Origin of the sequence: Labrys sp. (in: a-proteobacteria) (assembly GCF_047605565.1) — a bacterium.
GTDB lineage: Bacteria > Pseudomonadota > Alphaproteobacteria > Rhizobiales > Labraceae > Labrys > Labrys neptuniae.
In genome coordinates this window covers 1-43151 of sequence record NZ_JASGFM010000053.1, presented here as the reverse complement: position 1 = coordinate 43151, position 43151 = coordinate 1, and the positions used below count along the sequence as shown (strand labels likewise).

The following is a 43151-nucleotide window of genomic DNA, read 5'->3' as shown; positions in this document are numbered from 1 at the left end:
CGACGCTCGCCACCCATGCCGACCGCAAGCGCCTCTTCGTCGAGGCCGGCCATCTCGTCGTCGATCTCGCGCGCCGCTATTACGAGCAGAACGATGAGAGCGTGCTGCCGCGCAAGATCGCCAGTTTCGGGGCTTTCGAGAATGCCATGACGCTCGACATCGCCATGGGCGGCTCGACCAATACGGTGCTGCATATCCTGGCCGCCGCGCATGAAGGCGAGATTCCCTTCACCATGGACGACATCGACCGGCTGTCGCGCCGCGTGCCGGTGCTCTGCAAAGTCGCCCCGGCCGTCAGCCATGTCCATATGGAGGACGTCCATCGCGCCGGCGGCATCATGGGCATTCTCGGCGAGCTCGACCGCGCCGGCCTGATCAATCGCGACCTGCCGACCGTGCATTCGGCCAGCATGGCGGAAGCCCTCGATCGGTGGGACGTCGTGCGTACCAAGAGCGAGAGCGTGCGCGAGTTCTTCAAGGCCGCGCCGGGCGGCGTGCCGACCCAGGTCGCCTTCAGCCAGGACCGGCGCTGGGACGATGTCGATCTCGACCGCGAGAAGGGCGTGATACGCTCGGCTGAGCATGCCTATTCCAAGGATGGCGGCCTCGCCGTGCTGAAGGGCAATCTGGCGCTCGACGGCTGTATCGTGAAGACGGCCGGCGTCGACGAGTCCATCCTGAAATTCGCCGGCCCGGCCGTGGTGTTCGAGAGCCAGGATGCGGCCGTGGACGGCATCCTCAACGGCAAGGTCAAGGCCGGCGACGTCGTCGTCATCCGCTACGAAGGACCGCGCGGCGGGCCGGGCATGCAGGAAATGCTGTATCCGACCAGCTATCTGAAGTCGAAGGGACTGGGCAAGGCCTGCGCCCTGATCACCGATGGCCGCTTCTCCGGCGGCACTTCGGGCCTGTCGATCGGCCACGCCTCGCCGGAAGCGGAAGAGGGCGGCACCATCGGCCTGGTCGAGCCCGGCGATCGCATCGAGATCGACATTCCCAACCGCACCATCGTGCTGGCCGTGCCGGAAGCCGAGCTTGAGCGCCGTCGCTCCGTCAAGGGAGCCGCGCCCTGGCGCCCGGCCGCGCCGCGCAAGCGCAAGGTCACCACGGCCCTGCGCGCCTATGCCGCCATGGCCACCAGCGCCGCCAAGGGTGCCGTGCGCCAGGTTCCGGATTTCGATTGAGCCCGGCGTGCCGGTCTTCTCAACTCCATCGAGAGATGGAGTGGGACCGGCACGTTCTTCCTGGGCTCGCCGGCTTCCAGCCGGCTCTTCCTCATCGGCGGGGGCAGTGCTTCCAAGAGCCGGCTGGAAGCCGGCGGTCCCAGGAAACCCTCAACCGCCTCTAGCCAGCTTCTCCAGCGCCTCGCCGGTCAGGCGGCAGCCGATCCATTCCTTGCGCAGCACGGCCCCCTGTCTCTGGTAGAAGCCGATGGCAGGTTCGTTCCAGTCGAGCACGGACCATTCGAGGCGTCCCAGCTTTTCCGTGACGCAGCGCTTGGCAAGATGGCCCAGCAGGGCCTGGCCGATGCCGTGGCCGCGATAGGCGTCCCGGACGAACAAATCCTCGAGATAGATGCCGTGGCGGCCGAGGAAGGTCGAGTAGCTGTAGAACCACAGGGCGAAGCCGGCTGTCTCGCCCTGCCACTCGGCGATCTCGCAGAAGACGCGGGGATTGGCGGCGAACAGGCTGGCATTGAGGTCGGTTTCGGTGGCGACCGCCTCGTGTTCGAGCTTCTCATACAGCGCCAGGCCGCGGATCAAGGCCAGGACGGTCTTGGTGTCTGCCGGTTTCGCCCGGCGGATGGTTAACGACATGTCGTGCTCCAGCAAAAACCGTGCAACAAAAAGCCCGCCATGGAAGGCGGGCTGGCTTGTTGCCTCAAATCAAGATCTCGACAGCGCTCAGGCCGCGTCGATGTCGTTCAGCCCGAGGCGCTTATCGAGATAGGACGAACAGGACGCGATCAGTTCGTCCGTCTTGTTGTCGAAGAAGTGGTTGGCACCGGCAATGACCGATTGCTCGATGACGATACCCTTCTGCGTCTTCAACTTCGACACCAGCGTCTCGACGTCCTTGAGCGGTGCGACGCGATCGGCATCGCCATGGACGATCAGGCCGGAGGACGGGCAGGGGGCGAGGAAGGAGAAGTCGAAGCGATTGGCGGGCGGGGCAACCGAGATGAAACCCTCGATCTCCGGGCGGCGCATCAGGAGCTGCATGCCGATCCAGGCCCCGAACGAGACGCCGGCGATCCAGCAGGACTTGGCGTCGGGCGTCACCGCCTGGACCCAGTCGAGCGCCGAGGCGGCATCGGAGAGCTCACCGGCGCCGTGGTCGAAGGAGCCTTGGCTGCGGCCGACGCCGCGGAAATTGAAGCGCAAGGCCGAAAAACCGCGCTGCACGAAGGCATAGAACAGATCATAGACGATCTTGTTGTTCATCGTCCCGCCGAATTGCGGATGCGGATGCAGGACGATCGCAATGGGGGCCCCACGCTGCTTGGACGGCTGGAAGCGGCCTTCGATGCGGCCTGCCGGGCCGGTGAACGTAACTTCGGGCATATATTGAGTTGCCTTTTTCGTGTGCCAGAGCGGTGCTCGCTTGATCCGAACGGTTCCCGATCAGCCGAGTTCCGCGAGAACTTCGAAACCTTGCAGGATATCCGGGCCCTCCTTAGGGCGGACCGCGAATTCCCGCTTGGGACGCGCGCTCCGGCTCCGATGACTGGCCTTGACGGCTGAGGGAGGCAGGAGTATGACTTTAGAATAATTCTAATGGCTTAGAACCATTCTAAAGAAGCTCACCGCTCGGATGCGATGCGCTCTGATCCATGCGCCGATGAGGACGCATTGCACCCAGCCCGCGTTCGGGTAGCGCTTCTTAACACGAAGAGCAGGGCGTTTTGCAAGCTTTTCCGCATCGGTAGAGCGGCAGAACAATGGATTTTTGAGGTTTGACCAGGTCGCGCACCTATCTGGACCACAATGCAACCACGCCGTTGCGGCAGGAGGCTCGCGCCGCCATGCTGTCCGCGCTGGATCTGTGTGGTGCGCCATCTTCGGTGCATGCGGATGGCCGTGTGGTGCGCAAGCTGGTGGAGGCGGCGCGCCATGATGTCGCCGATCTCGTCGGTGCGCTCGCCAAGAACGTGGTTTTCTGCGCCTCCGCTACGGAAGCCAACAATCTCGCCCTCAATCTCGACTGGCAACGCCCCGGCAAGCCGCCCCTCCGGCGCATGGCTGTGTCCAGCGTGGAGCATGCCAGCGTATTGAATGGCGTGCGTCCGCAAGGCACGGAACTCGACCTGTTGCCGGTGGATGGGAATGGGGTGCTCGACCTCAACGCACTCGAGGGTCGGCTGAGCGCTTGGCACGAACGCGGAGAGACGGGCCTCGTGTCGGTGATGCTGGCCAACAACGAGACCGGAGTGGTGCAGCCGGTGGCCGAGATTGCCGCTCGTGTGCGTAAGGCCGGCAGCCTGTTTCATTGCGATGCCGCGCAGGCGGCAGGAAAAATCTCCTGTTTGATCAACGAAATCGGGGCCGATCTTCTAACGATTTCGAGCCACAAGCTTGGCGGACCGCTTGGCGCCGGCGCGCTGGTGTTGGCCAGCGATAGCCTGCATCAGCCCAACGCTCTCATCCGCGGCGGCGGCCAGGAGAAGGGATTGCGGGCCGGTACCGAGAACGTACCGGCTCTGGCCGGCTTTGGCGCGGCAGCACGCGCCGCCGCGCGGGAGCTCGCGGCTTACGGGCAGGAGAGCCTTGCCTTGCGTTCGAAGCTGGAGGCGGCGTTGCGGGACGCGTCGCCGGACATTGTGCTGTTCGGCGAGGGCGTCCGGCGCCTGCCCAACACGCTGAATTTCGCCGAACCGGGGATGGCGGCGGAAACGACATTGATTGCGCTGGATCTTGAGGGTATTTCCGTCTCCTCGGGATCTGCCTGCTCGTCGGGCAAGGTGAAGGTCAGCCATGTGCTGACAGCGATGGGCGTGGCGCCGGCGCTGGCCGGTAGCGCCTTGCGCGTATCGCTGGGACGGGAAACCACAGTCCAAGAGATCGAGTTTTTCGTCGCGGCCTGGAAAAGGCTGCGCAAGAACTTACATGACAGAAGGCATCGGGCAGCATAAATCCCTGTCCGATCTGTAAAATTTGCTGCTTTCGGGTGGCACCAGGAGACCAACATGCCTGCAGTCCAGGAAACCGTCGAACAGGTCCGGGCGATCGACGTCGACCAATATAAATATGGCTTCGTCACGGACATCGAGATGGAGCTTGCACCCAAAGGCCTGTCCGAAGAGATCGTGCGCTACATCTCGGCCAAGAAAGGCGAGCCTGACTGGATGACCGAATGGCGCCTCGATGCCTACAGGCGCTGGATCACCATGCAGGAGCCGACCTGGGCTCGCGTGGAATATCCGCCGATCGATTTCCAGGATCTCTATTATTATGCGGCGCCCAAGCAGAATGCCGCGCCGAAATCGCTCGACGAGATCGATCCGGCCATTCTCAAAACCTATGAGAAGCTCGGCATTCCTCTGCGCGAGGTCGAAATCCTCGAAGGCGTGGCGCCGGCCAACCGCATCGCCGTCGATGCGGTGTTCGACTCGGTCTCCGTCGTCACCACCTTCAAGGAGGAATTGAAGAAGGCTGGCGTGATCTTCTGCTCCATCTCCGAGGCGCTGCGCGAGCATCCGGACCTGGTGAAGAAGTATCTCGGCACCGTGGTGCCGACCACCGACAATTTCTATGCGACGCTGAACTCGGCCGTGTTCTCGGACGGGTCCTTCGTCTATGTGCCGCCGGGCGTGCGCTGCCCGATGGAGCTGTCGACCTATTTCCGCATCAACGAGGAAAAGACCGGGCAGTTCGAGCGCACTTTGATCATCGCCGACAAGGGCGCCTATGTCTCCTATCTCGAAGGCTGCACGGCACCGCGCCGCGACGAGAACCAACTCCACGCCGCCGTGGTCGAGTTGATCGCGCTGGAAGACGCCGAGATCAAATATTCCACCGTGCAAAACTGGTATCCGGGCGATTCCGAGGGCAAGGGCGGTATCTACAATTTCGTCACCAAGCGCGGCGATTGCCGCGGCGCGCGCTCGAAGATTTCCTGGACGCAGGTCGAGACCGGTTCGGCCATCACCTGGAAGTACCCGTCCTGCATCCTGCGCGGCGAGGGCTCCCAGGGCGAGTTCTATTCGATCGCCGTGTCGAATGGCCGCCAGCAGGTCGACAGCGGCACCAAGATGATCCATCTCGGCAAGAATACCAAGAGCCGGATCATATCCAAGGGCATCTCGGCCGGCCATTCCAACAACACCTATCGCGGCCTGGTCTCTGCCCATCGCAAGGCCACCGGTGCCCGCAACTTCACCAATTGCGACTCGCTGCTGATCGGCGAGCACTGCGGGGCGCACACCGTGCCCTATATCGAATCGAAGAATTCGACGGCGGTGTTCGAGCATGAGGCCACCACCTCGAAGATCTCGGACGACCAGCTGTTCTATTGCCTCCAGCGCGGCCTGTCGGCCGAGGAGGCGACGGCGCTGATCGTCAACGGCTTCGTCAAGGACGTGCTGCAGCATTTGCCGATGGAATTCGCGGTCGAGGCGCAGAAGCTCATCTCCATCAGCCTCGAAGGCAGCGTCGGCTAAGGCGGCGCGTCACCTCTTTCACGCTCCGGCGTCACTATTTCTAGGAACTCTACGATGCTCGAAATCAAGAACCTCCATGCCGAAATCGACGGCAAGCCGATCATCCAGGGGCTGAGCCTCACGGTGAAGGACGGCGAAGTCGCGGCGATCATGGGCCCGAACGGCTCCGGCAAGTCGACCCTTTCCTATATCCTGGCCGGCAAGGAGGATTATGAGGTCACGCAGGGCGAGATCCTGCTCGACGGCGAGAACATCCTGGAGATTCCGGTCGAGGAGCGCGCGGCACGCGGCGTCTTCCTGGCCTTCCAATACCCGCTGGAAATTCCCGGCGTCGCCACCATGACCTTCCTGAAGGCGGCCTTGAATGCCCAGCGCAAGGCGCGTGGCGAGGCCGAGCTCTCCACGCCGGACTTCATCAAGCGTGTCAACAGTGCTGCCGATGAGCTTAAGATCTCGAAGGAAATGCTGCGCCGCGCCTTCAATGTCGGCTTCTCCGGCGGTGAGAAGAAGCGTATGGAAATCCTGCAGATGGCTCTGCTGCAGCCGAGCCTCGCCGTGCTCGACGAGACCGATTCCGGCCTCGATATCGACGCGCTGCGCATCGTGGCGGACGGCGTGAACGCGCTGCGCTCGCCCAAGCGCTCCTTCATCGTCATCACCCATTATCAGCGCCTGCTCAACCATATCGTCCCCGATAGCGTGCATGTCCTCTCCAAGGGCCGCATCGTGAAGTCGGGTGGCAAGGAACTGGCGCTCGAGCTCGAAGCCAACGGCTATCGCGACTACGAGGAAGCTGCGTAACCATGGCCAATATCGTTGCTGTAAAGACTTCGGCCGAGACGGCGCTGGATGAGGCGTTCGGCGGCCTGCGCGAGACGCTGCCCGGTGCGGCGACCGTGCGCGGCCTGCGCGAGGGGGCGATTGCCCGCTTCCGCGCAAGCGGCCTGCCGCATCGCCGGGTCGAGGAGTGGAAATATACCGACCTGCGCAACCTGATGCGCGATGCCAATCCCGTTGCTACCAGCCCGCGGGGAACACCCGGTGCGGCGGGCAAGGCGGAGGAGTTTCTCGCCGGGCTCGAGCATATCCGCCTGGTGATCGTCGACGGCGCCTATTCTCCGGCGCTGTCGAATCTTGCCACATTGCCGGCGGGGTTGAAGGTGACGTCGCTCGCCGAGGCGCTCGCCTCGACGGACGATGCGCTCATCGCCGATCTCAGCGCCGGAGCGCCTGACAATTCCGTGCTCGATCTCAACACCGCCTTCATGAGCGACGGCGTGGTTGTGAGCGTCGATGCGGGCGTCGAAATCGGCCTGCCGGTTGCCATCGAGACCCGCCACACCGGTACGGTGGCGCAGGCAACCTTCACGCGGTCGCTCGTTGTCCTGGGCGCCGGCGCCAAGCTGACGCTGATCGACAGCTATGAGGGGCCGGAGGGCGTTGCCCATCAGACCAATGCGGCGCTCGCCGTCAAGGTCGGCGACGGTGCCGAACTGCAGCGCATCAGCTTCCAGGTCCAGGGCCTGGAGGCCCAGCACATCTCCACCGTGCTGGCCTCGCTCGGCAAGGAAGCTCTGTTGCAGAGCTTCGCCCTGGAGGCTGGCGCAGCCGTGGCGCGCAACCAGCTCTTCGTCACCTATAAGGGTGACGATGCCAAGATCGTGTTGTCGGGCGCGACGCTGCTGGCCGGCAAGCGCCATGCCGACACCACTTTGGTGGTGGATCATACGGCACTGGGCGGTGAGAGCCGCGAGCTTTTCCACGCGGTCATCGACGACGAGGCCCGCTCGGTGTTCCAGGGCAAGATCGTGGTTCGTCCCGGTGCACAGAAAACGGACGGGCGCATGATGAGCCGTTCGCTGCTGCTGTCGGAGACGGCCGAGGCCAATGCCAAGCCGGAACTCGAGATCTTCGCCGATGACGTCGTCTGCGCCCATGGCGCGACCTGCGGCGCCCTGGACGAGGATTTGTTGTTCTACTGCAAGGCCCGCGGCATCCCGCAGAAGGAGGCCGAGGCGATCCTGGTGCAGGCTTTCGTCGGCGAGGCCATCGAGACGGTAGAGAACGAGGAACTGCGTGAGCGCCTCAACGCCCTCACTGAGGCCTGGCTCGACAAGCGGGTCTGAAGGAGTGGCGGCCACGGGCCGCCATTCCAGGGTTGCGATTGATGGGGTGGCGGGACCGCCACTCCGAGTGAAGGAACAGGAACGTGAACAAGCCCGTCGCCGCACTTCCTTATGATCTGGCTAAGGTCCGTGCCGACTTTCCGGCCCTGTCCCTGCAGGTCCACGGCAAGCCGCTGGTCTATCTCGACAATGGCGCATCGGCCCAGAAGCCCCAGGCGGTGCTCGATCGCATGATGCATGCCTACACGCATGAATATGCGAATGTTCACAGGGGCTTGCATTATCTTGCGAATGCGGCGACGGAAGCGTATGAGGCCGGCCGCGAGAGCGTGCGCAAATTCCTCAACGCCCCCTCGATCGAGCAGATCATCTTTTCGCGGTCGGCAACTGAATCCCTCAACCTCGTCGCCGCCTCCATGGGGCGGCTGCTCGAGATCGGCGAGGGCGACGAGATCGTGCTCTCGATTATGGAGCACCATTCCAACATCGTACCCTGGCACTTCCATCGTGAACGCGCCGGTGCCGTGCTGAAATGGGCGCCGATCCGCGAAGACGGCTCCTTCGATATCGAGGCTTTCGAAAAGCTCCTGGGGCCGCGCACCAAGATGGTCGCGATCACCCATATGTCGAACGTGCTGGGCACGGTGACGCCACTCAAGGAAATCGTCGCCCTGGCCCATGCCCGCGGCATTCCGGTATTGGCCGACGGCAGCCAGGGCGCTGTGCATCTCGATGTCGACGTCCAGGATCTCGACGTCGATTTCTACGCCTTCACCGGCCACAAGGTCTATGGGCCCACCGGCATCGGCGTGCTCTACGGCAAGAAGGAGTGGCTGGAGCGCATGCCGCCCTTCAATGGCGGAGGCGAGATGATCGGCGAGGTGACCGAGGACAACATCACCTATGCCACGCCGCCCCATCGCTTCGAAGCCGGCACGCCGCCGATCGTGCAGGCGATCGGGCTGGGTGCGGCAGTGGACTACATGATGGCGCTCGGCCGCGACAATATCCGGGCTCACGAGGAGAAGCTCCTGCATTATGCCCAGGAGCGCCTCTCCAAGCTCAATTCGATCCGGATTTTTGGTGAGGCGCCGGGCAAGGGTGGTATCGTCTCCTTCGAGCTGAAGAATGCCCATGCCCATGACGTAGCGACCGTGCTGGATCGCTACGGTATCGCGGTGCGGGCAGGAACACATTGCGCTCAACCGCTTTTGGCGCGATATGGCGTAACTTCGACCTGCCGCGCATCCTTCGGGCTTTACAATACGCTCGACGAGGTAGATGCACTGGTCGAGGCGCTGATCAAGGCGCAGAGCTTTTTCGCATGACGGAGGCAGTGATGGCCGACGGAAATCTGGCCGAGACCCGGCCCAATGAACCGGCTGTCGCAGGGGCGACAGCCTTGCCGCCGGAAGAGATCGATCGGCTGACCGACGCGATCGTGGCCGCCCTCAAGACCGTCTACGATCCGGAAATCCCGGCCGACATCTACGAGCTCGGCCTGATCTACCGTGTCGAGATCGCCGACGATCGCAAGGTGAGCATCGACATGACGCTCACGGCGCCGGGCTGCCCGGTGGCGGGCGAGATGCCCGGCTGGGTGGAGAATGCCGTTGCAAGCGTGCCCGGTGTCTCCGAGGTGCAGGTGAAGATGGTTTTCGATCCGCCGTGGGATCAGTCGCGCATGTCCGACGAGGCGCGCGTCGCGCTGGATATGTGGTGAGGGATCCAATCCTCTCCCTCTCGCATTCGCGCCGAGTCGCGCTTATATTCGTGGGGTAAACCGAGCGCCGGGCCTTGAACCCGGTGTTGTTGGAGTGTTCCAGTGAGCAAGATCCGTCCGAAGTTCAAGGTCGTTTCGCTGACCGATGCCGCGGCCGACAAGATCAAGGCCATCATGGCCAATGCCGAGCGGCCCTATGAAGGCGTACGCGTCGGCGTCAAGAATGGCGGCTGCGCCGGCATGTCCTACACGATGGAATATGCCGAAACGGCAAACCCGCTCGACGAGGTGGTCGAGGACAAGGGCGTCAAGGTCCTGATCGATCCCAAGGCCGTGCTGTTCCTGCTCGGCACCGAGATGGACTACAAGACCGACAAGCTTTCGGCCCAGTTCGTGTTCAACAATCCCAATCAGACCTCGGCCTGCGGCTGTGGCGAGTCGGTAGCGATTACGCCGGCTGCGAGTGGCGCCCTGGAAGCGACGGCCTGAGGCTGCCGCCGGATGGATCACGAGCATCTGCGCGACCTCTTCGCCGGCATGCCCCGTCTATCCATCCGCCGCTTGTTCGGCGGGGTTGGCCTTTATTCCGATGGCGTGGTCTTCGCACTCGGTGCTTTCGATGAGATCTGGATCAAGGCGGATGCCGAGAGCCAGCCTCTGTTCGAGCAGGCAGGTTCGCGCCCCTTCCGCTACCGGGGCAAGAACCGTGAGGTGCAACTGCCGTATTGGAGCCTGCCTGACCGGGCGCTGGACGATCCCGATGAAGCGTTGAAATGGGCTCGGCTCGGCCTCACGGTTTCCTTGCGTGCGCCGAAGCAGGCGTCTAAAGCAAAACGTTCCAGGAAGAGCGCGTCGCAGCCTTTGTGAGTGTTCTCGTATCCTCGATATCGGACCGTCGCCATGTCCATCGTGCTTTCGATCGCCCTGTTCTTCGTCATCTGGTGGATGACGCTGTTCGCCGTGCTGCCGCTGGGCGTGAAGAGCCAGTTCGAGGGCGGCGAGGTGGTGCCGGGCACCGAGGCCGGCGCGCCGCAAAGGCCGATGCTTCTGAAGAAGGCGGGCATCACCACGGTGATTGCCGCGGCGATCTTCACCTGCGTCTATCTCGTCGTGTCGAAACATTGGATGCCACACCAGATCTTCGACATCGTGCCGGACCTGAAGCAATAATGGCCGTGCTCTCACGCGACGTCGGTGCGCAGGACCATGTGAAGGGGCTGGCCGATGCGCCGGTCACCCTGGTCGAATATGGCGATTTCGAATGCCCCTATTGCGGCGAGACCGTCGGCGTGATCGACGGCGTTCAGCGTCTGATGGGTGACAGGCTGCGCTATGTCTTCCGGCATTTTCCCCTGGTCGAGCCGCATCCTTTCGCCCTGCATGCCGCCGGCCTCGCGGAAGCCGCCAGTGAAGTCGGACGGTTTTGGGAAGCGCATCGCATCCTCTACGACAACCAGCATGCGCTCGATGACAGGGCGCTGCGCAGTTACGGGCGCCGGCTCGGTCTCGGTCAGGACGCCGTCGAGGCGGCCCTGGGCGGGCGCTATGCCGCCAGGATCGAGCTCGATTTCGAGAGCGGCATCGCCAGCGGCGTGAATGCGACGCCGACCCTGTTCATCAATGGCACCCGTCACGATGGCCGCCGCGACCTCAGGGGGCTGCATGCGGCCCTGCTGGCTGCTGCGGAAAGCCGAGGCTGAGCCTGCTGCCCGCGGCACATCAATGCTGCAGCACGATCTTGCCGAAATGCCTGCCGCCTGCGAGATGGCGCAGGGCTTCGCCGATATCCGTCCAGGGATAGCAGCGATCGATCACCGGTCGAATCCTGCCGCCGTCGATGGCCCGTACCATTGCCTCGAAGGAGGCGCGTGAGCCGACTGGAATGCCCCGCACCGTCACCTGGCGCCGGAAGATGTCGAGCGGATTGATGGTTCCCTCAGTACCGCCGAGATAGCCGATCACGCTGATTTGACCGCCGCGGCGTACGGCACGCAGGGACTGTGCGAAACTGTCGGGACCGCCCACTTCCAGGACATGATCGACGCCTCGCCCGCAGGTCAGCTCGATCACGGCGTCCGCCCATTGCGGATGCTTGCGATAGTTCACGCCGGCCGCGGCCCCCAGGGCCCTGGCGCGCTCGATCTTCTCGTCGCTGCTTGAGGTGACGATGACACGAGCGCCGGCATTGACGGCAAATTGCAGGGCGAAGATCGAAACGCCGCCCGTGCCGAGCACGAGGATGGTGTCGCCGGCCTTGAGGTGTCCTTGCGTGACCAGGCTGTGCCACGCCGTCACGCCGGCGCAGGGCAGGGTGGCTGCTTCGAGGTCGGTGAGGTGGGCGGGCGCGGGTACGACAGCCTGTTCGTCGAGGGCGGCATATTCGGCCAGCAGCCCGTCAAGCGGGCCGCCGCGCTGATGGCTTGGCTCGGCCATGTCGAAACTGCCGCCGACCCAGCGTTGCCAGAACGTGCTGCAGACCCTGTCACCGACCGCCACGCGGCTGACGCCTTCGCCTATCGCGACCACTTCGCCGACGCCGTCCGAAACCGGGATCAGCGGCAAGGGGAAGCGGGTGTGATAGCTGCCGCGGATGATCTCAAGATCGCGGTAGTTGAGGGCCGTGGCCCTGATGCGCACGATCACTTCCTGGCGTCGCGGCGTCGGCATCGGCCGTTCGACCAGCCGCAGATTGTCGATGCCAGGCTCGCCGTCGATGATGATGGCCTTCATTCTCGTCTCCTTGTCCGTTTGGCTTGGCAAGGATGCGAGCGCAGCGCATAATGTTCAAATTCATAATAATTAGAATTAATATGCAGAGAATGTATGATGCTGAGCGAGATGCGCACTTTCGTTCTGTTCGCCGAAGAAGGTTCGATCCAGAAGGTCGCCGAGCGTCTGCCTCTGACGCAGCCGGCGGTCACCCGCCAGATCCAGCGGCTCGAACAGCTTCTCGGCTTCGAACTGCTCGACCGTCGCCAGAAGCCATCGGCCTTGGCGCCCTTGGGTGTCGAGGCACTCGCACGTTGCCGAAAGGTGCTGGCCGCCTATGACGAGTTTACGCAGATGGCAAGCCAGCGTGACCCCGAAGGCATGCTCAGGGTGGGTGTCGCCCATGGCATTGCCGGCAGTGCCCTGGTGCCGATCATTCGTGACCTGCGGCAGCGATTTCCGAACGTGATGCTGCGCTTGACCACGGGCTGGAGCCAACCGCTGTCCGAGCAGCTTGGCCGTGGTCATCTCGATGCCGCCGTGCTGCTTTCGGCCGAGGTCGTCGCCGACCGGCTCAGCATCCTGGGACAGGAGCATCTGTCGATCATCACCGCCAGTGCCGACGCTGCCGGGAAGGCGAGTGGCTCGATCGCCGAGGCCGGCTGGATTCTCAGTCCCGAGCCATGCGAGGCCCGCCGGCTCCTGGCTTCGGCCATGGTGCGGCGGGGACAGGCCTTGCATGTCGCCGCCGAAGTTCAGGATTCGGGCCTGCAACTGGCCCTGGTGCGGGAGGGGCTCGGCCTCAGCCTGTTGCCCCGCCGTGTCCTGGAACGAGCCGCCATTCCGGGCATTGCCGCGATCCAAGAGGCCGATGATCTCGGCCTGGTTCTCGACGTTCAGATGCAGCGCTCGCCGCATCTTCGCTCGCTCGACCCTGTCGTCGACGTCCTGGCGCAGGCGATAGGGGCCTGGTTGGGGTGAGGGGCAGTCCTTATCCCTTCGGCTTGTTCCCGGGCTTTTCCATCCATTTGATGATGAGCATGGCCGGAAAGACCCAGGCAAGGCCTAGAATGGCATAGAGGATGGGTTGCAGCCAGGCGGGGGCATCGGTGATGCGGCCTTCCGCCAGCGCCATGGCGAGGAGGGCATAGACCACGACCAACACCAGCATCGCCAGCGAACCGACCAGTTTGCGGAGGGACGGTGCCTTGTAGTCCTGGGCCATGATCTCGAACTCCATGGTTCAGCGTCGTCTCCGCCAGCCGGAAAGGCGCAGGCCGACATGCCGCTGGAGTGCGACGCGAGCGCGCGTTGCTCCTGGCCAGCGATTTCTATATCTGTGCGCCTTCTAGAGCAAAGCGCGTTCAAGTGTGAACGCTTATTTGCTCCAACTCTCTGTTTCCAAGTCAATCCAATGGATTGGCTTGAGCGTCGTTGCCCGTCTCGGCGATCCCGTCAGAGCGCAAAGCGCTGTCCAAGCCAGTCGATCAGGAAAGGCATGCGTGTGGCCGCCATTGCAGACAATCCCACTCTTATCGGCATGAGCCGCGGCCATCTTGCTGCTGTCCGCGCCTGGCTCGTCGTCGTAGCGGTGCTGGTGATTGCCATGGTGGTGGTGGGCGGCGCCACGCGCCTGACCGAGTCCGGCTTGTCGATCACCGAATGGCAGCCGATCAAGGGCACCATTCCGCCGCTCTCCGCTGCCGAGTGGACGGCCGAGTTCGAGAAATACAAGCAGATTCCGCAATATGTGAAGCTGAACCTCGGCATGTCGCTCGAGGAGTTCAAGTTCATCTATTGGTGGGAGTGGAGCCACCGCCTGCTCGGCCGCCTGATCGGCATCGTCTTCGCCGTGCCTTTCCTGATCTTCTGGCTGCGCGGCTGGTTGACGCCCAAGCTCACCGTGAAGCTGGTCGGCCTGCTGGCGCTCGGCGGCAGCCAGGGATTGCTGGGCTGGTGGATGGTGAAATCGGGCCTGGCCGATCGGACCGAGGTCTCCGAATATCGCCTGGCCATGCATCTGACCCTGGCCTGTCTCATCCTCACCGCCATCGTCTGGGTCGCGTCCTCGCTTAAGGAAGAACGCGCCAGCGGCTCTGTGCCGGCAACAGCGCGGGCGATCGCCTATCTCCTGGTACCTCTCATCCTGGTGCAGATCTTCATGGGCGGCCTGGTGGCCGGCCTGAGGGCCGGCATGGCCTACAATACCTGGCCGCTGATGGATGGCCATTTCATCCCGGCGCTGAACAATCTCTACATCATGGCGCCGACCTGGGTGAACCATTTCGAGAACGCGCTGACCGTGCAGTTCCAGCACCGCATGGTGGCCTATCTCATCGTGGCGCTGGCCCTGCTGCAGGCCTGGCTGGCCATGCGTGGGGGTAATGGCCCGGCGCGCGGCCGGGCCTTGCTGGTGGCGGCCGTCGCGCTGGGCCAGGCGGCGATCGGCATCATCACGCTCGTGCTGGTCGTGCCGCTCTGGGCGGGCATCCTGCACCAGCTCGGCGGCGTCCTGCTGCTCACCGCTGCGACGGTACACGCGCAGCGGCTGGTTGCAGGGCCGGCGCCTCAGCTCCCGGCGAGGGCCTGATCGAGGTCGGCAATGATGTCCTTGACATCCTCGATGCCGACCGAGATGCGCACCACGTCGGGACCCGCGCCCGCTGCCTTCTTCTGTTCATCCGACAATTGCCGATGGGTGGTCGAGGCCGGGTGAATGATCAGCGAGCGGGTGTCGCCGACATTGGCGAGATGCGAGAACAATTTGACGTTCGATACCAGCTGGATGCCGGCCTCGTTGCCGCCCTTCAGGCCGAAGGTGAACACCGCGCCGGCGCCCTTGGGGCAGTATTTGCGGGCGAGGGCGTTGTATCGGTCGGCATCGAGGCCGGGATAGGACACCCAGGCCACGCCGGGATGCTCGGCCAGATACTGGGCGACCGCCAGGGCATTGTCCGAATGCTTCTGCATGCGCAGCGGCAGCGTCTCGATGCCCGTCAGGATCAGGAAGGCATTGAAGGGCGACAGCGCCGGGCCGAGGTCGCGCAGGCCGAGCACGCGCGCGGCGATGGCGAAGGCGAAATTGCCGAAGGTCTCGCCGATGACGATGCCGTTATATTCCGGGCGCGGCGCCGACAGGAAGGGATAGCGGCCCGAGGAGAGCCAGTCGAACTTGCCGCCGTCGACGATGACGCCGCCGATCGAGTTGCCATGCCCGCCCAGGAACTTGGTGGCCGAATGCACCACGATGTCGGCGCCGAAGTCGATCGGGCGGGTGAGATAGGGCGAGGCGAGGGTGTTGTCGACGATCAGCGGCACGCCGGCCTTCTTGGCGATGGCGGCAATGGCGGCGATGTCGGTGATGATGCCGCCGGGATTGGCGATGGATTCGATGAAGATCGCCTTGGTCTTCGGCGTCACCGCCGCGGCAAAACTGGAGGGATCATTGGCATCGGCCCAGCGCACGTTCCAGTCGAACGAGCGGAAGGAATGGTTGAACTGGTTGATCGAGCCGCCATAGAGCTTGTTGGAGGCGATGAATTCATCACCCGGCTGCAACAGGGTGTGGAACACCAGCATCTGCGCGGCGTGCCCGGAGGCCACGGCCAGGGCGGCGGTACCGCCTTCCAGCGCGGCGACGCGTTCTTCCAGCACCGCATTGGTGGGGTTGGTGATGCGCGAATAGATATTGCCGAAGGCCTGCAGCCCGAACAGCGAAGCGGCATGGTCGACATCGTCGAAGACGAAGGACGTCGTCTGGTAGATCGGGGTGGCGCGCGCGCCGGTGGTTGGGTCCGGCTGTGCCCCCGCGTGAACGGCAAGCGTTGAAAACCCTGGTTGTTGCCCAGCCGACATCATGATCCTCCTTGGATGGTCTTGTAGAATGCTTGGCCGCAATGACACGGCGTTGGTGAATTGGTGTCATTGCGAGCGCAGCGAAGCAATCCAGTTTTTGTAGGAGGACGCTGGATTGCTTCGCTGCGCTCGCGATGACAGACAGTACCGGCAGCCTATTGGCGCAAGCCGAGGCGTTGGAAGCCGCGGGTATCGCGGGTGGCGCGTTTGGAAGAAATCGCGCCGGAATTGACACCGGCCCAGCCGATCTCGCCGGACAGCCGGCCATATTCGATCTTGGGGCAGCGGTTCATCACCACCTCGATGCCGGCGGCTTCGGCTTTCGCAGCCGCGGCATCATTGCGCACCGTCAACTGCATCCAGATCACCTTGGGTAGGATAGGCAGGGCCAGGATCTCGTCGACCACCGCACCGGCCGCCTCGGAATTGCGGAAGATATCGACCATGTCGACGGGGCCGGGCAGAGCTGCCAGGCTGGCATAAACCGGCAGATCCAGGATGGTCTTGCCGGCGAGGCCCGGATTGATCGGGAACATCTGATAGCCACGCAGCTTGAGATATTTCAGCACGAAATAACTCGGCCGGACCTCATTGGCCGAAGCGCCGACCATGGCGATGGTGTGAACCTTGCGCAGGATGTCGCCGATATAGTCGTCAGAATAGCTGTCGTGGTTCATTCACACATCCGCCGGTCGTCGATCGGTCAATCAGTTGGCTTCGGCTATCGGTTTGAGCTTGTCGAGGAAGGGTTTCACCACCTCGGCATTGCCGGGCAGGGGTGTCAAGGCTTGCAGGGAGGCAAACTGCTCGTCGAGTTGCTGCAGCGCCTCCTTCTTCTTTTCGGGGGTGAGGCTCTGGTCCGCCTCGATCTCGGCCCGCGCCTTGGCCTTGTCTGCCTCGGGATCGTTCTGGCCGCTGTCGGCAGCACCGTTATTGTCGGGGACATCTGCCTGATAGGCCAGCATCACCGAATTGGTGACGATATCGAGCGCGTCCAGATCCTTGAAATCATACTTGCTCAGAATCGCATCGGTGCGCGTCTTGGCGTCGGCAATGTCCTGGAATGCCGGCAGGGAGGCCACCGGATCATCGCCCGGCGTGTCGGAACGGTCGCCGTATTTCTTGGTGAGGTCGGTCGCAAGCACCGTCAACTCGGCGCGCGCGGCAATGAACTTCTCCACCATCGCTGCAGTCAGCTTGACCTGATCATCGCTCGCACCGGCAGTGCTGGCCAGGAAACAGGCCGATAGGGCCAAGCCGGAAGCAAGACATAGGCGGCGGGCGAATTGCCTGATGGTGGAAGCGTGCATGTTGGCTACCAATCGAATTGCTCGCGCAGGATACGTTCGTCGAGCGAGTGCCCAGGATCATGCAGCATGACGAGGTCTTGCGACGAATCCATGGCTATCTCGACACGCTGCACGTCTTTGACCTCGACATTGTCGCCGACCGCATTGACCGGCCGCTTGGCCGGCTCCAGCACGTCTATGGTGACGCGTGCCCGCTGCGGCAGGATGGCACCACGCCAGCGGCGAGGGCGAAACGCCGAGATCGGGGTGAGCGCCAGCAGGGGCGCCTCCAGGGGCAGGATCGGACCGTTGGCCGACAGATTATAGGCGGTCGATCCGGCAGGCGTCGCCACGATCAGGCCATCGCAGATCAGGCTCTCCAGCCGGACATGCTCGTCGATCGAAATTCTGAGCTTGGCTGCCTGGAAACGGGCGCGCAGCAGTGAGACTTCGTTGATGGCATAGGATTTCGACGTGTGGCCACGCGTATCGACCGCGCACATCGCAAGCGGATGCACCACGCTGCGCCGGGCCTTGGCCAAGCGGTCATGCAGGTCGTTTTCGCGGAACTCGTTCATCAGGAAGCCGACGGAGCCACGATTCATGCCGTAAATCGGAAGCTTGCGGCCCATCAACCTGTGCAATGTCTGCAACATGAGGCCATCGCCGCCAAGAGCGACGACAACCTCCGCCTCCTCGATCGGGACGTTGCCATAGCGGGCCGTGAGCGACTTGAGCGCCTTGCGCGCCGAAGCGGTCGCAGTGGCCACGAAGGCGATCTTCTCGAAATGATGTTTGCTGGTCACGAATGAAATCGCAATGGGAATGTTCGCTGGACCAGGGCGAGCCCGGGTCGATGGGTAAGGCAGGCGACGCATGCCCGCCGCCAGCCTATCGCGAAAAAATGCCGGCTGCCAATGCTCAAAGCGTCTTGCCGTCGGGCGCAAACGCCCAGAGTTGCAGGAACGCTTCCCAGCCCATGGCCACGGCATAAGAAAACGCCGCACTGACCATCAGTGCGGCGCCTTCTAGGATCACCAAGCGCCCCGCCATCCGACGCAAGCGCCGCGAATCGCAAGGTTGCTCTGGCCTGTCGTCGGACTGGTCTGGATACGAAAGGGCCGAGCAAAGGAGCGGTCGGTCATGAACGCCCTCTGCTCAGGTCGCTCACCTCATTTCTTCGACCACCATCCGGCCTTTTTCGGCTTGGCCGGATCGACGGCGTCGACATAGACATAGGCTGAAGGGTTGGACACCACGACTTCCCGTACCGCGGCAGATGCCACAGCTTCCTGAACCGGCTCCGGTTCCGGCTCGGCGACGGGAGCCGGTGCCGGGGGCTGTTCGGCCTGAACGGGCTCGGCCTCCGGGGCAGGGACCGGCGCAGGCGCGCTCTCCGCTTCCGTCTTGATCGCCACCTGCTTGCGACCCCGGCGCTTGGGCTTCGGCTTTTCCTCGACGACCGCCTCGGGCGCAGCCTCGGCGATGGTGGGGGCTTCGACGGCTTCCGCTGCAACGGTTTCAATGGTCGCGACTTCGGGGGCGGAAGCCTCGGCTGCGGGCGCTTCGGCTTCGCCAACCGCCGGCGTCTCCACTTCGGCCTCGCGGCGACCGCCACGACGCCCGCGGCGCCGGCGCTTGCCGGCATCGGCACCCTCATCTTCGCTCGGCGCGGTAGCTTCGGCGGCCGGAGGTGGCGTTACCTCCTCGGCGTCGGGAGACTCGACGGCGACCTGCTCGGCAGCCGGCGCGGCATCCTCGCCTTCACCTTCGCTTTCACCCTCGTTTTCATTGGCTGCGGCGTTCGGTGCATCTGCCTCGCCGCCGGCGCCATTGCCCCGGCGGCGGCGGCGGCGGCGGCGGCGCTTGCGACCGCCGTCGCCGGCATCGGCTTCGCCATCCGCGGCCTGGTGGCGCGGCTTGCGGCCACCCTCGGTCTCCTTCTCCTCCTCCTCGTCGGCTTCGACTTCGATCTCGACTTCGACCACTTCTTCGGCCGGCGGGAAGGAATCGACCTGGACCGTGGTCGCCACCGGACGGGGTTCCTGCGGCGTGGCGATATCGCCGCGCTCGATCAGGTAGTTCTGGTTGCCCACGATTGTCTCATCGGCGCTGACGGTGATCGAGACGCCGAAACGGGCTTCCAGTGCATAGAGATGGCCACGCTTATGGTTGAGCACATAGAGCGCGGTGGCCGTCCGGGTACGCAGCACCAGATTATGTGTGGCGCTCTTGAGAAGCTGGTCTTCGAGGGCGCGCAGGATGTGCAGCGCCACCGAGGTGACGGAGCGGACATGGCCGCTGCCGCCGCAATGGGCGCATACTTCGGTGGAGGATTCCAGCACGCCGGTGCGGATGCGCTGGCGCGACATCTCCATCAGGCCGAAATGCGAGATGCGGCCGACCTGGATGCGCGCCCTGTCGTTCTTCAGGCAATCCTTGAGCTTGCGCTCGACCGAGCGGTTGTTGCGGCTCTCGTCCATGTCGATGAAATCGATGACGATCAGGCCGGCGAGGTCGCGCAGGCGCAGCTGGCGGGAGATTTCCTCCGCCGCTTCGAGATTGGTCTTGAGGGCGGTGTCCTCGATATTGTGCTCGCGCGTAGCGCGGCCCGAGTTGACGTCGATCGAAACCAGCGCCTCGGTCTGGTTGATGACGATGTAGCCGCCTGATTTCAGGCTGACGGAGGGCGAGAACATCGCATCGAGCTGGGCCTCCACGCCGAAGCGCTGGAACAGCGGTGCCGCCTCGCGATAGGCCTGCACGTTCTTGGCATGGCTCGGCATGAGCATGCGCATGAAGTCCTTGGCCTCGCGATAGCCGTCGTCGCCGGCGACGATCACCTCGTCGATGTCCTTGTTGTAGAGGTCGCGGATCGAGCGCTTGATCAGCGAGCCTTCTTCATAGACCAAGGTCGGTGCGGCGGATTTCAGCGTGAGATCGCGGACGTTCTCCCACAGGCGCAGCAGATATTCGAAGTCGCGCTTGATCTCGACCTTGGTGCGCGAGGCACCGGCCGTGCGCAGGATCACGCCCATGCCGTCAGGCACGTCGAGTTCGCCGGCCACGGCCTTCAGGCGCTTGCGGTCGACGGCATTGGTGATCTTGCGGGAGATGCCGCCACCACGGGCGGTGTTGGGCATCAGCACCGAATAGCGGCCGGCCAGCGAGAGATAGGTGGTGAGGGCCGCGCCCTTGTTGCCACGCTCTTCCTTGACGACCTGGACCAGCAGCACCTGGCGGCGCTTGATCACTTCCTGGATCTTGTACTGCTTGCGGGGACGGGAGACACGCTCGGGGATGTCGTCGGCAACATCACCGCCGCCGAGGGCTTCGACATGCTCCTCGTCGGAGCCGGAGCCGACCTCGACGATGCCGCCCGAGCCACCATCCTCACCCGCGCTGTCGTCGGAGGCTTCAGGCTCGGGGGCCGAAGCGACGACGGCGGCCGTCTCGGCTTCCGCAGCCTCGGTGCGGTTCTGGCCACGGCCGCGGCGGCGGCGCGAACCGCTCCGGCGGCCTTCGCCCGCACCATTGGCGTTGCCGTTTTCCTCGTCGTCTTCCTCGTCGCGATGCGAGCGCTGTTCCTCGGCCAGCAAGGCCAGGCGATCGGCAACGGGGATCTGGTAGTAATCGGGATGGATTTCCGAAAAGGCGAGGAAGCCATGGCGGTTGCCGCCATATTCCACGAAGGCCGCCTGCAGGGACGGTTCGACGCGGGTGACCTTGGCGAGATAGATATTGCCGCGCAGCTGCTTGCGATTGGCTGCCTCGAAGTCAAACTCCTCGACGCGATTGCCGCGGACCACCACGACCCGGGTTTCCTCCGGGTGGGCGGCATCGATCAACATTTTGTTGGCCATTATTATTTTCTCTCTGGCAAGCGCGGCCGGGGTCATGCGCGACGGGGCTGCTGGCGACGAACACCGATACAGCCCTGCCGATGCGGCAGGCGCTTGCTCTGTTGGCTGGGACAAGGCTCGATGAGGGGCGAATGGTATGTCCCGAAGGCGAAAGCGGCAGTGTTCGTGCAAACCACTCGGGGAGTGCACGCTGCATCACTTCTCGACGTCCGGGGGATGCTGTTGTTTGCATCGCTCCATCACCGGGTTCGGGTCTCGGGACTGCTCCCGAGACGGCGCTCTCGGTCGATGGGCGGGACGGGATATCCGACCGGCGCTCGCGCCGATCCGGATCGCTGGGCGATCCGCACGCCACCCGTGATTCTCCTTATCCTCTAAGGACACATCAGCAGCCGGATAACCTCGGCTTGGCCGGCACCGCATACGATCGTCACGCTTTCACGGCGCAACCGGTCTGCAGGGACCATTCTGATGCTCGAATTCGGCATGGTCGGAGAACCATTCGAGAGCAGATTTGTTTTATCGAGTTCTTGTTCGATTTGGCAAGGATTTCCGTTGGGTGTTGCAGGAAGGACACGCAAAACGTCGGGTCTGCGTTAACGTCCGGGACACCGTTCGGGGTCTTCATCATTGTTTCGCCACTTCCGAGCGGATATTGGCAAGGCCGAATTTTGCGCTGGGCCCTGCGTTGCCGCAACGGGAGCCGCATGCGCGACGGCCGTGTTCGGCGGGACAATTGGAGATGATGGGCGGAATGAGGCTCGCCGCGATAGGCATGCTGGTCTTGTTGGGGGTGGGACAGGTCCAGATGGCCCGTGCCGCCCAAGGGCCCGTTGCCCCTCCGGTCACGGCCGAACCCGCGCCGACGCAGCCACCCGCGACAGCGTCGCCATCCGCCCTGACGGCCAGTGATGCGCGCCTCGCGGGTGACGACAAGCGCACGCGCCTGATCGTCGATCTTCACGGTTCCGTGAGCGACCTGAATTTCCGCGTCTTCGTGCTGCCCGATCCCTATCGCGTGGTGGTCGATCTGCCGCAGATCGAATTCGGCATGCCACCGGACACCGGCAAGCATGGGCGCGGCGTGGTCAGCGCCTATCGATTTGGCCTGATCGCGCCCGGAAAGTCCCGCATCGTGCTGGATCTAACCGAGCCGGCGGCGGTGGACAAATCCTTTCTCCTCGATGCGCTCGACGATCAGCCGGCGCGGCTGGTGATCGATCTGGTCAAAACGGATCGGGCCGCTTTCCTACGCACGGCGGCGAGCCAGAGGAGTTCGGACATGACGGCGCATCCGCAGCCACCCTCGCCACCTTTGTTGCCGGAGAGCCAGCCTGGTCTGCCCGTTGTCGTGGTCGACCCCGGCCATGGCGGCATCGACATGGGCGCGACGTCCAAATCCGGCGAGCAGGAAAAGACCATTGTGCTCGAATTCGCCAAGCGGCTTGCCGACAAGATCAATGGGACGGGGCGCTATCGGGCCGTGCTCACTCGCGACGGCGACACCTTCATCTCGTTGGCCGGCCGCGTACAGTTCGCGCGGGCCAACCGCGCCTCGCTGTTCATCTCGGTGCATGCGGACACCCTGCACGACCCGTTCGGGGTTCGGGGGGCGACGATCTACACGCTCTCGGATCGGGCCTCCGACGCCGAATCGGCTCGCTATGCCGAGCAGGAGAACAAGGCGGATGCGATTGCGGGCGTGGACCTGGCGTCGGAGCCCGGCGATGTGGCCGATATCCTCATCGATCTCACGCGGCGCGAGACCAAGTCCTTCTCCAACGGCTTTGCCAAGGTCCTCATCGACCAGTTCCAGGCTGCAGCCACGCTGAACAAGAACCCGCACCGCTCGGCCGGCTTCAAGGTGCTGACCGCACCCGACATTCCCTCGGTGCTGTTGGAGCTCGGCTATTTGTCGAGCCGGGATGACGTGAAGCTGCTGACCTCGGACGATTGGCGCAGCCGTGCCGCCGATGCCGTGGTAACGGCCATCGATGGTTTCTTCCAGCAGCGCCGCGCCAACCAGCCGGCCGCCTCCAGCGGCTCCGCTCCGGCAACGCCCTGAAGCGCTTCACGCCGGCGTCACTGCGGGTCTTGCACAGGCATGTTGCCCGGGAGCCGCAGTTTCTCCACAAAAGCCCTGCAAAAGCGTTGAGGTGCAGTTGCCGCCCTTGGGTTCGGCCGGCCTGGCATGTTAGATGTCAACCGAATATGCCGGGGCTGCCGGTATGAAAACGAACGGCTTTGGCCCAAACCCGGCAGGGCAGGGAAGATATTGCCGATGAAAGCGTTGTGATGAGACTTTTCGTTCGGTTCCTTGGATTTTTGTTCACAACGGCATCGATGTTGTTCCTTGTCGGGGGATCGTTCGTGGCCCTCTATGTCTGGGCCAACACGCGTGACCTGCCCGATACCGCTGCGCTCAAGGATTACGAACCGCCGGTGATGACGCGCGTGCATGCGGGCGATGGCGCGCTCCTGGCCGAATATGCCCGCCAGCGCCGCCTCTATCTGCCGATCGAAGTGATGCCGCCGCTCCTGATCCACGCCTTCATGTCGGCGGAGGACAATGATTTCTACAATCACGTCGGCATCGACCCCAAGGGCGTGCTGCGCGCGCTGATCGCCAATGTCACGCATAAGGGCCGTCGCCAGCAGGGGGCGTCGACCATCACGCAGCAGGTTGCCAAGAACTTCTTCCTCGCGCCCGACCAGAACATCGTGCGCAAGATCAAGGAAGCCATCCTGGCCCTGCGGATGGAGCAGACCTATTCCAAGGACAAGATCCTCGAGCTTTATCTGAACGAAATCTATCTGGGCATGGGCAATTACGGCGTAGCCGCCGCCGCTCTCAATTATTTCGGTAAATCGGTCGACGAACTCGGCGTCGCCCAGGTCGCCTATCTCGCTGCCCTGCCGAAGGGGCCGAACAACTACAATCCGATCCGCAATCACGATGCAGCCGTCGGTCGACGCAATTGGGTGATCGACCAGATGGTTTCCAATGGCTACATCTCCAAGGAAGAGGGACGGAAAGCGCAGGCTGAGCCCCTGGCCGTAACGCCGCGTTCCTTCGAAGGCGCCCAGAGCTACGCCGCCAATTATTTCACCGAGGAAGTCCGCCGCGAGATCGCAGAGCGCTATGGCGAGGACAAGCTCTATGAAGGGGGCTTGTCGGTACGCACCACGCTCGATCCGAAGCTCCAGCGCCTGGCACGGGATGCCATGGTGGCCGGACTGGTGCGCTTCGACGAGCGCGGCGGCTTCCGCGGCCCCGTCAAGAATGTCGACCTCGGCGAGGACTGGGGCGTGACCCTGGGGGCGGAAAAGCGCCTGAGCGACATCAAGCCCTGGCAACTCGCCATCGTGCTCGATAGCGGTGACAACTCCGCCCGCATCGGCCTGCAGCCACCGCTGGACCGTTTCGGCTCGATCTCCACCGAACGCCCGACCGGCACCATCAATCTGGATGGCGTGAAATGGGCACGTAGCCGGGTCGGCAAGGTCAGCCAGATCCTGAAGGTCGGCGACATCATCTATGTCGAGCCCAAGACCGACGGCACCTTCCGCCTGCGCCAGATCCCCGAAATCTCCGGCGCTATGGTGGTGATGGATCCCTATACCGGCCGCGTGCTCGCCATGGTGGGGGGCTTCTCGTTCGACCAGAGCGAGTTCAACCGTGCCACCCAGGCGCAGCGCCAGCCCGGTTCCTCCTTCAAGCCCTTCGTCTATGCCACCGCCATCGACAACGGCTATACGCCGGCCTCCGTGGTCATGGACGCGCCGATCGAAATCAACCAGGGCAATGGCGAGACCTGGCGGCCATCCAACTATTCCAACAAGTTCTACGGCCCGCAGACTTTGCGTTTCGGCATCGAATATTCGCGTAACGTCATGACGGTGCGGCTCGCCCAGGATGTCGGCATGCCGCTGATCGCCGAATATGCTCGCCGCTTCGGCGTCTATGACGACCTGCCGTCCTATCTGTCGGGCGCGCTCGGCGCCGGCACCACCACCGTGATGCGCATGGTTGCCGGTTACGGCATGCTCGAGAATGGCGGGCGCCTGATCAAGCCGACCTTGATCGACCGTATCCAGGACCGCTGGGGCAAGACCATCTACAAGCATGACGAGCGCATCTGCCAGGGCTGCAATGCCGACGACTGGAGCGATCAGGACGAACCCAAGCTGCTTGACCCGCGCGAGCAGGTGCTCGATCCGATGACGGCCTATCAGGTCACCTCCATGCTGGAAGGCGTGATCCAGCACGGTTCGGCCCAGACGCTGCGTTCGCTCAACCGCCCGATTGCCGGCAAGACCGGCACCACCAGCGACGAGAAGGATGCCTGGTTCATCGGCTACTCGCCCGATCTCGTCTGCGGGCTCTATGTCGGCTACGACACGCCGCGCCACATCGGCAACAAGGTCACGGGCGGCAGCCTGGCGGCTCCGATCTTCGGCACCTTCATGAAGACGGCCCTGGCCGACAAGGCACCTGTGCCCTTCCGCGTGCCGCCCGGCATCAAGCTGATCCGTATCGACCGCAAGACCGGCATGCGTTCGGATGGCAGCGGTGCCATCCTGGAAGCCTTCAAGCCCGGCACGGCACCGCCCGACAACTATACCGTCATCGGGTCCGGCAGCGGTGGCTCGGAGGGCGGCGGTGGCGGGCCCGTCTCGATGGGGACGGGCGATCTCTACTGATTGTCCTTTCCCTCGCCGGACAGCTTGCCTATATGAAGCCCGGCGAGGGTAAAGTGCGAGTTCTCCGAATCGTACTTTTTCTCCAACTCTTTGTTTCGACGCATTTTCTGAACCGAAAAGTCTGTCGACTTTTCTCGAAAGTGCTTTTGCCAATCTCGAACGGGCGATTCTTTCATGCGCGCTGAAATCCTGTCCTTGGCGGACGAAATCAAGCAGTCTGCTGGACTGCTGAGGAGGCATCTTTGACTGGGATACATCCTACGCCCGCCTGCAAGAACTGAACCATCTTTCCGAACAGTCCGACTTCTGGAACGACGCCGAGAAGGCGCAGAAGCTGATGCGCGAGCGCACCGATCTCGATGATCGGCTGTCAGCCCTCGTGCGCATCGAGAAGGATCTGGACGAAACCCTCGAACTCGCCGAGCTCGGTGAGGCGGATGGCGATGAGTCGATCGTCGACGAGGCGCAGGGCGCCTTGGCCCGGCTCAAGGACGAGGTGGTCGAGCGCCAGTTCGAGGCCCTGTTCTCCGGCGAAGCCGACAACAACGACACCTACATCGAAATCAACTCCGGGGCTGGTGGCACCGAGAGCCAGGACTGGGCCAATATGCTGCTGCGCATGTATACGCGCTGGGGCGAGCGGCACCGTTTCAAGGTCGAGTTGATCGATTTCACGGACGGCGAAACCGCGGGCATCAAATCAGCAACCATCCTGCTCAAGGGCAACAAGGCCTATGGCTGGGCCAAGGTGGAATCGGGCGTGCACCGCCTCGTGCGCATTTCACCTTATGATTCCAACGCGCGCCGGCACACCTCTTTTGCCAGCGTCTGGGTCTATCCGGTGATCGACGACTCGATCAACATCGAGATCAACGAATCCGATTGCCGCATCGATACCTATCGCGCGTCCGGTGCCGGCGGCCAGCACGTCAACCGGACGGATTCGGCGGTGCGCATCACCCACATGCCCTCGGGCATCGTGGTCGCCTGTCAGCAGGATCGCTCGCAGCACAAGAACCGGGCCACGGCCTGGGCCATGCTGAAGGCGCGCCTCTACGAGGCCGAACTCAAGAAGCGCGAGGAAGCGGCGATGGCGACCCATGCCGGCAAGACCGACATCGGTTGGGGCCACCAGATCCGCTCCTATGTCCTGCAGCCCTATCAGATGGTGAAGGATACCCGCACCGGTTACACCTCGGGTACGCCCGGCGATGTGCTGGACGGTGACCTCGACGACTTCATGAAGTCCGCCCTGGCCCAGCGCGTCTATGGCGGCGGGCCGGATGCGGTCGAAGACATCGACTAGTGAGAAGCCGGGGCTGGCCCCGGCTTTTTCTTTTGAAATGAGTATGTTGCCAATGAGCTCCGATCCGATCTATCAGCGCTATTCCTTTGCCCACGGCCTGATCAAGGAGGCCGGTGCCCTGGCGCTCGGCTATTTCAACGAGCTGGACAGCCTGACGGTGAAGAGCAAGGGCTTGCAGGACGTCGTCAGCGAAGCCGATCTGCAGACCGAGCTGCTGATCAAGAAACGCATTGCCGAATCCTATCCCGACGACGGTTTCTTTGGCGAGGAAACAGGGCCGAGCGGCATCGGCGACAAGCGCGGCATCTGGGTCGTCGATCCCATCGACGGCACCCAACCCTTCCTGAGCGGCCTGTCCTCCTGGTGTGTGTCGATCGCGTTCGTCCGTGATGGCGAGCTGCAATTCGGGCTCGTCTACGCGCCGAAGGACGACGAGCTCTTCGCCGGCGGACTGATCGCGCCGGCCACCCTCAACGGCCGGCCGATCGCCCCTCACAAGGGGGGCGCGCTCAGCGACGGCGTGGTCAGCGTCGGCTACAACAATCGCATCAAACCGAGCGAGGTTCTGGCGGTTCTGGCGCGGCTGCTCGAGGCGGGCGGCATGTACCAGCGCAACGGTTCGGGTGCGCTGTGCCTGTGCTATGTCGCCTGCGGGCGCCTGCTCGGTTACGTCGAATCCCACATCAATTCCTGGGATTGCCTTGGCGCGATTGCCATTATCCGCGCCGCCGGCGGCCGGACCAACGACTTCCTGGCTGATGACGGCTTGGTGAAGGGCAATGCCATCATGGCTGGAGGGCCGGCCATCTATCCGGCTCTCCAGAAATTGCTCGGCTGAACCGAGATCCAGGTCGGCTGTCACCCTGGCCTGGAGACAATGTCACCCGAGCACCATGGCGGTGAAGGGATAGACATAGGCCTGCAGTGTCACGAAGAGGCCGACCAGGCAGGCCAGGACGATCGAGTGTATGAACACGTAGCGCAGGATCGTGCCTTCATGACCGTACCAGTTGGTCGCGGTGGAGGCGACGACGATCGACTGTGCGTCGATCATCTTGCCCATCACGCCGCCGGAGGAGTTGGCTGCCGCCATCAACACCGGTGACAGGCCCAATTGCTGCGAGGTGATCTTCTGCAGATTGCCGAACAGCACGTTGGAGGAGGTGTCGGAGCCCGTCAGCGCGACGCCGAGCCAGCCGAGCAGCGTTCCGAAGAAGGGATAGAACACGCCCGTCGCCGCGAAGGCGAGGCCAAGGGTGGCGTCGACGCCCGACAGGCGCGTCAGTGTGCCGATGGCGAGCATGGCCGAGATGGTGATCAGCGAGATCGAGCACACCTTGATGGTGCGGCCATATTCGGCGATCAGCCTGGCCGGCGAGAACCCCATCAGCAGGCCCGACACGATGGCGGCCAGAAGCATGCCCGTGCCGGTGAAGGAGAGATAGGTAAAGGCGAACACTGCGGTTTCGGGCGTGGGTTTGGCCACCACGGGCGCCACCTTGTTGATCTGGTTGTGCAGGTCCGGCACCTGATAGTTCCAGGAGAAGATGGCATTGGCCCAGGTCTTGAAGGCGCCGGTGCCCCAGACCAGCATGAAGATGCAGACCAGGATCCAGGGAAGCAGCGCCCCCCAGAGCTGGGCTTGCGTCAAGGGCTTGCGATCGGCATCCGTGCGAGGCCTTGCCAGATCCGCTGACGGATCGTTGGTGCGCAGGGCGGGCGAGAGCCAGAGCTCCTTGGGCTGCCAGACCTTCAGGAAGAGGATCAGGCAGGCCATCGAAATCAGCGAGGCACCGATGTCGACGATCCAGGGGTTGATGTAGTTGGAGATCAGGAATTGCGGCACGGCGAAGGAGATGCCCGTGACCAGGATGGCCGGCCACACCCCGATCATGCCCCGCCAGCCGGCGAAGGCGCCGATCACCCAGAAGGGCACGATCAGGGAGAATAGCGGCAATTGCCGGCCGACCATGGCTCCGAGCACATAGGGATCGAGCCCGGTTACCGATGCCAGGCCCTGGATCGGCGTACCCAGGGCGCCATAGGCAACCGGCGCGGTGTTGGCGATCAGGGAGAGGCCGGAAGCCGCCAGGGGCGAGAAGCCGAGGCCGATAAGGATTGCGCCGGTGATGGCGACAGGCGTGCCGAAGCCGGAAGCCCCTTCGAAAAAGGCGCCGAAGGAGAAGGCGATCAGCAGCAATTGCAAGCGCCTGTCTTCGGTGACGCCGCCGATGGCCCGCTGCAGCAATTCGAAGCGGCCGCTCTCGACCGTGATGCGGTAGAGATAGATCACGTTGAGAACGATCCAGCCGATCGGGAAGAAGCCGGTGACGACGCCGAGCAGGGAGGCCCGGATCGACAGGCCCGCGGGCATGGTAAAGATGAATATCGTGATGAGATTGGCGACGACGAGAGCGATCACCGCCGCGATGTGCGCCTTGACCTTGCCGCTGGCGATCAGAACTAGCAAGGTTACCGCAGGGATGGCGGCTGCGATGGTGGACAGTACTTCGTTGTCGAGAGGGTTATAAATCTGGTTCCACATGTGATGGCTTCCCGATTACGACTTTTATCGTTGGGGTATGCCATGCGGAAGTTCTGCTGATTTGACCGTAAAATCAAGGCAGGTAACCAGATGTGGCCCTGCGCATTGCAGGGCCACCTGAGCCGTCCAATCCGGATTTAGGATTTCACGCGCACATAGCTTCCCGGCGCGTCCCCGAGAGGCTTGCGGCGTCCACCCGGCTTGCGCTTGTCGGCAGGCACCTCCTCGGGGGCCTGCTTCCTCAGCCAGGTCAACCAGTCCGGCCACCAGGAACCGGGGTGTTCGGTGGCTCCCTCCAGCCAGTCCTCATAGCTGCCGGCGACGGCGCCACCGAGCCAGTACTGGTACTTCTTGCGGGCGGGCGGGTTCACCACGCCGGCAATGTGACCGGAGCCGGACAGGACGTAGCGCACCGGCCCGCCAAAGGCCTGGGCACCGATGAAGACGGAATTGGGCGGGGCGATGTGATCCTCGCGGGTCGCCAGCTCATAGATCGGGATCTTCACCTTCTTGAGATCGAGTGTCTCGTCACCCACCACCATGCGCCCGCGCGTGAGATTGTTCTCCAGATAGCAGTTGCGCAGATAGAAGGAGTGGTTCTTCTCGGGCATGCGGGTGGCATCCGCATTCCAATAGAGCAGGTCGAAGGGCGTGGGCTGCTTGCCGCGCATGTAATTGTTGACGAGATAGGGCCAGATCAATTCCTGGCTGCGCAGCATGTTGAAGGCGGCGGCCATCTTGGAACCGGGAAAATAGCCGTGCTCGGCCATGGTCTTCTCGATCCACTGAATGTGGTCCTCGTCGGCGAAGACCTTGAGATCGCCGGCCTTGTCGAAATCGACCTGGGTGGCGAACAAGGTGGCCGAGGTTATGCGGGTATCGCCCTTGGCAGCCAGCCAGGCCAGCGTCACCGAGAGCAGGGTGCCGCCGACGCAATAGCCGATGGCGGAGACTTCCTTCTCGCCGGTGATCTTGCCGATTTCGTCGAGGGCGGCGACCGGCCCTTCCTTCATATATTCCAGGAAGCCCTTGTTGCGCTGCTTCTCGTCCGGGTTCACCCAGGAGATCACGAAGACGGTCAGGCCCTGGTCGACGCACCATTTGATGAAGCTCTTTTCGGGAGTCAGGTCGAGCACGTAGAATTTGTTGATCCAGGGCGGGCAGATCAGGATGGGCCGCTTCAGGACGCTGGCCGTCGTCGGCGTATATTGCAGCAGCTCCATGGTGGCGTTGCGGAAAACCACCTTGCCCGGCGTGGTGGCGAGATTGACGCCTACCTCGAATTTCGAGGTGTCGGACTGGCGGATCTTCAGATCGCCATCGCCGGCATCGATATCCTCTTTCAGCATTTCCAGGCCGCGCACCAGGTTTTCGCCGTTCTCGGCCAGCGTGTCGCGAATGAGCGAAGGATTGGTGGCGATGAAATTGCTCGGCGAGATCGCGGCCGAGACCTGCCGCACATAGAAATCGGCCTTGTGGCGCAGGCGCGGCTCCAGGCCGTCGGCTTCATGCACCAGCTTTTCCGCCCAGCGGCTGGTAATCAGATAGGCCTGCTTGAGCAGGTCGAAATACTGGTTCTGGCTCCATTCGGGGTCGCGAAAGCGAGCGTCCTTGGGGTCGGGCTCCGCGGCAGGCTTGGCTTCCTCGCCGGCCATACGCTGCAGCGAGGAGGTCCACAGGGACATGAAACCACTGGCGAGGCTGGTCTGGGCCTGCAGGGCGCGCTGCGGGTCGGACAGCCAATATTGCGCCAGATGACCGATGGAATTGACTGCGTCGGCGACCTCCTCCGTGATGTCGCTCTTGACCCTGCCGTCCTCCCGTGGGCGCAGATAGGCCGCCAGAGCCTTGCCGCCTTCCTCCACCGCACGCCCCATATTGCGGGCAAGCGTTTCGATGTCGACCGGTCCAAAGGAGGCCAGCGACTCGGCCGAGGGAGGGGGATTGGAGTTTTTCTCGTTCTTCATCGCGCCCCATCTTGGCTCTTTACGGCCCTTCATTAGAACATGTTTTTCCTTCCTGTGAATGCTTCTTCGCATCGCTTTGTGAACCATGACGGTGATTTCATCGATTTTCCCTGTTTGCCGATCGGCCAGCGCTCTATAAGAGAGGGGAGAAATTGCGAGAACGTCATGCGGATCCATTCCTTCCTCGTCGTCGCCGCAGTGGCTGGCATCGGGCTTGCCAGCTGTGCCGGCGGCTCCGGCCAGACCAGCAAGCGCCTCGGGCTGACCTCGGGTCCGTTACCGACGCCTCAACCCTTCGTGACGCAGTCCCGCACGAGCCAACCCAACGTCTATCCGCGGATCGGCGCCTTGCCGCCGCCGCGCAGCGACCAGATTCTGTCCATGAGCGAGCGTAAGGCGCTGGAGGCCAGCCTATTGGCGACGCCGGGCCGGCAGCCGAGCCCCGAGGAACTCAAGGCCCGGGCGCAGGCCAACCGCAAGGTAGCCCAGAAGCGCGTTCCCCCGTCCCAGCGCAAGCATGTCGGCTTCTTCCCGCCGCAATGATCGATATCGCATTGTCGTGGATCGATTTTTCACGACCGGCGCAGATTTTTGGCATTTCTTTTGCCATCATTCTTCGAAATGATTTAGAGGTTCGCTCCCCGTAACCCTGAATGCGCTATCGCGCGAAAGCACCGTCATGTCCGACTTTTACTCAACCCGCCGTTTGCCGCCCTATGTCTTCGAGCAGGTCAACCGGGTGAAGGCGGCAGCGCGCGGGCAGGGGGCCGACATCATCGACCTGGGCATGGGCAATCCGGACCTGCCCACGCCGAAATTCATCACCGACAAGCTGATCGAGACGGCCCAGAAGCCGCGGACCAATCGCTATTCGGCGTCCAAGGGCATTCCGGGCCTGCGCAAGGCCCAGGCCAATTATTACGCCCGCCGCTTCGGCGTGAAGCTCAATCCGGACACCCAGGTCGTCGCCACGCTGGGATCCAAGGAAGGCTTCGCCAATATGGCGACCGCCATCACCGCGCCCGGCGACGTGGTGCTGTGTCCCAATCCGTCCTACCCGATCCATGCCTTCGGCTTCCTCATGGCAGGGGGCGTCATCCGTTCCGTCCCGGCCGAACCGAACGAGGACTTCTTCCGTTCCGCCGAGCGCGCGGTGAAGCATTCGATCCCCAAGCCGATCGCGGTGATCGTCTCCTATCCCGCCAATCCGACGGCCTGCGTCGCCAGCCTCGATTTCTACCGGGACCTGATCGCCTTCGCCAAGGCGAACGACCTGTTCGTGCTGTCGGACCTGGCCTATTCGGAAATCTATTTCGGCAGTGAGCCGACGCCGTCCGTGCTGCAGATCCCGGGAGCGATGGATGTCGCCGTCGAGTTCACCACCCTGTCCAAGACCTTCTCGATGGCGGGCTGGCGCATGGGCTTTGCGGTCGGCAATGAGCGGCTGTGCGCCGCGCTTGCCCGCGTGAAGTCCTATCTCGATTATGGTGCCTATACGCCGATCCAGGTTGCTGCTGCTGCCGCGCTGAACGGGCCGGAAGACTGCATCGCCGAAATGCGCGAGACCTATCGCAAGCGCCGCGATGCCCTGGTGGAGAGTTTTGCCCGTGCCGGGTGGGACGTGCCGATTCCGCCAGCCTCGATGTTCGCCTGGGCACCGATCCCGCCCAAGTTCAAGGAGCTGGGCTCGGTGGAGTTCTCCAAGCTCCTGATCGAGAAAGCCTCGGTCGCGGTGGCGCCCGGCATCGGCTTCGGCGAGCATGGCGACGATTTCGTGCGCATCGCCTTCGTCGAGAACGAGCAGCGCATCCGCCAGGCGGCGCGCAACATCCGCAAGTTTATGGATGGTGCAGACCAGACCCTGCACAACGTATTGCCGCTGACGAAGTCGGCGTGATCCGGCGTGCCTTCTCGGCCCCCTCGCGATGGAGTTGAGAAGGCCGGCACACCGAATTTTTCGTTACGACCAAAAATGCATGGCTGACAGGCAGTAAAAAGACGACTGCCTGTCTTTCCCTTGTCGATTTCAAATGGTAAACGATCGCGCCAACCCAGCTCCGGCGGCACGGATTCCAGCCGCCCGAAGCCGGTTCGATTCCGCTTTTACTGATTGAGAGTTGGCAATGACACGCATCGTTGATTCATCGCTTTTCCCTGAAGCGCTCACCTTTGACGATGTGCTGCTGACGCCCGGGCACTCCGAGGTGCTCCCGGCCCAGGCTGACATCCGTTCGCGCGTCACCCGTTCCATCTCCGTCAACCTGCCGCTGCTGGCTTCGGCGATGGATACCGTCACCGAGGCGAACATGGCGATCGCCATGGCGCAGAATGGCGGCATCGGCGTGATCCACCGCAACCTTACCCCCGAAGAGCAGGCCGAGCAGGTCCGGCAGGTCAAGCGTTTCGAGAGCGGCATGGTGGTGAACCCGATCACCATTCCGCCGGAGGCCACGCTGGCAGACGCGCTGGCCCTGATGAAGCGCCATCGCATTTCCGGCATTCCTGTCGTCACTGGCGCCGCGCCCGGCGTGCCCGGCATCCTGGTCGGCATCCTCACCAATCGCGACGTGCGCTTTGCCGACAAGCTCGACCAGCCCGTGGCCGAGTTGATGACCAAGGAACGCCTGGTCACCGTCAAGACCGGTGTGGCGCAGGAAGAGGCCAAGCGCCTGCTGCATCAGTTCCGCATCGAGAAGCTGGTGGTGGTCGACGAGGCCTATCGCTGCGTCGGCCTGATGACCGTCAAGGACATCGAGAAGGCCACGCTGCATCCCAATGCCTGCAAGGACGAGCAGGGGCGCCTGCGCGTCGCGGCGGCTTCCACCGTCGGCGATGGCGGCCATGCCCGTTCCGAAATGCTGATCGATGCCGGCGTCGACATGATCGTGGTCGACACGGCCCATGGCCATTCGCAGAAGGTGCTGGATGCGGTGTCGCGCATCAAGCGCCAGTCCAATTCCGTGCAGGTGGTGGCCGGCAATGTCGCCACCGGCGAGGCGACGCGCGCCCTGATCGGTGCGGGCGCCGATTCCATCAAGGTCGGCATTGGCCCGGGCTCGATCTGCACCACCCGCATCGTGGCCGGTGTCGGCGTGCCGCAGCTCACCGCCATCATCGACTCGGCCAATGCCGCGCGCGAGCATGACGTGCCTGTCATCGCCGATGGCGGTATCAAGACTTCGGGTGATTTCGCCAAGGCGATCGCGGCCGGTGCTTCGGTTGCCATGGTCGGCTCGATGCTGGCCGGCACCGACGAGACGCCCGGCGAGGTCTATCTCTACCAGGGCCGCTCCTACAAATCCTATCGCGGCATGGGCTCGATCGGTGCCATGTCCGCCGGCTCGGCTGACCGTTACTTCCAGGCCGACATCAAGGATTCGATGAAGCTGGTGCCGGAGGGCATCGAAGGCCAGGTGGCCTATAAGGGCCCGGTCTCGGCGGTGCTGCACCAACTCGCCGGCGGCCTGCGCGCCTCGATGGGCTATGTCGGCGCCGAGACGATCACGGATTTCCAGGAGCGGGCGCGGTTCGTGCGCATCTCCAATGCAGGCCTGCGCGAAAGCCACGTGCATGATGTGACCATCACCCGCGAGAGCCCGAACTATCCTGGACGGAATTGATGGAGCGCGGACATCGCAGCGACATGTAGAAATGTCGCGATGTCCGCTCTTATTCCTTATTTGCAACTGTCGTGTTTCCAAGAGCGGACAGGATGTCCGCGCTCCCAAGCCTTCGTGCTCCCAGGTGATCCTTGACCCCCTCCGCTCGTCTGTCCGCCGCCATCGAGATCCTGGGCGATATCGAAGCCCGCCGCCGTCCCGCCGCCGATGCGCTCAAGGATTGGGGTCTCTCCCATCGCTTCGCCGGCTCCGGCGACCGGGCGGCGCTGGCCGGGCTGGTCTACGACACGCTGCGCCGCCGAGCCTCGGCGCGTTGGCTGATGGACAGCGAGGCGCCGCGCGCCGCGCTGATCGGCATGCTGGCCCTGCAGCGTGGCGAGACGATCGAAACGCTCGACGCCCTGTTCAGCGGCGAACGCTTCGCGCCCGAACCCCTGACGGAGGACGAGCGCAAGGCGCTGGCCGAGCGCAAGCTCGAGCAGGCGGCGCCCGATATTCAGGCGGATGTTCCGAACTGGCTGTGGTCTTCCTTCGAGGCGGCCTTCGGCGAGGACGCCATTGCCGAGGGGCGGGCTTTGGCCGAGCGCGCGCCGGTGGATCTGCGCGTCAATACGTTGAAGGCTTCGCGGGACAAGCTCCTCGCCGAACTCGGGCCGCTCCACGCCAGCGCGACGCCGCTGTCGCGCTGGGGCGTGCGCGTGCCGCTCGGCCCTGACGGCCGCAGCCCGGCCATCCAATCCGAGGAGAGCTTCCAGAAGGGCTGGTTCGAGGTCCAGGATGAAGGCTCGCAATTGGCTGGCCTCGTGGCGGCAGCCCGGCCCGGCGAGCAGGTGCTCGACCTCTGTGCCGGTGGCGGCGGCAAGACGCTGGAATTCGCGGCCGCCATGGAGAACAAGGGGCAGGTTTTCGCCACCGACAGCGACAAGCGCCGCCTGGCGCCGATCCATGACCGGCTTGCCAGGGCAGGGGTGCGCAACGTCCAGGTCCGCACGCCACGGGGAAGTTTGCCGATCGACGACCTCGACGGCCGCATGGATCTGGTGCTGGTGGATGCGCCCTGCTCGGGAAGCGGCACCTGGCGCCGCAGCCCGGACACCAAATGGCGCATGCGCCCGTCCAGCCTGGCCGACCGCCAGAAGGACCAGGCCACCGTGCTGAAGGCCGGGGCCAGGGCGGTGAAACCAGGCGGGCGGCTGGTCTTCGTCACCTGTTCGGTGCTGCCGGAAGAAAACGATGCCTCGGTGAAGGCTTTCCTGGCCGACCATGCCGATTTCACCGCTGCGCCCCTGTCGGAGCTGGCCAAGGGCGCGGGGCTCTCGGCTTTCGCGCGGTTCGGCTCGTCGGGCGGCACCGGCCTGCAGCTTTCGCCCCACCGCTCCGGCACCGACGGCTTTTTCATCGCCCTGCTGCACCGGGCTTGATCGGCGTCGATTTGTCCTCGCATTGAGCGATGATATATCCCTCCCGAAGACGAGATGTTCGGAGGGCAGGGATGAAGTGGTCACGGAGACTTGTTAACGTCGCCGCGACCTACCTTGCCGGCTTGTGCGCAATCGCCACGGCTTGGGCGTCCGACGGTGCGCCATCCGCCTTCGACCTGTTGTTTCGCAGCGATGTCAGACTGCCGGTGCGTACGGTTCTCCTGACAGCACGTGAAGAAGGTTGGCGCATCGAGTACCGCTTCACGGCGAGCAGCAACGGCGGCAAGGAGATCGCGATCTGCGCCGAGAGCAAGCCGATCATCCTGGCGGCGGGTGCGGATGTAGCACTGCGGGTCACCTCCGAGGATGTCATTCACACGTTGAGCATTCCCGAACTCGATGTGACGATCGACGCCATACCGGGGCGCCTGAACGAAAGGGTCGTGAAACCGGCCAAGGCCGGGCGCCTCGTCGCGCAGGCAACTATCGAAAAGGCCGGCAAGACGACCCGCAAGGCCATGGAACTTATCATTCTCGATCCCACGGCCTATAAATCCTGGATAGAGAAGGCTTCGCAAACCCAGGCCTGTACGGCAGAATGAAGGAACGTATGATTTTCGTGGCCGATGGATCGGTTCTGCGCAAAATCACAAAGATGGAGCCGATTTCGTCTCTCCATTCGTGCGTATTTGCAATAAATTGATCCTCCCTCGGTTGCATCGAAAGCCCCGGTCGACTACCTCCCTGCCATGACACACAACGCCATCCTCATCATCGATTTCGGTTCGCAAGTCACCCAGCTGATCGCACGCCGCGTGCGCGAAGTCGGCGTCTATTGCGAGATCCATCCCTTCCAGAGCGCCGCCGAGGCCTTCGAGAGGCTGAAGCCGAAGGGCGTGATCTTTTCCGGCGGCCCGGCCTCGGTGACGACGGCCGGCAGCCCCCGTGCACCGCAGGCGGTGTTCGATGCCGGCGTGCCGATCCTGGCGATCTGCTATGGCCAGCAGACGCTGGCGACCCAGCTCGGTGGCAAGGTCGAGGGCGGGCACGCCGCCGAGTTCGGCCGTGCCGATGTCGAGATCCTCGAGGCGAGCCCGCTGTTCGAAGGCTTCTGGGAGCCGGGCAAGCGCTATCCGGTGTGGATGAGCCATGGCGACCGCGTCACAGAGCTGCCCGCCGGCTTCAAGGTGGTCGGCACCTCGGAGAATGCGCCCTTCGCCATCGCGGTGAACGAGGAACGGCGCTACTACACCACCATGTTCCATCCCGAGGTGGTGCACACGCCCGATGGCGGCAAGCTCCTGAAGAACTTCGTGCAGAAGATTGCCGGCATCGAGTCGGACTGGACCATGGCGGCCTATCGGGCCGAGATGATCGAGAAGATCCGCAAGCAGGTCGGCAAGGGCAGGGTGCTTTGCGGCCTGTCCGGCGGCGTCGACTCCTCCGTGGCCGCCGTGCTGATCCATGAGGCGATCGGCGACCAGCTCACCTGCGTCTTCGTCGATCACGGCCTGATGCGGGCCGGTGAAGCCGACCAGGTCGTCGGCCTCTTCCGCGAGCACTACAACATCCCCTTGGTGCATGTGGATGCGTCCGAGCGCTTCCTCGGCGAGCTCGCCGGCGTCACCGATCCGGAAGTGAAGCGCAAGACCATCGGCCGCCTGTTCATCGAGGTCTTCGAGGAAGAGGCCCGCAAGATCGGGGGGGCCGAATTCCTGGCCCAGGGCACGCTCTATCCCGACGTGATCGAGAGCGTCTCCTTCTCCGGCGGCCCTTCGGTGACGATCAAGTCGCACCACAATGTCGGCGGCCTGCCCGAGCGCATGAACATGAAGCTGGTGGAGCCGCTGCGCGAACTCTTCAAGGACGAGGTCAGGGCGCTCGGCCGCGAACTCGGCCTGACCGAAGCCTTCGTCGCTCGCCATCCCTTCCCGGGCCCGGGCCTCGCCATCCGCATTCCCGGCGAGATCACCCGGGAAAAGCTCGACACGCTGCGCGCGGCCGACGCCATCTATCTCGACGAGATCCGCAAGGCCGGCCTCTACGACAAGATCTGGCAGGCCTTCGCGGTGCTGCTGCCCGTGCGCACCGTGGGCGTGATGGGCGACGGGCGCACCTATGACAGCGTCTGCGGCCTGCGCGCCGTGACCTCGGTCGACGGTATGACCGCCGATTTCTTCCCCTTCGACATGAATTTTCTCGGCCGGGCCGCGACCCGGATCATCAACGAGGTGAAGGGCATCAACCGGGTGGTCTACGACGTGACGTCGAAGCCACCCGGGACAATCGAGTGGGAATGATTTTGGCCTACCCAAACGCCGCCGATTTTACGCTATGATCCTATATAAGTAGCTGAAAATAAACAGTAAAACCTCCACTGTCTATCGCCTTCTATCGCGGGGCGAGCTTCCCGGTTGACGGTATAGCTGACGGCATGGTGACTCTTGTGACATCGGCAAATTGCATATACCGTCACGGCTTAGAGAGCTTGTGACGGTATTTTTTTCGGCATTACTCCTCTGATAATAAAAGGAAAAATGCCGTTTATGGAGGCCGATTTTGGCCTGACGGTATATTTGGTGGCTCTCTCGCGTTTTTTGAACGTTTTTGGAGGGTCCAATGCTGACAGATGCCGCTATCAAAGCGCTGAAACCAAGGGATAAATTATACAAGGTCGCGGATCGTGACGGTATGTATGTCGTCGTGCAGCCGGCGGGGTCGATCGTGTTTCGTTATGACTACCGCATGAACGGCCGGCGCGAGACGTTGACCCTCGGACGCTATGGGGCTGCCGGCCTGTCTTTGGCGCGTGCGCGGGAGAAGCTGATCGACGCGCAGCGCGCGATTCAGGAAGGGCGATCCCCCGCCCAGGAGAAACAGCGCGAAAAGCGTCGCATCAAGGAAGCCAAAAGCTTCAGCGAATTTGCCGAACGCTGGCTGCAAGAGCACCGGATGGCCGACAGCACCCGTGCGATGCGTCGCACGATCTACGAGCGGGATATCCTGCCGACGTTTCGCAACCGGCTGCTGACGGAAATCAGCCCCGAAGATCTGCGGGCGATGTGCGCCAAGGTAAAGAACCGCGGAGCGCCGGCCACGGCGGTCCATGTCCGTGACATCGTGAAGCTGGTTTACGCCTTTGCGATCTTGCACGGCGAGAAAGTGCCGAACCCGGCTGATGAGGTTGGGCCTTCCTCGATCGCGACGTTCGTTCCCAAGGACCGCTCGCTATCGCCCGCCGAAATCCGGGTCATGCTCAATCAGCTTGAGCATGTGGCGACGTTGCCGACCATTCGCCTCGGGACGAAGCTGTTCCTGCTCACCATGGTCCGCAAGAGCGAGCTGCAGGACGCGACCTGGGATGAGGTTGATTTCGAGAATGCGGTGTGGTCGATTCCAAAGGAGCGGATGAAGCGCTCCAAGGCGCACAACGTCTATCTGTGCGAACAAGTGATCGACATCCTCGTCGCGCTCAAGACCTGCGCGGGCAATTCGAGATACCTGCTGCCGTCGCGCTATGATGCGGATGCACCGATGTCGCGCGCGACTTTCAACCGCGTCACCTATGCGGTGGTCGAACAGGCCAAGAAGGCGGGACTGCCGCTGGACCCGTTCACGGTGCATGACCTGCGCCGCACGGGTTCGACGCTCCTCAACGAGCTGGGGTTCAACAGCGACTGGATCGAGAAGTGCCTGGCACATGAAGATGGGCGCTCGTCGCGCGGCATCTACAACAAGGCGGAGTATGAGCATCAGCGCCGCCACATGATGCAGGAATGGGCCAATCTCATCGACGCTTGGGTGGCCGGTCAGAAATACACGCCGATGCTTTATCCGACCTCGATGGACCTGCTGGTCCCCGAGCCTAGCCTTTGATGGGCCGGGATTTCCTGAGCGTCACGTCGGGCGACGGCGCTCGGTTGACGGTCTTCGCTCTGGAGGCTTGGCGGCGTTCATCAAGCCAAGCCTCCACTTCGGCGAGATCCCAGACCACTGTCCGGGCCGTCAGATAGAAGCGCTGCGGAAACTCGCCTCGTTGCTCCATGTCGTAGATCGTCGTGTCGGCCAAGGGGACAATCTCACGAAGCTGGCGCCGACGAATCGTCCGTTTGCCCAGCGCGGATGTCGGATTACTCATCTTCATAACCTCGGCAGCTATGTTCAACGGGCTTCCGGGCGACTGGAGGTCTCCGAAAGTAAGCAAACCATGGAGGGAGGTCGCTGGCCTGTAGCGTGCCGCATTCGCATCTATGCGCTGGCGGCACCCCGTTGCCTAGAGAGGAGGGCGGCGGGGCGGGACTGGCTGGCGATGCACAATGCTTGTCTTGGTTCGGGCAATGTCGTGCAGCGGGCCAAGAAGCCTGTCGAGTTCGCTTACCTCCCGCAACAGCAGCCGGGCCACGAAACAGTCCTCGCCCGTTACGACCGAACAATCTACAATCTCCGGCATGTCTTGAAGGGCTTTTTCGACGGCCCGGAGCTTGCCCGGTAGCGGCTCGACCCGAAGAATAGCTTCGAGTGAGAAGCCGAGGGCGCGCGTGTTCAACCGGATGCTGAACCCCTCAATGATACCGATGTCCTCCAGCTTGAGAATACGGTCACGAACTGCTGGAGCAGTCAGCTCGACTGCCGCGCCGATGGTGCGCAGGCTGATGCGGGAATCATGCAATAGCAGATCGATAATTGCTCTGTCCGCGTTGTCTAATGTGTGCCTTGCCATGTAAGGCAATTTAAATCATTAGGCTTACGGATTCAATAAATTGCATAGAATCCTCCTTACGAACGAGCGGTATTTTTCGACGTTAGGCTGATATACTACGCTGATAGATCAGGAGTAATCAGATGCAGATACACAAGGTTGCAGCGTTCACCGAGAACGGATCAGGCGGAAATCCGGCGGGAGTAGTCTTGGCTGAAACGCTTCCTGAACAGGAGACCATGCAGCGCATCGCGGCCGAGGTCGGATACTCCGAGACAGCGTTCGCAGCACCGTCTGGTGAAAGCTGGCAGACACGCTATTTCTCGCCCGAAAGCGAAGTTCCCTTCTGCGGCCATGCGACCGTAGCCCTCGGCGCGGTTCTGGCGGAGGAGAAAGGAGCCGGTCGCTATCAGCTCTCGCTGTCAGGTGGTGTCATCGAAGTCGAAGCAATCATGAAGGAGGGGATGGGATATTCAACCCTTTGCTCGCTGGCGACACGCAACGGACCGGTTTCGGACACACTCGTTGAGGAGGCACTTGCGCTCTTTGGTTACCCCGGTGACGCTCTCGACCGGAACCTCCCGCCACGGCTCATGAGTGCCGGAGCCGAGCATCTGTTCCTTGCGCTGGACAGTCGTGAGCGGTTGAGCGCGATGAGCTACGATCTGGAGGAAGGTCGCGCATTTATGCGTCACCACGGCCTTGTCACGGTTGCGCTTGTCTGGCGCGAAGCCGAAAGACTGTTCCACGCGCGGAACGCCTTTGCCTCGGGTGGTGTGATTGAAGACCCGGCGACTGGCGCGGCAGCAGCGGCTCTGGCGGGAATGTTGCGTGATCAAGGCATTCTGACGCAAGGCGAACTGACCATTTTGCAGGGGGCAGACATGGGGCGGACTTCCCGCATCGTCGTTCGCTGGGACGATCCCGTGGGAAGCCCCGTTATGGTGAGTGGAACGGCGGCAAAAATCGCCTGATTGTTGTCAGTTATTCCCTGCACTCTCATTCTTCCGCCGGGCCTTGGCGAAGCCGCGATCGGTAGCGATGAAGCGTTCCAGCATCGGCACGATCAGCTTCATGGGATCGGCGGTGGGCTGGCCGGTCTCGCGGGCCAGCACGGCGGCATAGGCGGTCAGATCGCGATGGAGCGCGGCGGGCAGCTCCAGCGCGATCTTGACGGCTTTGTCGTCGGCGATGGGGCCGAGTTTCAGCTTGGTCATGGTCAGTTCCTGTAAGGCTCGAGCACCAAATCGCGCGTGACGATGACCCTGACCGGGAAGCCCGGCCGGATGGTCAGCGTCGGGGCAACCTGCAACTGGCGCTGGACGATCTGCTGACCGGCCTGGTTTATGGTGTCCTGCGCGCCATCGCGAATGGCGCGGATCAGGCGGTCATTGTCGTCGGTGGCAAGTTCCGCGCCGACGCCGAGTAAGGTCGACAGCGCGGCGGCCTTGGCGAGATCCCACCAGTGGTAATCGACGCCATCCTCCAGACCGGCATAGCCCTGCGTATCGGCGCCCGGCTGGCGCTCGAGAACGATGGAGCGACCGTTCGGCATAATGAGGCGATTCCAGACGAGCAGCACGCGGCGCTGCCCGAACTGGACGCTGTTATCATACTGGCCGATCAGCCGCGTGCCCTGCGGCACGAGCAGGATGCGGCCGGTCG

General features: G+C 63.2%; 40 protein-coding genes. 25 read left to right on the top strand and 15 right to left on the bottom strand.

The features are described from left to right. Positions 1 to 1184, top strand: a 1184-nt coding sequence (locus QM672_RS29615) for a dihydroxy-acid dehydratase (RefSeq protein WP_415086903.1), incomplete at its 5' end; no start/stop codon positions are given. A gap of 150 nt (positions 1185 to 1334) precedes the next feature. On the opposite strand, the gene QM672_RS29610 is transcribed toward QM672_RS29615, so the two are convergent. Together QM672_RS29610 and QM672_RS29605 are read right to left on the bottom strand one after the other, a co-directional pair. Then, the gene (locus QM672_RS29610; RefSeq protein ID WP_415086901.1) at positions 1335 to 1817 is read right to left on the bottom strand and encodes a GNAT family N-acetyltransferase; all 483 of its coding nucleotides are present in this window, start codon (positions 1815 to 1817) and stop codon (positions 1335 to 1337) included. 87 nt (positions 1818 to 1904) lie between these two features. Next, positions 1905 to 2564 carry an alpha/beta hydrolase gene (locus tag QM672_RS29605; protein WP_105862965.1) on the bottom strand — a complete coding sequence of 220 codons (660 nt, stop codon included), beginning with the start codon at positions 2562 to 2564 and terminating at the stop codon, positions 1905 to 1907. Positions 2565 to 2956: 392 nt separating this feature from the next. Between QM672_RS29605 and QM672_RS29600 the strand changes: the two genes are divergently transcribed. From QM672_RS29600 to QM672_RS29555, 10 genes are all read left to right on the top strand, one after another. Beyond that, positions 2957 to 4132 carry a cysteine desulfurase family protein gene (locus QM672_RS29600; RefSeq protein WP_415086899.1) on the top strand — a complete coding sequence of 392 codons (1176 nt, stop codon included), beginning with the start codon at positions 2957 to 2959 and terminating at the stop codon, positions 4130 to 4132. A 54-nt stretch (positions 4133 to 4186) separates the two neighbouring features. Next, positions 4187 to 5659, top strand: coding sequence for a Fe-S cluster assembly protein SufB (gene sufB / locus QM672_RS29595; RefSeq protein ID WP_367622614.1), 1473 nt, complete (start codon positions 4187 to 4189; stop codon positions 5657 to 5659). Positions 5660 to 5713: 54 nt separating this feature from the next. Then, a complete protein-coding gene (gene sufC, locus QM672_RS29590; protein ID WP_068282568.1) occupies positions 5714 to 6460 on the top strand; it encodes a Fe-S cluster assembly ATPase SufC in 747 nt (248 codons plus the stop codon). A 2-nt stretch (positions 6461 to 6462) separates the two neighbouring features. Continuing rightward, positions 6463 to 7785: a Fe-S cluster assembly protein SufD gene (sufD, locus tag QM672_RS29585; RefSeq protein WP_415086897.1), complete on the top strand. Its 1323-nt coding sequence runs from the start codon at positions 6463 to 6465 to the stop codon at positions 7783 to 7785. 83 nt (positions 7786 to 7868) lie between these two features. Further along, on the top strand, positions 7869 to 9113 hold the full coding sequence (locus QM672_RS29580; protein ID WP_367622617.1) for a cysteine desulfurase: 1245 nt from the start codon (positions 7869 to 7871) through the stop codon (positions 9111 to 9113). Positions 9114 to 9124: 11 nt separating this feature from the next. Beyond that, positions 9125 to 9508 (top strand): SUF system Fe-S cluster assembly protein, encoded by a 384-nt coding sequence (locus QM672_RS29575; protein ID WP_068282576.1) that lies wholly within the window; start codon positions 9125 to 9127, stop codon positions 9506 to 9508. A gap of 111 nt (positions 9509 to 9619) precedes the next feature. Next, positions 9620 to 9997 carry a HesB/IscA family protein gene (locus QM672_RS29570; RefSeq protein ID WP_068283007.1) on the top strand — a complete coding sequence of 126 codons (378 nt, stop codon included), beginning with the start codon at positions 9620 to 9622 and terminating at the stop codon, positions 9995 to 9997. A 12-nt stretch (positions 9998 to 10009) separates the two neighbouring features. Next, the gene (locus tag QM672_RS29565; protein ID WP_311938223.1) at positions 10010 to 10375 is read left to right on the top strand and encodes a TfoX/Sxy family protein; all 366 of its coding nucleotides are present in this window, start codon (positions 10010 to 10012) and stop codon (positions 10373 to 10375) included. A 33-nt stretch (positions 10376 to 10408) separates the two neighbouring features. Then, complete coding sequence (locus tag QM672_RS29560) at positions 10409 to 10678, top strand: DUF1467 family protein (RefSeq protein ID WP_311938224.1); 270 nt, start codon at positions 10409 to 10411, stop codon at positions 10676 to 10678. Beyond that, on the top strand, positions 10678 to 11208 hold the full coding sequence (locus QM672_RS29555) for a DsbA family protein (protein WP_311938226.1): 531 nt from the start codon (positions 10678 to 10680) through the stop codon (positions 11206 to 11208). Before QM672_RS29560 ends, QM672_RS29555 begins: the two co-directional genes overlap by 1 nt. Positions 11209 to 11227: 19 nt before the next feature. Here QM672_RS29555 and QM672_RS29550 read toward each other — a convergent pair whose 3' ends face one another. Beyond that, positions 11228 to 12238 carry a zinc-dependent alcohol dehydrogenase family protein gene (locus QM672_RS29550; protein ID WP_415086894.1) on the bottom strand — a complete coding sequence of 337 codons (1011 nt, stop codon included), beginning with the start codon at positions 12236 to 12238 and terminating at the stop codon, positions 11228 to 11230. A gap of 108 nt (positions 12239 to 12346) precedes the next feature. Between QM672_RS29550 and QM672_RS29545 the strand changes: the two genes are divergently transcribed. Next, entirely contained in the window at positions 12347 to 13198 is an 852-nt protein-coding gene (locus tag QM672_RS29545; RefSeq protein WP_311938229.1) for a LysR family transcriptional regulator, read from the top strand. A 10-nt stretch (positions 13199 to 13208) separates the two neighbouring features. Here QM672_RS29545 and QM672_RS29540 read toward each other — a convergent pair whose 3' ends face one another. Further along, positions 13209 to 13457, bottom strand: coding sequence for a DUF2842 domain-containing protein (locus tag QM672_RS29540; protein ID WP_311938231.1), 249 nt, complete (start codon positions 13455 to 13457; stop codon positions 13209 to 13211). Positions 13458 to 13715: 258 nt separating this feature from the next. Between QM672_RS29540 and QM672_RS29535 the strand changes: the two genes are divergently transcribed. After that, a complete protein-coding gene (locus QM672_RS29535) occupies positions 13716 to 14807 on the top strand; it encodes a COX15/CtaA family protein (protein WP_415086891.1) in 1092 nt (363 codons plus the stop codon). Here QM672_RS29535 and QM672_RS29530 read toward each other — a convergent pair. From QM672_RS29530 to QM672_RS29510, 5 genes are all read right to left on the bottom strand, one after another. Then, the gene (locus QM672_RS29530; RefSeq protein ID WP_311938234.1) at positions 14786 to 16072 is read right to left on the bottom strand and encodes an O-acetylhomoserine aminocarboxypropyltransferase; all 1287 of its coding nucleotides are present in this window, start codon (positions 16070 to 16072) and stop codon (positions 14786 to 14788) included. The genes QM672_RS29535 and QM672_RS29530 overlap by 22 nt on opposite strands. A gap of 155 nt (positions 16073 to 16227) precedes the next feature. After that, the gene (locus QM672_RS29525; protein WP_394309178.1) at positions 16228 to 16749 is read right to left on the bottom strand and encodes a CoA-binding protein; all 522 of its coding nucleotides are present in this window, start codon (positions 16747 to 16749) and stop codon (positions 16228 to 16230) included. Between the two features lie 30 nt (positions 16750 to 16779). After that, positions 16780 to 17382, bottom strand: a complete 603-nt coding sequence (locus QM672_RS29520; protein ID WP_415086888.1) for a hypothetical protein — start codon at positions 17380 to 17382, stop codon at positions 16780 to 16782. Between the two features lie 5 nt (positions 17383 to 17387). Next, on the bottom strand, positions 17388 to 18167 hold the full coding sequence (locus QM672_RS29515) for an NAD kinase (RefSeq protein ID WP_311938239.1): 780 nt from the start codon (positions 18165 to 18167) through the stop codon (positions 17388 to 17390). 366 nt (positions 18168 to 18533) lie between these two features. Then, positions 18534 to 21224: a ribonuclease E/G gene (locus QM672_RS29510; RefSeq protein WP_311938240.1), complete on the bottom strand. Its 2691-nt coding sequence runs from the start codon at positions 21222 to 21224 to the stop codon at positions 18534 to 18536. A gap of 775 nt (positions 21225 to 21999) precedes the next feature. Between QM672_RS29510 and QM672_RS29505 the strand changes: the two genes are divergently transcribed. The 4 genes from QM672_RS29505 (at position 22000) to QM672_RS29490 (ending at position 28072) form a co-directional block, all read left to right on the top strand. Further along, a complete protein-coding gene (locus QM672_RS29505) occupies positions 22000 to 23289 on the top strand; it encodes an N-acetylmuramoyl-L-alanine amidase (protein WP_415086886.1) in 1290 nt (429 codons plus the stop codon). Between the two features lie 230 nt (positions 23290 to 23519). Further along, positions 23520 to 25928: a penicillin-binding protein 1A gene (locus tag QM672_RS29500; RefSeq protein WP_311938242.1), complete on the top strand. Its 2409-nt coding sequence runs from the start codon at positions 23520 to 23522 to the stop codon at positions 25926 to 25928. Between the two features lie 174 nt (positions 25929 to 26102). Further along, positions 26103 to 27234, top strand: a protein-coding gene (prfB, locus tag QM672_RS29495; RefSeq protein ID WP_311938243.1) for a peptide chain release factor 2 whose coding sequence is annotated in 2 segments (ribosomal slippage) — positions 26103 to 26171 and positions 26173 to 27234 — 1131 coding nt in all. Because the reading frame shifts where the segments join, the coding sequence is not laid out codon by codon here. A 52-nt stretch (positions 27235 to 27286) separates the two neighbouring features. Then, on the top strand, positions 27287 to 28072 hold the full coding sequence (locus QM672_RS29490; RefSeq protein WP_415086883.1) for an inositol monophosphatase family protein: 786 nt from the start codon (positions 27287 to 27289) through the stop codon (positions 28070 to 28072). A 42-nt stretch (positions 28073 to 28114) separates the two neighbouring features. Here the strand turns inward: QM672_RS29490 and QM672_RS29485 are convergent, their stop codons facing one another. Both QM672_RS29485 and QM672_RS29480 read right to left on the bottom strand, forming a co-directional pair. Then, the gene (locus QM672_RS29485; RefSeq protein WP_415086881.1) at positions 28115 to 29779 is read right to left on the bottom strand and encodes an L-lactate permease; all 1665 of its coding nucleotides are present in this window, start codon (positions 29777 to 29779) and stop codon (positions 28115 to 28117) included. 137 nt (positions 29780 to 29916) lie between these two features. Next, positions 29917 to 31746, bottom strand: coding sequence for a PHA/PHB synthase family protein (locus tag QM672_RS29480; protein ID WP_394309163.1), 1830 nt, complete (start codon positions 31744 to 31746; stop codon positions 29917 to 29919). A 165-nt stretch (positions 31747 to 31911) separates the two neighbouring features. Between QM672_RS29480 and QM672_RS29475 the strand changes: the two genes are divergently transcribed. The 7 genes from QM672_RS29475 (at position 31912) to QM672_RS29445 (ending at position 40663) form a co-directional block, all read left to right on the top strand. Further along, complete coding sequence (locus tag QM672_RS29475; RefSeq protein ID WP_311938248.1) at positions 31912 to 32289, top strand: hypothetical protein; 378 nt, start codon at positions 31912 to 31914, stop codon at positions 32287 to 32289. Between the two features lie 136 nt (positions 32290 to 32425). After that, positions 32426 to 33643, top strand: coding sequence for an LL-diaminopimelate aminotransferase (locus QM672_RS29470; RefSeq protein WP_105862988.1), 1218 nt, complete (start codon positions 32426 to 32428; stop codon positions 33641 to 33643). A 226-nt stretch (positions 33644 to 33869) separates the two neighbouring features. Further along, on the top strand, positions 33870 to 35366 hold the full coding sequence (guaB, locus tag QM672_RS29465; protein ID WP_367622627.1) for an IMP dehydrogenase: 1497 nt from the start codon (positions 33870 to 33872) through the stop codon (positions 35364 to 35366). A 131-nt stretch (positions 35367 to 35497) separates the two neighbouring features. Further along, positions 35498 to 36787, top strand: a complete 1290-nt coding sequence (locus tag QM672_RS29460) for an RsmB/NOP family class I SAM-dependent RNA methyltransferase (RefSeq protein ID WP_415086878.1) — start codon at positions 35498 to 35500, stop codon at positions 36785 to 36787. A 71-nt stretch (positions 36788 to 36858) separates the two neighbouring features. Next, on the top strand, positions 36859 to 37389 hold the full coding sequence (locus tag QM672_RS29455) for a hypothetical protein (RefSeq protein WP_415086876.1): 531 nt from the start codon (positions 36859 to 36861) through the stop codon (positions 37387 to 37389). Between the two features lie 147 nt (positions 37390 to 37536). Then, on the top strand, positions 37537 to 39087 hold the full coding sequence (gene guaA / locus QM672_RS29450) for a glutamine-hydrolyzing GMP synthase (RefSeq protein ID WP_415086874.1): 1551 nt from the start codon (positions 37537 to 37539) through the stop codon (positions 39085 to 39087). Between the two features lie 319 nt (positions 39088 to 39406). Continuing rightward, positions 39407 to 40663, top strand: coding sequence for a tyrosine-type recombinase/integrase (locus QM672_RS29445; protein ID WP_415086872.1), 1257 nt, complete (start codon positions 39407 to 39409; stop codon positions 40661 to 40663). On the opposite strand, the gene QM672_RS29440 is transcribed toward QM672_RS29445, so the two are convergent. Together QM672_RS29440 and QM672_RS29435 are read right to left on the bottom strand one after the other, a co-directional pair. Then, on the bottom strand, positions 40653 to 40925 hold the full coding sequence (locus QM672_RS29440; RefSeq protein ID WP_415086870.1) for a helix-turn-helix transcriptional regulator: 273 nt from the start codon (positions 40923 to 40925) through the stop codon (positions 40653 to 40655). The two genes, QM672_RS29445 and QM672_RS29440, sit on opposite strands and share 11 nt — an antisense overlap. A gap of 135 nt (positions 40926 to 41060) precedes the next feature. Then, a complete protein-coding gene (locus QM672_RS29435; RefSeq protein ID WP_415086868.1) occupies positions 41061 to 41507 on the bottom strand; it encodes an Lrp/AsnC family transcriptional regulator in 447 nt (148 codons plus the stop codon). Between the two features lie 122 nt (positions 41508 to 41629). Here QM672_RS29435 and QM672_RS29430 point away from each other — a divergent pair, with 122 nt between their 5' ends. After that, entirely contained in the window at positions 41630 to 42460 is an 831-nt protein-coding gene (locus tag QM672_RS29430) for a PhzF family phenazine biosynthesis protein (protein WP_415086866.1), read from the top strand. 6 nt (positions 42461 to 42466) lie between these two features. On the opposite strand, the gene QM672_RS29425 is transcribed toward QM672_RS29430, so the two are convergent. Beyond that, the gene (locus QM672_RS29425) at positions 42467 to 42703 is read right to left on the bottom strand and encodes a DUF2274 domain-containing protein (protein ID WP_415086864.1); all 237 of its coding nucleotides are present in this window, start codon (positions 42701 to 42703) and stop codon (positions 42467 to 42469) included. Positions 42704 to 42705: 2 nt separating this feature from the next. Further along, a partial coding sequence (locus QM672_RS29420) for a TrbI/VirB10 family protein (protein ID WP_415086862.1) occupies positions 42706 to 43151 on the bottom strand: 446 nt, incomplete at its 5' end.

Bases quoted from the DNA above. Each gene is read 5' to 3' on its own strand.
- QM672_RS29610 (WP_415086901.1), bottom strand. From the start codon at position 1,817: ATGTCGTTAACCATCCGCCGGGCGAAACCGGCAGACACCAAGACCGTC.
- QM672_RS29605 (WP_105862965.1), bottom strand. From the start codon at position 2,564: ATGCCCGAAGTTACGTTCACCGGCCCGGCAGGCCGCATCGAAGGCCGC.
- sufB (WP_367622614.1), top strand. From the start codon at position 4,187: ATGCCTGCAGTCCAGGAAACCGTCGAACAGGTCCGGGCGATCGACGTC.
- sufC (WP_068282568.1), top strand. From the start codon at position 5,714: ATGCTCGAAATCAAGAACCTCCATGCCGAAATCGACGGCAAGCCGATC.
- sufD (WP_415086897.1), top strand. From the start codon at position 6,463: ATGGCCAATATCGTTGCTGTAAAGACTTCGGCCGAGACGGCGCTGGAT.
- QM672_RS29575 (WP_068282576.1), top strand. From the start codon at position 9,125: ATGGCCGACGGAAATCTGGCCGAGACCCGGCCCAATGAACCGGCTGTC.
- QM672_RS29565 (WP_311938223.1), top strand. From the start codon at position 10,010: ATGGATCACGAGCATCTGCGCGACCTCTTCGCCGGCATGCCCCGTCTA.
- QM672_RS29560 (WP_311938224.1), top strand. From the start codon at position 10,409: ATGTCCATCGTGCTTTCGATCGCCCTGTTCTTCGTCATCTGGTGGATG.
- QM672_RS29555 (WP_311938226.1), top strand. From the start codon at position 10,678: ATGGCCGTGCTCTCACGCGACGTCGGTGCGCAGGACCATGTGAAGGGG.
- QM672_RS29550 (WP_415086894.1), bottom strand. From the start codon at position 12,238: ATGAAGGCCATCATCATCGACGGCGAGCCTGGCATCGACAATCTGCGG.
- QM672_RS29545 (WP_311938229.1), top strand. From the start codon at position 12,347: ATGCGCACTTTCGTTCTGTTCGCCGAAGAAGGTTCGATCCAGAAGGTC.
- QM672_RS29540 (WP_311938231.1), bottom strand. From the start codon at position 13,457: ATGGAGTTCGAGATCATGGCCCAGGACTACAAGGCACCGTCCCTCCGC.
- QM672_RS29535 (WP_415086891.1), top strand. From the start codon at position 13,716: ATGCGTGTGGCCGCCATTGCAGACAATCCCACTCTTATCGGCATGAGC.
- QM672_RS29530 (WP_311938234.1), bottom strand. From the start codon at position 16,072: ATGTCGGCTGGGCAACAACCAGGGTTTTCAACGCTTGCCGTTCACGCG.
- QM672_RS29525 (WP_394309178.1), bottom strand. From the start codon at position 16,749: ATGAACCACGACAGCTATTCTGACGACTATATCGGCGACATCCTGCGC.
- QM672_RS29520 (WP_415086888.1), bottom strand. From the start codon at position 17,382: ATGCACGCTTCCACCATCAGGCAATTCGCCCGCCGCCTATGTCTTGCT.
- QM672_RS29510 (WP_311938240.1), bottom strand. From the start codon at position 21,224: ATGGCCAACAAAATGTTGATCGATGCCGCCCACCCGGAGGAAACCCGG.
- QM672_RS29505 (WP_415086886.1), top strand. From the start codon at position 22,000: ATGCTGGTCTTGTTGGGGGTGGGACAGGTCCAGATGGCCCGTGCCGCC.
- QM672_RS29500 (WP_311938242.1), top strand. From the start codon at position 23,520: ATGAGACTTTTCGTTCGGTTCCTTGGATTTTTGTTCACAACGGCATCG.
- QM672_RS29490 (WP_415086883.1), top strand. From the start codon at position 27,287: ATGAGCTCCGATCCGATCTATCAGCGCTATTCCTTTGCCCACGGCCTG.
- QM672_RS29485 (WP_415086881.1), bottom strand. From the start codon at position 29,779: ATGTGGAACCAGATTTATAACCCTCTCGACAACGAAGTACTGTCCACC.
- QM672_RS29480 (WP_394309163.1), bottom strand. From the start codon at position 31,746: ATGAAGAACGAGAAAAACTCCAATCCCCCTCCCTCGGCCGAGTCGCTG.
- QM672_RS29475 (WP_311938248.1), top strand. From the start codon at position 31,912: ATGCGGATCCATTCCTTCCTCGTCGTCGCCGCAGTGGCTGGCATCGGG.
- QM672_RS29470 (WP_105862988.1), top strand. From the start codon at position 32,426: ATGTCCGACTTTTACTCAACCCGCCGTTTGCCGCCCTATGTCTTCGAG.
- guaB (WP_367622627.1), top strand. From the start codon at position 33,870: ATGACACGCATCGTTGATTCATCGCTTTTCCCTGAAGCGCTCACCTTT.
- QM672_RS29455 (WP_415086876.1), top strand. From the start codon at position 36,859: ATGAAGTGGTCACGGAGACTTGTTAACGTCGCCGCGACCTACCTTGCC.
- guaA (WP_415086874.1), top strand. From the start codon at position 37,537: ATGACACACAACGCCATCCTCATCATCGATTTCGGTTCGCAAGTCACC.
- QM672_RS29445 (WP_415086872.1), top strand. From the start codon at position 39,407: ATGCTGACAGATGCCGCTATCAAAGCGCTGAAACCAAGGGATAAATTA.
- QM672_RS29440 (WP_415086870.1), bottom strand. From the start codon at position 40,925: ATGAGTAATCCGACATCCGCGCTGGGCAAACGGACGATTCGTCGGCGC.
- QM672_RS29435 (WP_415086868.1), bottom strand. From the start codon at position 41,507: ATGGCAAGGCACACATTAGACAACGCGGACAGAGCAATTATCGATCTG.
- QM672_RS29430 (WP_415086866.1), top strand. From the start codon at position 41,630: ATGCAGATACACAAGGTTGCAGCGTTCACCGAGAACGGATCAGGCGGA.
- QM672_RS29425 (WP_415086864.1), bottom strand. From the start codon at position 42,703: ATGACCAAGCTGAAACTCGGCCCCATCGCCGACGACAAAGCCGTCAAG.